This is a genomic window from Nocardioides aromaticivorans, assembly GCF_013408525.1.
Lineage (GTDB): Bacteria > Actinomycetota > Actinomycetes > Propionibacteriales > Nocardioidaceae > Nocardioides > Nocardioides aromaticivorans.
This window is the reverse complement of sequence record NZ_JACBZM010000002.1, coordinates 1-55162: the sequence shown is the minus strand read 5'-3', so window position 1 is coordinate 55162 and position 55162 is coordinate 1. Positions and strand designations below refer to the sequence as shown.

At 67.6% G+C, this 55162-nt stretch carries 58 protein-coding genes and 7 pseudogenes (1 of these 65 cut by a window edge); 33 read left to right on the top strand and 32 right to left on the bottom strand.

Going from position 1 to position 55162, the window contains the following annotated elements:
- From dmpG to pcaH, 13 genes are all read right to left on the bottom strand, one after another.
- A protein-coding gene (gene dmpG, locus BJ993_RS24665; RefSeq protein WP_179652743.1) for a 4-hydroxy-2-oxovalerate aldolase crosses the window boundary here: on the bottom strand, positions 1-505 show its 5' end (the start). Its footprint begins 521 nt before the window's first position; only the first 505 of its 1026 coding nucleotides appear in the window; its start codon is at positions 503-505; its stop codon lies beyond the left edge, outside the window.
- Entirely contained in the window at positions 502-1446 is a 945-nt protein-coding gene (locus BJ993_RS24660; RefSeq protein WP_179652741.1) for an acetaldehyde dehydrogenase (acetylating), read from the bottom strand. The genes dmpG and BJ993_RS24660 overlap by 4 nt, the downstream gene beginning before the upstream one ends.
- The gene (locus BJ993_RS24655) at positions 1443-2258 is read right to left on the bottom strand and encodes a 2-keto-4-pentenoate hydratase (RefSeq protein WP_218865373.1); all 816 of its coding nucleotides are present in this window, start codon (positions 2256-2258) and stop codon (positions 1443-1445) included. Before BJ993_RS24655 ends, BJ993_RS24660 begins: the two co-directional genes overlap by 4 nt.
- Positions 2259-2384: 126 nt before the next feature.
- A complete protein-coding gene (locus BJ993_RS24650; RefSeq protein WP_179652738.1) occupies positions 2385-3104 on the bottom strand; it encodes an IclR family transcriptional regulator in 720 nt (239 codons plus the stop codon).
- Positions 3105-3198: 94 nt separating this feature from the next.
- Positions 3199-3429, bottom strand: a complete 231-nt coding sequence (locus BJ993_RS26255) for an FAD-dependent monooxygenase (protein WP_257027722.1) — start codon at positions 3427-3429, stop codon at positions 3199-3201.
- A complete protein-coding gene (locus BJ993_RS24640) occupies positions 3429-4085 on the bottom strand; it encodes a 3-oxoacid CoA-transferase subunit B (protein WP_308645714.1) in 657 nt (218 codons plus the stop codon). Before BJ993_RS24640 ends, BJ993_RS26255 begins: the two co-directional genes overlap by 1 nt.
- Positions 4072-4779 carry a 3-oxoacid CoA-transferase subunit A gene (locus tag BJ993_RS24635; protein WP_179652736.1) on the bottom strand — a complete coding sequence of 236 codons (708 nt, stop codon included), beginning with the start codon at positions 4777-4779 and terminating at the stop codon, positions 4072-4074. The genes BJ993_RS24640 and BJ993_RS24635 overlap by 14 nt, the downstream gene beginning before the upstream one ends.
- Positions 4776-5966: a thiolase family protein gene (locus BJ993_RS24630; protein ID WP_179652734.1), complete on the bottom strand. Its 1191-nt coding sequence runs from the start codon at positions 5964-5966 to the stop codon at positions 4776-4778. The genes BJ993_RS24635 and BJ993_RS24630 overlap by 4 nt, the downstream gene beginning before the upstream one ends.
- Positions 5959-6342 (bottom strand): 4-carboxymuconolactone decarboxylase, encoded by a 384-nt coding sequence (pcaC, locus tag BJ993_RS24625; RefSeq protein ID WP_032491510.1) that lies wholly within the window; start codon positions 6340-6342, stop codon positions 5959-5961. The genes BJ993_RS24630 and pcaC overlap by 8 nt, the downstream gene beginning before the upstream one ends.
- Positions 6339-7127 (bottom strand): alpha/beta fold hydrolase, encoded by a 789-nt coding sequence (locus BJ993_RS24620; RefSeq protein WP_179652732.1) that lies wholly within the window; start codon positions 7125-7127, stop codon positions 6339-6341. The genes pcaC and BJ993_RS24620 overlap by 4 nt, the downstream gene beginning before the upstream one ends.
- Positions 7120-8325, bottom strand: coding sequence for a lyase family protein (locus tag BJ993_RS24615; protein WP_179652730.1), 1206 nt, complete (start codon positions 8323-8325; stop codon positions 7120-7122). Before BJ993_RS24615 ends, BJ993_RS24620 begins: the two co-directional genes overlap by 8 nt.
- On the bottom strand, positions 8322-8876 hold the full coding sequence (pcaG, locus tag BJ993_RS24610; protein ID WP_179652728.1) for a protocatechuate 3,4-dioxygenase subunit alpha: 555 nt from the start codon (positions 8874-8876) through the stop codon (positions 8322-8324). Before pcaG ends, BJ993_RS24615 begins: the two co-directional genes overlap by 4 nt.
- On the bottom strand, positions 8869-9642 hold the full coding sequence (gene pcaH, locus BJ993_RS24605; protein WP_032491514.1) for a protocatechuate 3,4-dioxygenase subunit beta: 774 nt from the start codon (positions 9640-9642) through the stop codon (positions 8869-8871). The genes pcaG and pcaH overlap by 8 nt, the downstream gene beginning before the upstream one ends.
- A 72-nt stretch (positions 9643-9714) precedes the next feature.
- Here pcaH and BJ993_RS24600 point away from each other — a divergent pair, with 72 nt between their 5' ends.
- From BJ993_RS24600 to BJ993_RS24550, 11 genes and pseudogenes are all read left to right on the top strand, one after another.
- The gene (locus tag BJ993_RS24600; RefSeq protein ID WP_179652724.1) at positions 9715-10479 is read left to right on the top strand and encodes an IclR family transcriptional regulator; all 765 of its coding nucleotides are present in this window, start codon (positions 9715-9717) and stop codon (positions 10477-10479) included.
- Between the two features lie 369 nt (positions 10480-10848).
- Complete coding sequence (locus BJ993_RS24595) at positions 10849-12165, top strand: IS110 family transposase (protein ID WP_218865372.1); 1317 nt, start codon at positions 10849-10851, stop codon at positions 12163-12165.
- Positions 12166-12171: 6 nt separating this feature from the next.
- Positions 12172-12558, top strand: a pseudogene (locus BJ993_RS24590) (transposase); the annotation flags it as partial.
- A gap of 92 nt (positions 12559-12650) precedes the next feature.
- Complete coding sequence (locus BJ993_RS24585; RefSeq protein WP_218865371.1) at positions 12651-14102, top strand: Rieske 2Fe-2S domain-containing protein; 1452 nt, start codon at positions 12651-12653, stop codon at positions 14100-14102.
- Positions 14099-14692, top strand: a complete 594-nt coding sequence (locus BJ993_RS24580; RefSeq protein ID WP_068329738.1) for a 3-phenylpropionate/cinnamic acid dioxygenase subunit beta — start codon at positions 14099-14101, stop codon at positions 14690-14692. The genes BJ993_RS24585 and BJ993_RS24580 overlap by 4 nt, the downstream gene beginning before the upstream one ends.
- A complete protein-coding gene (locus BJ993_RS24575; protein WP_032491522.1) occupies positions 14689-15072 on the top strand; it encodes a hypothetical protein in 384 nt (127 codons plus the stop codon). The genes BJ993_RS24580 and BJ993_RS24575 overlap by 4 nt, the downstream gene beginning before the upstream one ends.
- Positions 15069-15878 carry a 3-(cis-5,6-dihydroxycyclohexa-1,3-dien-1-yl)propanoate dehydrogenase gene (hcaB, locus tag BJ993_RS24570; RefSeq protein WP_179652722.1) on the top strand — a complete coding sequence of 270 codons (810 nt, stop codon included), beginning with the start codon at positions 15069-15071 and terminating at the stop codon, positions 15876-15878. Before BJ993_RS24575 ends, hcaB begins: the two co-directional genes overlap by 4 nt.
- Before the next feature lie 29 nt (positions 15879-15907).
- Positions 15908-16102, top strand: a complete 195-nt coding sequence (locus tag BJ993_RS24565; RefSeq protein ID WP_032491524.1) for a ferredoxin — start codon at positions 15908-15910, stop codon at positions 16100-16102.
- Complete coding sequence (locus BJ993_RS24560) at positions 16102-17340, top strand: NAD(P)/FAD-dependent oxidoreductase (protein ID WP_179652720.1); 1239 nt, start codon at positions 16102-16104, stop codon at positions 17338-17340. Before BJ993_RS24565 ends, BJ993_RS24560 begins: the two co-directional genes overlap by 1 nt.
- Complete coding sequence (gene phtC, locus BJ993_RS24555) at positions 17337-18056, top strand: 3,4-dihydroxyphthalate decarboxylase (RefSeq protein WP_068329729.1); 720 nt, start codon at positions 17337-17339, stop codon at positions 18054-18056. Before BJ993_RS24560 ends, phtC begins: the two co-directional genes overlap by 4 nt.
- A gap of 63 nt (positions 18057-18119) precedes the next feature.
- A complete protein-coding gene (locus BJ993_RS24550; RefSeq protein ID WP_207084496.1) occupies positions 18120-18914 on the top strand; it encodes an IclR family transcriptional regulator in 795 nt (264 codons plus the stop codon).
- Between the two features lie 31 nt (positions 18915-18945).
- On the opposite strand, the gene BJ993_RS24545 is transcribed toward BJ993_RS24550, so the two are convergent.
- Complete coding sequence (locus BJ993_RS24545; RefSeq protein ID WP_179652718.1) at positions 18946-19860, bottom strand: LysR family transcriptional regulator; 915 nt, start codon at positions 19858-19860, stop codon at positions 18946-18948.
- Between the two features lie 151 nt (positions 19861-20011).
- Here BJ993_RS24545 and BJ993_RS24540 point away from each other — a divergent pair, with 151 nt between their 5' ends.
- From BJ993_RS24540 to BJ993_RS24515, 6 genes are all read left to right on the top strand, one after another.
- The gene (locus BJ993_RS24540) at positions 20012-21061 is read left to right on the top strand and encodes an SDR family NAD(P)-dependent oxidoreductase (protein ID WP_218865370.1); all 1050 of its coding nucleotides are present in this window, start codon (positions 20012-20014) and stop codon (positions 21059-21061) included.
- 99 nt (positions 21062-21160) lie between these two features.
- Positions 21161-22492: an aromatic ring-hydroxylating dioxygenase subunit alpha gene (locus BJ993_RS24535; protein ID WP_179652714.1), complete on the top strand. Its 1332-nt coding sequence runs from the start codon at positions 21161-21163 to the stop codon at positions 22490-22492.
- The gene (locus tag BJ993_RS24530) at positions 22489-22992 is read left to right on the top strand and encodes an aromatic-ring-hydroxylating dioxygenase subunit beta (protein WP_032491531.1); all 504 of its coding nucleotides are present in this window, start codon (positions 22489-22491) and stop codon (positions 22990-22992) included. Before BJ993_RS24535 ends, BJ993_RS24530 begins: the two co-directional genes overlap by 4 nt.
- A 124-nt stretch (positions 22993-23116) precedes the next feature.
- Positions 23117-23281, top strand: a complete 165-nt coding sequence (locus BJ993_RS24525) for a hypothetical protein (RefSeq protein ID WP_179652712.1) — start codon at positions 23117-23119, stop codon at positions 23279-23281.
- A 48-nt stretch (positions 23282-23329) separates the two neighbouring features.
- Positions 23330-24316, top strand: coding sequence for an alpha/beta fold hydrolase (locus tag BJ993_RS24520; RefSeq protein WP_218865369.1), 987 nt, complete (start codon positions 23330-23332; stop codon positions 24314-24316).
- Positions 24316-25188 carry a DODA-type extradiol aromatic ring-opening family dioxygenase gene (locus tag BJ993_RS24515; RefSeq protein WP_179652710.1) on the top strand — a complete coding sequence of 291 codons (873 nt, stop codon included), beginning with the start codon at positions 24316-24318 and terminating at the stop codon, positions 25186-25188. The genes BJ993_RS24520 and BJ993_RS24515 overlap by 1 nt, the downstream gene beginning before the upstream one ends.
- A 2-nt stretch (positions 25189-25190) precedes the next feature.
- Here BJ993_RS24515 and BJ993_RS24510 read toward each other — a convergent pair whose 3' ends face one another.
- Entirely contained in the window at positions 25191-25433 is a 243-nt protein-coding gene (locus tag BJ993_RS24510) for a hypothetical protein (RefSeq protein ID WP_179652708.1), read from the bottom strand.
- A gap of 20 nt (positions 25434-25453) precedes the next feature.
- Between BJ993_RS24510 and BJ993_RS24505 the strand changes: the two genes are divergently transcribed.
- Positions 25454-25690 (top strand): ferredoxin, encoded by a 237-nt coding sequence (locus BJ993_RS24505; RefSeq protein WP_179652706.1) that lies wholly within the window; start codon positions 25454-25456, stop codon positions 25688-25690.
- Positions 25691-26714: 1024 nt separating this feature from the next.
- Positions 26715-28060 (top strand): annotated as a pseudogene (locus BJ993_RS26805) (MFS transporter).
- Between the two features lie 163 nt (positions 28061-28223).
- Here BJ993_RS26805 and BJ993_RS24490 read toward each other — a convergent pair.
- Positions 28224-28379: an IS3 family transposase gene (locus BJ993_RS24490; RefSeq protein ID WP_179652702.1), complete on the bottom strand. Its 156-nt coding sequence runs from the start codon at positions 28377-28379 to the stop codon at positions 28224-28226.
- Positions 28380-28437: 58 nt separating this feature from the next.
- Here BJ993_RS24490 and BJ993_RS24485 point away from each other — a divergent pair.
- The 8 genes and pseudogenes from BJ993_RS24485 to BJ993_RS24445 form a co-directional block, all read left to right on the top strand.
- Positions 28438-28937 (top strand): annotated as a pseudogene (locus tag BJ993_RS24485) (DDE-type integrase/transposase/recombinase); the annotation flags it as partial.
- A 40-nt stretch (positions 28938-28977) separates the two neighbouring features.
- Positions 28978-30043 (top strand): annotated as a pseudogene (locus BJ993_RS26250) (IS1634 family transposase); the annotation flags it as partial.
- Positions 30044-30393: 350 nt separating this feature from the next.
- Positions 30394-31146: an SDR family NAD(P)-dependent oxidoreductase gene (locus BJ993_RS24470; RefSeq protein ID WP_179652689.1), complete on the top strand. Its 753-nt coding sequence runs from the start codon at positions 30394-30396 to the stop codon at positions 31144-31146.
- Positions 31147-31321: 175 nt separating this feature from the next.
- Positions 31322-31501 (top strand): transposase, encoded by a 180-nt coding sequence (locus tag BJ993_RS24465; RefSeq protein WP_218865367.1) that lies wholly within the window; start codon positions 31322-31324, stop codon positions 31499-31501.
- Positions 31502-31646: 145 nt separating this feature from the next.
- The gene (locus BJ993_RS24460) at positions 31647-32183 is read left to right on the top strand and encodes an IS110 family transposase (protein ID WP_179652687.1); all 537 of its coding nucleotides are present in this window, start codon (positions 31647-31649) and stop codon (positions 32181-32183) included.
- Positions 32180-32428, top strand: coding sequence for a hypothetical protein (locus BJ993_RS26800; protein ID WP_169702102.1), 249 nt, complete (start codon positions 32180-32182; stop codon positions 32426-32428). The genes BJ993_RS24460 and BJ993_RS26800 overlap by 4 nt, the downstream gene beginning before the upstream one ends.
- Positions 32429-32599: 171 nt before the next feature.
- Positions 32600-32824, top strand: a pseudogene (locus tag BJ993_RS26795) (transposase); the annotation flags it as partial.
- 130 nt (positions 32825-32954) lie between these two features.
- Positions 32955-33494: a tyrosine-type recombinase/integrase gene (locus BJ993_RS24445; RefSeq protein WP_179652685.1), complete on the top strand. Its 540-nt coding sequence runs from the start codon at positions 32955-32957 to the stop codon at positions 33492-33494.
- Positions 33495-33522: 28 nt separating this feature from the next.
- Here the strand turns inward: BJ993_RS24445 and BJ993_RS24440 are convergent, their stop codons facing one another.
- On the bottom strand, positions 33523-34830 hold the full coding sequence (locus BJ993_RS24440) for an ISL3 family transposase (protein ID WP_179652683.1): 1308 nt from the start codon (positions 34828-34830) through the stop codon (positions 33523-33525).
- 355 nt (positions 34831-35185) lie between these two features.
- Between BJ993_RS24440 and BJ993_RS24435 the strand changes: the two genes are divergently transcribed.
- The 4 genes from BJ993_RS24435 (at position 35186) to BJ993_RS24420 (ending at position 39217) form a co-directional block, all read left to right on the top strand.
- A complete protein-coding gene (locus tag BJ993_RS24435; protein WP_179652681.1) occupies positions 35186-36610 on the top strand; it encodes an aromatic ring-hydroxylating oxygenase subunit alpha in 1425 nt (474 codons plus the stop codon).
- The gene (locus BJ993_RS24430; protein WP_179652679.1) at positions 36610-37149 is read left to right on the top strand and encodes an aromatic-ring-hydroxylating dioxygenase subunit beta; all 540 of its coding nucleotides are present in this window, start codon (positions 36610-36612) and stop codon (positions 37147-37149) included. Before BJ993_RS24435 ends, BJ993_RS24430 begins: the two co-directional genes overlap by 1 nt.
- 82 nt (positions 37150-37231) lie before the next feature.
- Positions 37232-37603, top strand: coding sequence for a non-heme iron oxygenase ferredoxin subunit (locus BJ993_RS24425; protein WP_179652677.1), 372 nt, complete (start codon positions 37232-37234; stop codon positions 37601-37603).
- Between the two features lie 366 nt (positions 37604-37969).
- On the top strand, positions 37970-39217 hold the full coding sequence (locus BJ993_RS24420; protein ID WP_179652675.1) for an NAD(P)/FAD-dependent oxidoreductase: 1248 nt from the start codon (positions 37970-37972) through the stop codon (positions 39215-39217).
- Here the strand turns inward: BJ993_RS24420 and BJ993_RS26830 are convergent.
- On the bottom strand, positions 39185-39445 hold the full coding sequence (locus tag BJ993_RS26830) for a 4-hydroxy-2-oxovalerate aldolase family protein (RefSeq protein WP_257027715.1): 261 nt from the start codon (positions 39443-39445) through the stop codon (positions 39185-39187). The two genes, BJ993_RS24420 and BJ993_RS26830, sit on opposite strands and share 33 nt — an antisense overlap.
- Here BJ993_RS26830 and BJ993_RS24410 point away from each other — a divergent pair.
- Both BJ993_RS24410 and BJ993_RS26785 read left to right on the top strand, forming a co-directional pair.
- Positions 39417-39755: a transposase gene (locus tag BJ993_RS24410; RefSeq protein ID WP_218865366.1), complete on the top strand. Its 339-nt coding sequence runs from the start codon at positions 39417-39419 to the stop codon at positions 39753-39755. The genes BJ993_RS26830 and BJ993_RS24410 overlap by 29 nt on opposite strands.
- Positions 39731-40069 (top strand): annotated as a pseudogene (locus tag BJ993_RS26785) (IS3 family transposase); the annotation flags it as partial. The gene BJ993_RS24410 and the pseudogene BJ993_RS26785, both read left to right, overlap by 25 nt.
- On the opposite strand, the gene BJ993_RS26780 reads toward BJ993_RS26785, so the two are convergent.
- The 14 genes and pseudogenes from BJ993_RS26780 to BJ993_RS26235 form a co-directional block, all read right to left on the bottom strand.
- Positions 39986-40357, bottom strand: coding sequence for a transposase (locus tag BJ993_RS26780; protein WP_373366973.1), 372 nt, complete (start codon positions 40355-40357; stop codon positions 39986-39988). The pseudogene BJ993_RS26785 and the gene BJ993_RS26780 sit on opposite strands and share 84 nt — an antisense overlap.
- Before the next feature lie 83 nt (positions 40358-40440).
- Positions 40441-40921 (bottom strand): annotated as a pseudogene (locus BJ993_RS24395) (helix-turn-helix domain-containing protein); the annotation flags it as partial.
- Between the two features lie 446 nt (positions 40922-41367).
- Complete coding sequence (locus BJ993_RS24390; protein WP_179652671.1) at positions 41368-42147, bottom strand: maleylpyruvate isomerase family mycothiol-dependent enzyme; 780 nt, start codon at positions 42145-42147, stop codon at positions 41368-41370.
- On the bottom strand, positions 42144-43007 hold the full coding sequence (locus BJ993_RS24385) for a fumarylacetoacetate hydrolase family protein (RefSeq protein WP_179652669.1): 864 nt from the start codon (positions 43005-43007) through the stop codon (positions 42144-42146). Before BJ993_RS24385 ends, BJ993_RS24390 begins: the two co-directional genes overlap by 4 nt.
- Positions 43004-44119 carry a cupin domain-containing protein gene (locus tag BJ993_RS24380; RefSeq protein WP_218865365.1) on the bottom strand — a complete coding sequence of 372 codons (1116 nt, stop codon included), beginning with the start codon at positions 44117-44119 and terminating at the stop codon, positions 43004-43006. Before BJ993_RS24380 ends, BJ993_RS24385 begins: the two co-directional genes overlap by 4 nt.
- A 49-nt stretch (positions 44120-44168) precedes the next feature.
- Positions 44169-44408 (bottom strand): hypothetical protein, encoded by a 240-nt coding sequence (locus BJ993_RS26240; protein ID WP_257027714.1) that lies wholly within the window; start codon positions 44406-44408, stop codon positions 44169-44171.
- 369 nt (positions 44409-44777) lie between these two features.
- Positions 44778-46469, bottom strand: coding sequence for a (2,3-dihydroxybenzoyl)adenylate synthase (locus BJ993_RS24370; RefSeq protein WP_179652667.1), 1692 nt, complete (start codon positions 46467-46469; stop codon positions 44778-44780).
- On the bottom strand, positions 46469-48535 hold the full coding sequence (locus BJ993_RS24365; RefSeq protein WP_179652665.1) for an acetate--CoA ligase family protein: 2067 nt from the start codon (positions 48533-48535) through the stop codon (positions 46469-46471). Before BJ993_RS24365 ends, BJ993_RS24370 begins: the two co-directional genes overlap by 1 nt.
- Complete coding sequence (locus BJ993_RS24360; protein ID WP_179652663.1) at positions 48528-50153, bottom strand: FAD-dependent monooxygenase; 1626 nt, start codon at positions 50151-50153, stop codon at positions 48528-48530. The genes BJ993_RS24365 and BJ993_RS24360 overlap by 8 nt, the downstream gene beginning before the upstream one ends.
- An 82-nt stretch (positions 50154-50235) precedes the next feature.
- Positions 50236-50574: a PaaX family transcriptional regulator C-terminal domain-containing protein gene (locus tag BJ993_RS24355; RefSeq protein WP_179652661.1), complete on the bottom strand. Its 339-nt coding sequence runs from the start codon at positions 50572-50574 to the stop codon at positions 50236-50238.
- A 105-nt stretch (positions 50575-50679) separates the two neighbouring features.
- Complete coding sequence (locus tag BJ993_RS24350) at positions 50680-51528, bottom strand: PaaX family transcriptional regulator (RefSeq protein ID WP_179652659.1); 849 nt, start codon at positions 51526-51528, stop codon at positions 50680-50682.
- Positions 51529-51876: 348 nt separating this feature from the next.
- Complete coding sequence (locus tag BJ993_RS26715) at positions 51877-53085, bottom strand: LuxR C-terminal-related transcriptional regulator (protein ID WP_179652657.1); 1209 nt, start codon at positions 53083-53085, stop codon at positions 51877-51879.
- Positions 53086-53193: 108 nt separating this feature from the next.
- Positions 53194-54036 (bottom strand): alpha/beta fold hydrolase, encoded by an 843-nt coding sequence (locus BJ993_RS24340; RefSeq protein ID WP_032492322.1) that lies wholly within the window; start codon positions 54034-54036, stop codon positions 53194-53196.
- A 1-nt stretch (position 54037) separates the two neighbouring features.
- On the bottom strand, positions 54038-54964 hold the full coding sequence (locus BJ993_RS26235; RefSeq protein ID WP_179652655.1) for a VOC family protein: 927 nt from the start codon (positions 54962-54964) through the stop codon (positions 54038-54040).
- Between the last annotated feature and the right edge of the window lie 198 nt (positions 54965-55162).

Below are 55162 nucleotides of genomic sequence, written 5' to 3'. Positions count from 1 at the left end.
CGCCGGAGTCGGTGACGTAGACGCAGTGAGCGCCGTAGGACTCCATGAGCTTGGCCTGTCGGGCCAGCTCCTCGGGCGGGGCCATGTGGGAGAGCATCAGGAAGCCGGAGACGTCCATGCCGAGCTCGCGGGCGGCGGCGATGTGCTGGGCGGAGACGTCGGCCTCGGTGCAGTGCGTCGCGACGCGGACCGAACGGACCCCGAGCTCGTAGGCCCGCTTCAGCTCGTGGATGGTGCCGACGCCGGGGAGCAGCAGGGTGGTGAGCCGGGCGTTCTTCGGCACCGACGCGGCGGCTTCGATCCACTCCCAGTCCGTGTGGCTGCCGGGACCGTAGTTGAGCGACGAGCCGGCGAGACCGTCGCCGTGGGCGACCTCGATGGCGTCGACACCGGCCTCGTCGAGGGCGACGACGATGCGCTGGACGTCCTCGGGGGTGATCCGGTGCCGGACGGCGTGCATGCCGTCGCGGAGGGTGACGTCCTGGACGAAGATCGGGGTGCTCATGCCGTGGCCTTTCGGGCTGCGATCCGCTCGGCCACCTGCAGAGCGGCGGAGGTCATGATGTCGAGGTTGCCGGCGTACGCCGGGAGGTAGTGGGCGGCGCCCTCGACCTCGAGGAACACCGACACCTGGTGCGTCGGGCGTGCGGTGCCTTCGGCGATCAGGGTCTCCACGGGCTGGTCGCCCGGGATCTCGTTGATCTGGACCTGCTGCTTGAGGCGGTAGCCGGGCACGTAGGCCGCCACGTCGGCGACCATCTTCTCCACCGACCGGGCGATCTCCTCGTGGATCGCGGGGTCGGGGCCGTGGACCAGGGCGAAGACGGTGTCGCGCATGATCAGGGGCGGCTCGGCGGGGTTGAGGATGATGATCGCCTTGCCGCGCTCGGCGCCGCCGACCTGGGTGATGGCGGCCGAGGTGGTCTCGGTGAACTCGTCGATGTTGGCCCGGGTGCCGGGGCCGGCCGACTTGCTCGCGATGGAGGCGACGATCTCGGCGTAGGCGACGGGTACGACGCGGGCGACCGCAGCGACGATGGGGATGGTGGCCTGGCCGCCGCAGGTGACCATGTTGACGTTGGGGGCGTCGAGGTGGTCCTCGAGGTTGACGGCGGGCACGACGTAGGGGCCGATGGCAGCGGGCGTGAGGTCGATCATCCTCTTGCCGAGCGGCTCGAGCTTGGCCGAGTTGGCCTCGTGCGCCTTGGCCGAGGTGGCGTCGAAGATGATGTCGATCTCGTGGAAGTCGGGCAGCGCCATCAGCCCGTCCACTCCCTTGTGGGTGGTCTGCACGCCCATCCGGCCGGCCCGGGCGAGCCCGTCCGACCCCGGGTCGATACCGACCATCGCCCCCATCTCGAGGTGCCGGGCGTTGCGGAGCACCTTGATCATCAGGTCGGTGCCGATGTTGCCTGAGCCGATGATGGCTACCTTCGTCTTGCTCATGCTTCCTCCTGGGTGAACGTGCACGACACGGTGCCGAGGCCGGTGATGGATGCGGCGACCGTGGCTCCGGGGCTGACCGGCCGCATCGGGCCCAGCGCGCCGGAGAGGATGACCTGGCCCACGCGGAGCGGCTCGCCCAGGTCGCGGGCCCGACGGGCCAGCCACTGGACGGCCAGCAGCGGGTCGCCCAGGCACGCGGCGCCGGTGCCGACGGAGACCTCCTGGCCCGTGACCGTCATCGACATCGCGACCTCCCGGGGCTCGACCTGCTCAAGGGAGTGGTGCTCGGTTCCGAGCACGTAGGCGCCCGCGGAGGCGTTGTCGGCGACGGTGTCGGCGTAGGTGATGTCCCAGCCGGCGACCCGGCTGTCGCAGATCTCGAGCGCCGCCACCGCGTAGGCGACGGCGTCGCGGACCTGGTCGACGTCGAGCGCGCCGTCGGCCAAGTCGTGCCTGAGGACGAAGGCGACCTCCGCCTCCACCCGCGGCTGCAGGAACCGGCCGATCGGCACGACATCGCCGTCGGTGTACGCCATGTCGTCGAGGAGCACCCCGAAGTCGGGTTGGTCGACGCCGAGCTGCTCCTGCACCGCCGGCGAGGTCAGTCCGATCTTGCGGCCCACGATGGTCAGCCCCGCGTCGACACGGGCGCCGATGCCTCGTCCCTGCACGGCATACGCGGAGGCGACGTCGTCGCGGCCGATCAGGTCGCGCACCGGATCGCATGGCGTGCCGGTGCTGGCCGCCGCTGCGAGCCGCCTGGCTGCTTCGTCGATGGCCGTCGGGGTGACGGCGCGCGTGGAGTGGCTCATCTCCATATGGTTGGGCAGCTCATCCGCAGGACCAAGGCCCGAGTTCCGGTCACAAGAACTCGGCCCTCCTTGCGGCAACAGAGCCGGGGAACGCGCCGAAGGTCGCTACGCGTAGTGCCCGTAAGCTCAGCGCAGTGTGGATCTGCGGGCGAGGGTTGCGGCGATCCCGGCTGCGGTTGCGTGGACGGCGCTGGCATGGCGCGCGGGTTGGAAACGCCCGACGGGTCCGGTGACGCTGATGCCGGCTAAGGCCTGGTCGTTCTCGTCGAGGATGGGTGCGGCGACGCAGATGATGCCCACGGCCGATTCCTCGTACTCGAAGGCGACACCCGTGGCCATCACCTCGTCGAGCTGTCCTCGGAGCACGGTCCGGTTGACGACAGTCCGTGGGGAGCACCGCTGGAGGCGCGTCCCCAGCACCGCCTCTCTTACCTCCGGCGGGGACCACGCGAGGAGGGCCTTGCCGATGGCAGTGGCGTGCATGGGCATTCGTCCCCCGAGCCGGGAGGGCGCTGCGGCTTGGCGATGGCCTCCCATCTTCGCGACGTAGACGACCTCGTGGCCCTCCCGCACCCCGAGGTGGACCGTCTCGTGGGTGCGTTCGTAGAGCTCCTCGAGGAAGGGTGTGGCCACTTCCAGCAGGTTTCGTTCGACAGAGGCACGCATGCCCAGCTCGAAGACCAGCCGGGAGAGGCGGTACCTACCCTCGACGCGTTCGAGGAGGCGCGCACCGACTAGGTCGCCCAACAGGCGGTGCAACGTCGCCTTCGCCAGGCCCGTGCGGAGCTGCAGGTCGGCGAAGCCGAGCACCGTGTCCTCCACGGTGAAGGCCAGCAGTACCTTCATCGTCTTTCCGAGTACGGTCTCCGGACCGGGTGCTAGTGTCGCCTGCACGGCTAGGCCGGTTCGTCGAGGGTGTCCGCGAACAGCGCAACGGTGCTCATGATGTGTGACTCCATGGCGACCCGTGTGATGTCGCCGTTCCTGGACTTGATGGCGGTGGGGATGATGTCGTGATCGTGGTTGCGGTCATGGCGCGAATTGGAGAGCGGCCCGGGGCGCGGGGGGGCACGACGACCGAGTCGATGCCGGCGCGGTGCAGAAGATGCGAGAGCATCAGGCCTGCGGGCCCGCCGACGACGATGCTGACCTGGGTCCGGGTGAGTGCCATCAGGTGTCCGTCCTGTCGGTGAGGGGGACCTCGACGAGCTCCTGGAGATCGGAGAAGGCAATGCCGAAGAGTTCGCGCACGGCCACGCCCTGCGGCTCGAGGAGGAACACCCCGTGGTCAGTGTAGACACGGCTCACGCAGCCGACGCCGGTCAGCGGCATAGTGCACTCGGGCACCAGCTTGGACCTTCCGTCCCGGGTGAGCAGGCTCATCATCACGAACGTGTGCTTGGCGCCGATGGCGAGGTCCATCGCTCCGCCCACGGCCGGGATGGCGTCGGGCTTGCCGGTGTGCCAGTTGGCCAGGTCGCCGGTGGGGGAGACTTGGAAGGCTCCGAGCACGCAGTAGTCGAGGTGGCCGCCGCGCATCATCGCGAACGAGTCGGCGTGGTGGAGGTACGACGCACCAGGCAGCTCGGTGACCGGGACCTTGCCGGCGTTGATGAGGTCAAGGTCGACCTCGTCGCCGTGCGCCTCGGGACCCATGCCGAGCATGCCGTTCTCGGTGTGCAGGATGACGCCGGCTGTGGGGTCGAGGTGGTTGGAGACCTTGGTGGGCTGGCCGATGCCGAGGTTCACGAACGAACCCGGTGGGATGTCTTGAGCGACGATCGCGGCGAGCTGGTCGGAGCCCATAAGTTCCTCAGTGTTGCTCACTGACCCTCCTCGGGATCGTCGGGCGCTCGGACGGCACCTCGATCACGCGGTCGACGTAGATGGACGGGGTCACCACATGTTCGGGGTCGATGCCGCCGAGAGAGCGGATCTCGTGCACCTGTACGACCGTGGTCTTCGCGGCGGCGGCCATTATTGGCCCGAAGTTGCGGGCGGTCTTGCGGTAGACGAGGTTGCCGAGCCGGTCGGCGGCGTAGGCCTTGATTAGTGCGACGTCTGCGTGGATCGGGTATTCCAGCACATAGTAGCGGCCGTCGATCTCGCGGACCTCCTTGCCCTCGGCTAGCGGCGTGTTGTAGCCGGTGGGTGTGAAGAAGGCGCCGATGCCGGCACCTGCAGCGCGGATCCGTTCGGCGAGGTTGCCCTGCGCGACGAGCTCGAGTTCGATCTTCCCGGTGCGGTACTTCTCGTCGAAGTGGTGGGAGTCGGACTGCCGGGGGAAGGAGCAGATGATCTTGCCGACCCGACCCTCGCGGATGAGCGCAGCGAGGCCGCGGTCGCCGTTGCCGGCGTTGTTGTTGACCACGGTGAGGTCCTTGGCCCCGGACTCGATCAGTGCCTCGATCAGCTCCACCGGCTGACCGGCGGTGCCGAAGCCGCTGATCATCACGGTGGCTCCGGCGGCGATGTCGGCGACCGCCTCCTTGGCGGTCTCGACGAACTGGGTCTCGCTCACGCGACGGCTCCCCGGGTGCTCTCTAGGACGACGGCCAGGCCCTGGCCCACGCCGATGCAGATCGCGGCTACGCCCCAGCGTTCGCCGGTGGACTCCAGCGAGCGGGCCAGGGTGCCGAGGATCCGGGTGCCGGACGCGCCGAGGGGGTGGCCGATCGAGATGGCGCCGCCGTGCCGATTGATGATGTGGGGGTCGATGTCCCAGGCACGGATGCAAACCAGCGACTGGGCGGCGAAGGCCTCGTTGAGCTCGACTGCTGCGACGTCGTGCCAGGTGATGCCGGCGCGGCGCAGGGCGATGTTCGCCGCTTCCACCGGCGCAAAGCCGAAGAACTGTGGCTCGTTAGCGAACGCACCCCAGGCTGCGATTCGCGCCAGCGGCTCGGTGCCGATCTGCCGGGCGGCGTTGGCGCTGCCGAGGAGTGCGGCGGACGCCCCGTCGTTGAGGGGTGAGGCGTTGCCTGGGGTGACCGTCCCATCTTTGCGGAAGACCGGCTTCAATCCGGCGAGCTTGTCCAGCGTGGAGTCGGGGCGGATCGACTCGTCACGCGGGAGGTCCACGCCGGGGACGGCCACGACCAGCTGGTCGTAGAAGCCGCTGTCCCACGCCTTCGCCGCAGCCTGGTGCGAGCGGAGCGCGAACTCGTCCTGGTCCTCGCGGGCCACGCCCTCGCGCTCTCGGAGCTGTTCGGTGGCCTCACCGAGTGAGACCGTCCACTCCGTCGGCATCGCCGCGTTGACCAGCCGCCACCCCAGCGCGGTCGAGACCAGCTCCGCGTTGCCCGCCGGGTAGGGCCGCTCGGGCTTGGGCAGCACCCACGGGGCGCGGGACATCGACTCGACACCACCGACCAGCACCACGTCGGACTCCCCGAGCGTGAGCTGGCGGGCGCCGGCGATGGTGGCGTCCAGGCTGGAGCCGCACAGCCGGTTCACCGTCGAGGCGGGAACCGAGGGGGGCAGCCCGGCGAGCAGACCGGCCATCCGGGCGACGTTGCGGTTGTCCTCGCCGGCCCCGTTGGCGTTGCCGAACACGACCTCGTCGACCTGGCCCCCCTCGAGACCGGTCCGCTCCACGAGCGTGCGGATCACCAGGGCTGCCAAGTCGTCGGGGCGCACTGCCGCCAGCGCCCCGCCGTACCTGCCGAAGGGGGTGCGGACAGCGTCGTACACGAACGCGTCATTCATCAGGGGTCTCCAGGGAGTCGAGCGTCTCTTGTGCGACGGCGAAGGCGTGGTTGGCGGCAGGCACGCCGCAGTAGATGCCTGCTTGGATGATGACCTCGGCGATCTGCTCAGGAGTCAGCCCGTTGGTGCGCGCGGCGCGCACGTGCATGGCGAACTCCTCCCAGTGGCCGAGCGCGATCATCGCGGTGAGCACCGCGACGCTGCGGGTACGCCGGTCGAGGCCGGGGCGGGTCCAGACGCTGCCCCACGCGTAGCGGGTGATCAGCTCCTGGAAGTCGGTGGTGAACGGTGTCTTGTGTGCCTCGGCGCGGTCGACGTGCGCGTCTCCGAGCACCTCGCGGCGCACCCGCATGCCGTCGTCGTAGGTGTCGCTCATCGTTTCCCTCCGGTCGCAAAGTCGTTCAGGGCCCGGGCGACCGCGTCGGGGTCCTCGGCCGGCGGCAGGTGGCCACAGCCGGTGAACACGTTCATCGAGCTGTTCGGCGCACGGTCCGCGGTGGTCTCCCGGGCGGTGTGCGGGGAGATCACGACGTCCTGGTCGCCTGGGGCGACGAGCAGCGGCACCGTGGCGTCGGCGAGCCGGTCCCGCACGTCGAAGTCGGCGAGCGCCTCGCAGGCCAGGGCGTAGGAGTCCTTGTCCGCGTCGGCCAGCGAGAGGAGCAGCCGGGTGCCGGTGGCCGGGTCGCGCATCAGGAAGCCGGGCGCGAACCAGCGCTCGGAGGAGCCGGAGACCATCACGGAGGTGCCGGCCTTGCGCACCAGGGCGGCCCGTTCATGCCAAGCAGAGGGCTCGCCGATCTTCGCCGCACTCGCGATGCAAGCGACTGCGGTGAACACGCCGGGATCAAGGGCAAGTTCCAGCGCGACGGCGCCTCCCAGCGAAACGCCGGCGTACGCCGCGGGTCGGTCGCCAGCGACGTCGGCGGCGAGGCGGCGTACCGCCGCGGCCAGCTCGCCGACCGTGAACGGCCCGGTCGCCGGCTTGCTGCGGCCGTGCCCAGGCAGGTCCCAGCCGACGACCTCGAAGTCATAGGCGAGGCGGCGTGCTGTCGCCTCCCACAGTGCCTCGACCGAGGTGCCAAGAGATGGGCCGACGACCAGCAGCCGAGGTGACTCAGGTCCTCCGGCGAGGCGAGTCGCGGTCAGGTCCGGCTCAGCCATGCGCAGCCCTTCCCTCGGGCACGCGGGCGAGCACGGTGTCGATGAAGGCGTCGGTCGAGCCGAGGTAGTCGGCGGGCTTCCCCCCGCCACCCCGCTCGGACAGAAGTTCGTCGGCGGCGGCAGCCACACGGTCTCCCATCCGTTTCCCGTCGACCTCCAGCCCGGCGGTCAGCTCCGCGGCCTGAGACGCCGCGGTCACGCCCGCCTCCAGCAGCCGGACCAGCGCAGGCCACTCGGAGTGCCAGGCACCGTCCGGTCGCTCGTCGACCGCCTGGGCCGCGGCGAGATGGAGCTGGGCACCGAGCAGCGGTGCCTGCAGTGCGACGCTGCGGATCAGCACGCTGAGCACCGGGTTGCGCTTGTGCGGCATGGTCGAGGAGCCGCCACGACCTGCGACCGTGCCCTCGCGCAGCTCGCCGATCTCGGGCCGGGACAGCGTGGAGACGTCGGCGGCCACCACCCCGAGGGCGTCGCAGGTGCTCACCACGGCCGAGCCGATGCGGGTGATCACGGAACGGTTGGTATGCCACGGCACACCTGGCCAGTCCAAGGCCAGCTCGTCGGCGAAGGCCCGCGCTGCGGCGAGTGGCTCGTCGGTGAGCTCGCCGACCAGGGCCAGGGTTCCCGCCGCACCACCGCACTGCACCGGCAGCGTCCCGAGAACGTCGTCGACCTGCGCCACAGCATCGAGGACACCGGCGAGCCACTGGGCGGCTTTCAGCCCGAACGTGATCGGCACTGCGTGCTGGGTGAGCGTGCGCCCGACCATGAGCGTCGAACGGTGCCGACCGGCGAGCGCCGCGAGCGCGCGCGAGGTGGCGGCGAGGTCGTCACCCATCCGCACCAGCGCGTCGCGGGCCAACAGCACCAGCGCGGTGTCCACAACGTCTTGGCTGGTCAGCCCGCGGTGCACGACCCGCGCGGCGTCCTGGCCCACGGCCTCCTGGAAAAGTTTCACCAGCGGGACGACGGCGTTGCCGGCGGCCTCAGACTCCGCGGCCAGCGCCGCCATGTCGACCTCCCAGTCCTGCGTGACCTTCGCCACCTGCCCGGCGAGGTCGCCGTCGACGGCACCGACCCGGGCCAGCGCACGCAGCCAGGCAACCTCCACCTGAAGCATCGCCCCGACCAACGCGGCGTCTTCTAGGGCCCCGGCGCTGCGATGGGAGCCGGGGGTCAGCAGGGAGTAGCCCGTCATGCGTGCCCCGGAAAGGCCAGGAAGAGAGTCTCCCGGTCACCCTGCAGGTGGACGTCGAAGCGCAGACTCCCGTCGTCCTCGCGGACCACCATCAGCGTTTCGCGCTGCTCGGCGGAGAGCCCAGCCAGGAAGGGATTGGACCCGACCGCTTCACCGGGCAGGTAGGCCCGCGTGAAGAGCCGGTTGAGCAGACCACGTGCGAAGACCACGACCGCGAAGAAGGGCGCGCCTCCGTCGACGGCGCCGGGCTCGAGCGTCGTGAAGGAGTAGCGTCCAGCCGGGTCGGTGGCGCAGCGGCCCCATCCGGTGAAATCGCGGTCCCGGCGCCACGAACCCTCGAGCTGCGGGATGGTCCCGCCCGGGTCGGCCTGCCGGATCTCCAGCATCGCGTCGGGCAGAGGTGACCCGTTGCCGTCGTACACGGTGCCGCGGAGGCGGACCGCTCCCAGCGTGGCGGCCGGCACCAGTTCGTGGCCCCCCTCGTAGGGCAGCGCGTAGTGGAAGAAGGGGCCGATGGTCTGGCCCGGGGTAGCGGGCAACTGCTCAGGCATCGTGGTGACCCTCTCGCTCCAGCGGGGTGGCGTGGCTGCCGGTGAGCACGATGTCCCAGCGGTAGCCGGTCGCCAACTCGTGTGAGGTGACGTTGTGGTCGTAGGCCGCCACCAGTCGGTCGCGCGCCGCCTGGTCGGTGATCGACTGGTAGATCGGGTCGAGTGCGAAAAGCGGGTCCCCGGGGAAGTACATCTGGGTGATCATCCGTTGGGTGAACTCGGTGCCGAAAAGCGAGAAGTGGATGTGCGCGGGGCGCCAGGCGTTGTGATGGTTGCGCCACGGATAGGGACCTGGCTTGATCGTGGTGAAGTGGTAGGAGCCGTCGGCATCGGTGAGGCAGCGGCCGGTGCCCGTGAAGTGCGGGTCGAGTGGCGCGGGATGCTGGTCACGCTTGTGGACGTAACGACCGGCGGCGTTGGCCTGCCAGATCTCCACGAGCTGGTGGCGCACCGGCCGACCGTCGCTGTCGGTGATGCGCCCCGTGACGACCATCCGCTCGCCGATCGGGTCGCCGCCGCCCTGGATCGTGAGGTCCGCCTCGAGTGGGTCGACGTCGGAATGGCCGAATACCGGTGCCATCAGCTCGATGCCCTCGGGGTCGGCGTGGTGGAGGCCTTTGGTGGGGTGCCGCAGCAGTGAACTGCGGTACGGCGGGAAGTCGATCATGGGCTGGGTCTCGCCGGCCGGGGCATCCGCGTGGATCTTCCCGATCTCCTCGCTGATGACCGACTGGGGCGCCAGGTCGGGACTCTGCGGTGTGCTCACGGTCCTCAAGGTAGACGTGCCCCACCTCTCCCAGCGACACTGAACTTTCGCTGAGCGAAAGACATGGATCAAATGGCAGGCAACACCTCCACACCCGGCGCCACCGTGGTCTCCCGGGCGCTCGCGCTGCTGTCCGCCTTTGACACCGCCCACCGGCATCTAACCTTGAGCGACATGGCCCGACGGGCCGACCTACCCACCCCCACGGCGTACCGGCTGGCCGGCGAGCTGGTGCGCGGGGGGATGCTCGTGCGCCGGCCGTCCGGGGAGTACGTCATCGGCCGTCGGCTCTGGGACCTCGGCCTGCTAGCCCCGCTGCAGTCTGGCCTCCGTGAGATCGCCTCGCCGTTCCTCAACGACCTGCACGCCGCCACGCTGGCGACGGTGCATCTCGCCGTCCGGGACCGCACGCAGGCGCTATACGTCGACCGGCTCTCCGGTCGCGCATCCGTGCCGGTGGTCAGCACGGCCGGATCGCGGTTGCCGCTGCACGCCACCGGTGTCGGCAAAGTGCTGCTGGCCCATGCACCCGAGCGGATGCAAGAACAGGTGCTGGGTGACCTGTCGCGGATGACGCCTTACACCATCACACAGCGCTCCTTGCTGTGCGGGCAACTGGCGCGGGTCCGCCGCGACGGCTACGCGATCACCGAGGAGGAGATGACCCTCGGTGCCTGCTCAGTCGCGGTGCCCGTACACCGCAGCGCAGCCGGCGGCGAAGTGGTCGCGGCCATCGGCGTCGTCGTACCCACACTCAAGCGGCACCGCCCCCCCCTGGTCGCGGCCCTCCAGGTGGCCGCTCAGGGTATCGGCCGGTCGTTGGAGGAGTTGAGGTAATCAGTCCGGCATGAACCCAGAACTCCTGACATGATTGCGTATCGATCCTGCGACCCGCGCCTACATCGAGCGACGGCTGGCCGAAGGCAAGACCAGCAAGGAGATCGGCCGCTGCCTCATTGGACGAGTATGGCCCGGCAGGCCAGGTTGGTCTGTTCGTCGGGAACGGCGAGGGACGGCCTCGATGTCTCGCCACTCGATGGCCTGTTTGAGCTGGTCGGTCGCCGACGAGCTCGGCCGCCTGATGTCGCCCTCGTCGTTGCCGGGTGGCCTGATCGGCGCGAGAGAGCAGCCCCGGTGAGGGCCGAACAATGAGGATCCGACGGTCGGCCCGGCTCCAGCGGCGATGTCCGGCCGGGAGGTCAACAGATGTTCTGTGGATGGGACTGGGGCTCGACCGGGCACGCGGTGTGCCTCATCGATGACCAGGGCGCGGTTATCAAGAGATGGCTGGTTCAGCACACCGAGGACCAACTCATGAAGTTGTTCTGCGAACTTGCCGAGCTCGTCGAGGGAGGCGACGTGGCGCAAGTGCCGGTCGCGATCGAACGCGGAGAAGGCTTGGTCGTCGGCTTGATCGCAGGCGCTGGTCACCCGGTCTGGATGGTCGAGCCTGCCGCTTTCAAGGCCGCCCGTCCACGGTGGGGCTTGGCCGGTGCGAAGTCAGATCTCGGTGACGCGTTCATGCTCGCCGACTACGCCAGAACCGACGGCCATCGGCTGCGCCGGGTCGAGCCCGTTGAGCAGGCGACTCGTGAACTCGCCGCGTTGGTGCGGGCACGAACGGCACTGGTCAAGGCGCGCACCGCGGCGTCCAACCAGCTGTGGGCTGTCCTGGCCGAGCACTGGCCCGGCGCCGCTGTGGTCTTCCAGAAGCTGACCTCTCAGATCGCGCTCGCGTTCTTGAGCGACTATCCGACACCTCAGGCCGCAGCACTGCTTGGCGAGCGCCGGATGGGTCAGTTCTGCCGTCGACACAGCTACCGCGGCGGCAAGTCCCCGGCAGAGTTCCTCAGCCGGGGCCGGGCGGCTCCTGCCAGCGCGAGCCCGCTCGCACCGAGGATCCTCGAATCAGTCGTCCATGGCTCGGTCGCTCAGATTGGGCTGCTCAACACCGAGATCACCCGTCTGGAACGCGACCTCGCCAGCGCGCTCGCGGCTCACCCCAAGACGACCTTGCTCCAGACGCTTCCCCGTGCTGCCACGGTCAGCCTGGCAGCACTGATTGCGGAGACCGGGCCTCTGCTTGAGCGTTGCGACAACCCCGAACAGGTCGCCGCCATGTGTGGTGCCGCCCCCGTCACCCGCGCCTCGGGCAAGTCCCCGCACCGTCGGGTTCCGCTACACCGCCAACAAGCCTGCACGCGTCGCGATCACCAGCTTCGCCGACAACTCCCGACACTCCTCGTCCTGGGCGGCCGACGCCTACCAACGAGCACGTGCGCGCGGCGCCCGACATCCTCACGCCGTCCGGATCCTCGCCCGCGGATGGATCCGAGTCATCTGGGCATGCTGGACCACCGACAGCGTCTACGACCCCTCGCGACACCGCGGCGAACAGCTCCTTGCCGCAGCGACTTGACCAAGAGAGCTCAAGCGCTACATCAGCCGGCAGATCTTCCGAACGCTCGCCGCAGCTTACCCTGGCCGCGAGGCCATGCCGTCAGCGGCTTGACGCGACAATGAAGCATCCTGGGTTCTCCATCGTTTGGAAACGAGGATGGATTCAGGCCGAAGGACACCACCGCGGGGAAGCCGACGACGCGCCGCTACAGCCCGGATGGGAAGGCGGCCCGGATGAGTAGGCCGCTGCAGTGCGGATGGTCAGGACGCTGCGTGCCGAGCTGGGCGCTGAGCACGGCACGATCCAGCGCGTCGCAACCCAGCTCGGGTGCGGCACACCGAATCGGTCCGGTCCTGGGTGCGTCAGGCCGACATCGACGGGGGCTACTTGCCGGGGGTCAGCACAGCGATGCGGCGAAGATGAAGGCGCTTAAGCAGGAGAACCGTGAGCTCAAGGCCCGGCCACGTTGTCGCCGAGATTTCGGCCGACGAGCGGGTGTGCTTGCCCCGCCAGCCCATGCGTGGTCTACTGAGCAGAACGCGCCTCTGGTCAACAGAGGGACAGGGAACGGCGATTGACTATGGGACGCCCGAGGAGACTGATTCAGATGACCGACCAGACCGGCGTGCTCGCCGATGTGCGGCGCGGGATGATCCCCGCGCACGTCTACAACGACCGCGAGATCTTCGAGCTCGAGAAGGAGCGGGTCTTCGCCCGTGCCTGGGTGTTCGTCGGTCACGAGTCGGAGATCGCCCAGCCCGGCGACTACGTGGTGCGCCGGGTGCTGCAGGACTCTTTCATCGTCACCCGGGACGAGGAGGGCGAGATCCGGGCGCACTTCAACATGTGCCTGCACCGCGGGATGCAGGTGTGCCGGGCGGAGATGGGCAACGCCTCGCACTTCCGCTGCCCGTACCACGGCTGGTCCTACCGCAATGACGGGCGGATCGTCGGCCTCCCATTCCACCAAGACGCTTACGGCGGCGAGGCGGGGTTCAAGCGCAATGGGCAGCGCCTACTGTCGGCGCCTAACCTGGCGACCTACAACGGGTTGATCTTCGTGTCGCTGGACCCGGACGCGCCACCCCTGGAGGAGTTCCTCGGCGACTTCCGCTTCTACCTGGACTACTACACCAAGCAGAGCGGCAGTGGCATCGAGCTGCGCGGCCCGCAGCGCTGGCGGGTCAAGGCCAACTGGAAGATCGGAGCGGAGAACTTCGCCGGCGACATGTACCACACGCCGCAGACCCACACCTCGGTGGTGGAGATCGGGCTGTTCCGGGAGCCCAAGGCCGAGAAGCGCAAGGACGGGGCCACCTACTGGGCGGGCGCCGGGGGCGGGACGACCTACAAGCTCCCCGAGGGCGACCTCGACGAGCGGCTGCGCTACGTCGGGTATCCGCAGGAAATGGTGGACCGGATGAAGCAGCATCTGTCGTCCGATCAGCTCAAGGTTATCGGCGACGACGGCTTCATGATCAGCGCGGCGTCTATCTACCCGAACCTCTCCCTCGTGCACAACTGGCCGCGGGTGGCCGACTCCGAGAACGTGCTGCCCTTCATCTCCATCCGGCAATGGCAGCCGATCAGCGAGGATGAGACCGAGGTGCTGTCGTGGTTCGCCGTCGACGCCGAGGCGCCGGAGGAGTTCAAGGCGTTGTCCTACAAGGCGTACTTGATGTGCTTCGGCTCGACAGGCATGTTCGAGCAGGATGACGTGGAGAACTGGGTCTCTCTGACCAACACCGCAGCTGGCTCCATGGCCCGCCGACTGCGGTTGAACAGCCGGATGGGCATCCTTGAGGACGACACTGAGGTGATCCCGCAGCTCACCGTCGAGCAGTTTCACGGTCCGGGGTCGGCGCACACCGGCTACAGCGAGTACAACCAGCGAGCACTGCTCAGCCGCTGGGCCGACGACCTGGAAACGCCGATGTCCATCGCGGCCACGGTCGAGGTGGGTGGACCGCGGGAGGGCGCCCCAGATGCCTCCGCAAAAATCTCGGCCGCGGCCGGCGATGTCGCCGCCGCGTCGCACGGGACGGCCGCGCAGGCATGACCGACACTCATTCCGCGAGTTCTGTGCTCGGCAGGAACGCCTCCCGTGTTCAGCGGACCGGGCGGTCGCTGCCCTTCGGGGACCAGCGGCACCTGATGGCCCACCAGTGGCTGGTCGACGAGGCGTGGATGCTCGACGCCCAGTCCTACTCCGACTGGCTGGACCTTCTCACCGACGACATCCACTACCTGATGCCGGTGCGGGTCACAACCGCGCTGGGCGCCGGCTACGACACCTCTCCGGGGATGGCCCACTTCGACGAGGACAAGTACTCCCTGTCCCGGCGGGTCGCCCGGTTCCTCACCGAGCACGCATGGACCGAGGACCCGCCGTCCCGCCTGCGCCACCACCTCAGTAACGTGCGCGCCTTCGCCGCCGATCTGGACGGGCATCTGGTGGAGGACCACCTGGTGGTCGAGTCGGCGACCCTGCTTTTCCGCAGTCGTGGCGACGTCCGCGAGGGCTCGTTCGTCTCCGCCGGGCGCGAGGACGTCCTACGCCGCACTCCCGAGGGGTGGAAATTGGCCCGTCGCACGATCCTCGTGGACGACTCGGTCATGCGGATGCAGAACCTGGCGATATTCCTGTGACGCTGCACTGGGAGGGCGAGGAGGCTGATGCCCGGGCTGCGCGGCGCGCCGCAGCCGAGCGCGACGCGTTGCTCGCGGGCGTCCGCGGCGACGCCACCACCATCGCGAACGAGTTCGCCGAGGTGCGGGTGGTCCGCGTCGATACCCGCAACGGTTCCCGGCTCCTGGTCGAGTCACCGAAGTCCGGGCAGTGGGTAGCGCTGGACCCCCTAGAGCTCGAGGCTCTGACTTGGCAGAGCACCGCCACCTTCTCGGCGATGATCGGCAACCCCTTCGGATCGCTGGTCACCGACGGAACCGCCGGCATCCGCGAAGACGGCGCGGTCCCTGAGGGCGGCAACGAGCCGCCGCAGCACCCGCCCGGGGGTGGCAGCCAGTGACCGCCGGCTGGCTCGAGGGGCGGCGAGCGCTGGTCGTGGGCGCGGGCTCGGGCATCGGCCGTGCGGTTGTGGACGTCTTCCTCGCCGAGGGCGCGCGGGTCGCGGTCCTGGAGCGCGATCCGGACAAGAGTGCGGCGATCGGGGCGGCCCTGCCGGACGTCCCGGTCACCGTCGGCGACGCGGTCACCCGTCAGGCCAACGACGCCGCGGTCACTGCGGCGGTCGAGGCCTTCGGGGGGCTGGACGTTCTGGTCAACTGCGTGGGGGTGTTCGACTTCTACCGCAGTCTTCTCGACCTCGACGCCGACGTGCTAGACGTCGCCTTCGACGAGATGTTCCGCACCAATGTGCTTTCCCACTTGCAGTCCGTGAAAGCGGCACTGCCCCATCTGCAGGCGTCGGGGCGCGGAGTGGTGCTCCTTACAGAGTCGACGTCCTCCTATTTCCCGGGTCGAGGCGGCGTTCTGTACCTGTCCTCGAAGTTCGCCGTCCGCGGGATCGTCACGGCGCTCGCCCACGACCTGGCGCCGGAGGTGCGGGTCAACGGGGTCGCACCGGGCGGCACGCTGGGCACCGACCTGCGTGGGTTGCCTAGCCTGGGAACTGCGGGGCGCAGCCTCGGCGACATCCCGGGCCGCGCCGAGGAACTGGCGTCCCGGGTACCGCTGCAGGTCGCGCTGACGGCTGCGGACCACGCGTGGAGCTACGTGTTCCTAGCCTCCGACCGGTCCCGTGGCATCACCGGCGGGGTTGTCCACCCCGACGGCGGGATCGGCGTCTCCGCTTCCCCCAGAAAACGTTCCTGACCCACCCCCCCATCGAACAAGGAGAGCTCATGCCCCGGTTGTTGGCCGACGTCAAGGCCTGTCAGGGATACGGCAACTGCATCACCGGCGCACCCGACGCCTACGACATCGACGACGACGGCAAGGTTGTGCTCCTGACCGAGGAGATCAGCGACGCCGACCGGCCGCGGGTCGAGGAAGCCGCGCGCAGTTGTCCGGCCAACGCGCTGAGCATCGAGGACTGATGACGGATCCCCGGACCGTAGTCGTCGTCGGAGCGTCGGTCGCCGGCGTGCGGACGGCCCAGTCTCTGCGTACCGAGGGCTTCGGCGGTCGCATCGTCCTCGTGGGCGACGAGCCGGACCTGCCCTATGACAAGCCGCCGCTGTCCAAACAATTCTTGACCGGCTGTTGGTCCGTTGAACGGATCGCGCTGCTGACCGCCGAGGCGGCGGCAGCAGCCGAGATCGAGCTGCGCCTGGGGGTCGCGGCGCAGCGTCTGGACGTCGCCGACCGGCAGGTGGTGCTCATTGATGGGAGCACGATCGACTACGACGCTGCGGTGCTCGCCACCGGTGCTGCCGCGCGCCCCGCCCCGTGGTCGCCCACATCGGGGGTGCATGTGTTGCGTTCCATGGCCGACGCGCGCGCGCTGCGTGACGACCTGGAGGTCGACCGGCCAGTTGTGATCATCGGCGGGGGCTTTATCGGCGCGGAGGTGGCAGCCACCGCGCACGCCCTGGGCAGAGAAGTCACCGTCGTCGATCCCCTTTCCGCTCCGATCGGACGCGTCGTCGGCCGAGAGGTCGGAGAGTTGTTCGTCGACCTGCACACCCGGCACGGCGTGACCACGAAGTTCGGGGTGGGTGTCGAGTCGGTCGAGGGCGAAGCCGGTGACCTAACGGTGCAGTTGACCGACGGTTCGCAGTTGGCGGCGGGGACCGTCGTGGTCGGGATCGGCGCCGTTCCCAACGACGGCTGGCTGGCGGGCTCGGGCCTCCTCGTGGACGACGGCGTCGTCTGCGACGAGCACTGCCGGGCGGTCGACGCCGCCGACGTGTACGCCGTCGGTGACGTGCTGCGGTGGTTCCACCCGGGACACGGAGAGCATGTGCGAGTCGAGCACTGGACCAACGCGGTTGAGTCCGCTGCCGTGGTGGCACACAACATCGCCCACCCCGAGGAGCTGCGGTCCCACTGCCCGGTCGAGTACGTGTGGAGCGACCAGTACGACTGGAAGATTCAGATTGTCGGCCGGCCGGTTGGGGCGACCCGGCACACGCTGGTGGGGGACCTGACTAGTGCCCATCCCCGCGGAGCGGCGGTCTACGCCGATGACAGCGGGGACCTGCGGGGAGCGGTCGCGGTTAACTGGCCCAAGGCGTTGCTGGTCTGCCGGAGGGCGGTGGGTGCGGGCGCGTCGTTCGACGACGTCGTCGCCCAGCTCGACCGGCTGTCGGCCGCGGGGGCGGCGCCGGCATGAGCGGTGGGTACGCCGCTGAGCGGCAGCTCGTCGCGGATGCATGTCGGGTCGCCGCAGCTCGTGGGCTGTCCGACGGGTTCCTGGGCCACGTCAGCCTGCGGATCGACGAGGAACGCTTGTTGATCCGCTGCCGCGGCCCTCAGGAGCGGGGCTTGGCCTGGACGACGGCCGCCGACGTCCACCTCGTTGACCAGGGCGGCGCCCCTGGAGCTCCGGGCGAGCTCGATGGATGGTCTCCACCGAACGAATTGCCGCTGCATGTGGAGGTGCTGCGTTCCCGGCCGGAGGCCGCCTCAGTCGTCCACGTGCACCCGCGGGCGGTAGTCGCAGCAGACCTGGCTGGCCTCGCGATCCGCCCCATCGTCGGTGCGTTCGACATCCCGGGCGCCAAGCTGGCCGCCGGCGGGGTGCCCGTCTACCCGCGTGGCGTGCTCGTTCGGAGCCGTGGCCTGGCCTTGGAGATGGTGGCGGCCATGGGTAAGCGGCCGGTCGTCGTGCTCCGCGGGCACGGCTTGACTAGCAGCGGTGGATCGGTCCAGGAAGCGGTCCTGCGGGCGATCAGCGTGGACTCTCTGGCCCGGCTGTCCCTCCAGATCGCCGCGGCGGGAGGGGCGCAAGCGGATCTGCCGGCCGAGGACTTGGCGGCGCTGCCCGACCTCGGACCGGGCTTCAACGAGGGCGTGGCGTGGCGGCATGAAGTCGCCAGGATGGGGTGACCGCCGGGGCGCAGGTCCTCGGCGTCGGTCCCTGCGCAGCAGACACCCCGTAGCCTCAGACCCATGAGAGCGATGTCGAACCTGCCGCCGACACCGGAATTTGGCTCGGCGCCGCAGTACCCGATCGAGTCGGTGGACAACGCACTCCGGGTGGTGCTGCTGCTGGGGGAGCACCCCAGCCTGCGGCTGACGGACGTCAGCAAGTACCTGGGGGTGGCATCATCCACTGCCCACCGGCTGCTTGCCATGCTCCAGTACCGCGGCTACGTCCGGCAGGATGCCGCGACGCGCAGTTACGTCCCGGGGCCGACCCTGGACTCGCTGGCCTTCGGTCTGCTGCGCCGACTCGACGCCCGAGACCGGGCACGCCCGGTGCTCGAGCGGCTCAACAACGATCTGGGGGAGACGGTGCACCTGGGCCGGCTCGAGGGGAACGAGGTCCACTTTATCGATTCCATCGAGAGTGATCGGGCCCTGCGAGTGGCCAACCGGCTCGGGCGCAGCATGCCCGCCCATTGCACTTCCACCGGCAAGGCGCTGCTGGCCATGCTGACTGACGATGAGCTACATCTGCTTTATCCCGACGAGCGGCTCATCCAGCTCACCCCGCATTCGCTAGGCACCCGGACCGAGCTTCTCGACGCGGTGCGCACGATCCGTTCCCGGGGGTTCGCGACGAGCAAGGAGGAGAGCGAGGAGGGTGTCGCCTCCCTCGCCGTCGCACTGGCCTCGACCCGCTCTCCGCGGTTGGCGGTCAACGCCTCGCTGCCTCTCAGTCGCATGAGCTCGGCGACCGAGCAGGACATCCTCACTCGGCTGGTAGCTGCGGCGGAGGAGATCGACCACCTCCTGCTCTGATCGGCGTGGTCAGTCCGAGGTCGGCTGGGCCTCAGGCGGGACTGGGCTGCCCGCCGTCCCGGTCCAGCCGGTTGCCGGTCCCCTGGACGTGGCGCACAAAGGACCGCACCGCCGGGGCGATGCCTCCTTCGCGTGACCAGTAGATCCACAGCGGGGCGCTCATCGGGGTGTGCTCGTCGACCAGCGCTGGCCATCTCGCCGAGTCGTCGGCACTGAGGTTGTCGTCGGCGATGACGGCCACGCCCAGCCCGGCCCGGGCGAGCGCAACGAGTGTGGTGGCGTTGACGCTCTCCGACGTGATGTCGAGCCCGAAGCCCCCTGCCCGCAGCGCCGGCTCCAGCAGGCGCCGGGTGAGGCTATCGGCGGACCCGGTGAGCACCGGCTGGCCACGCAATTCAGCGACCGAGACGTGGCTCCGGCCCCGCCACGCGTGGTCGTCGGAGGTCACCACCGCCAGCCGCACGTCGCCGAGCTGGTGGCCCGCAAGACGCTGGTCGGCCTGTGAGAGGCCCGTCACGAGATCGACGTCCCCGTTAAGCACCTGTTCGATCGCGGGCAGGCCCGAGTACTCGTGGACGGCGACGTGGATAGCGGGATGCGCCGACCGGAAGGTGCCGATCAGGGGCGCGAGGAACCGTGGCACGTGCGGATATGCGCAGGCCACCGTGACGACGCCCGCTCGACCGCGAGCGAGTTCGTGGGCAAACTGGGAGACCGACTCCGCTCGATTCAGCAGGTAGTCGGCGCGGGGCAGCAATTGATTCCCGGCACCGGTGAGCTGTACTCCGCGGCCGGACCTCTCGAAGAGGGCGATGCCCAGCTCCGCCTCCAGCGCCTTGACCGAACGCCACAGCGAGGGCTGCGGCACGTCGAGGGTGGCGGCGGCGCGGAGGAACGACCCCTCGCGGGCCACCGCAACGAGATACCTGAGTTGACGCAGCTCCACGCACGGCTCCTAGTTACACCAGTGAATAGCTCGATCCCAGAATAGACCGTAGACAGCGCGTGATGAGGGTCATACGCTCCTATGTGTACTGCAATGCAGAAAGTCGTCCTACCTTGAGGAGAATTGGATGTCGGAGTCTGGTGGAGGAACCGTGGCCACTGCGCGGCAGCGTCAGCTGGTCGAGCGGGCACTCGGTGAGTGGCAGGGCGAGGTGGCGGATCGAGTCATCGTTGTCACCGGTGGAGCCCGCGGCATCGGCCGCTCCCTCTGCGAGGGACTGTTGCGCGCCGGCGCCAAGGTCGTTGCAGCGGACCTGACGTGGGACGACGCTGACGACTTCCGCAAGCAGCTGGAGTCGGACGGCAGCGGCATGGCCGTCGACATGGACATCACCGACGACGACGCCCTCGACGCCGCCCGAGACGCTGTCATCGACAGGTTCGGGACCGTCGACGTCCTAGTGAACAACGCGTCTCTGGTCTCCGAAACCCTCTTCCCGCCCACAGGCCACCGGAACACCCTTGACACGACCGACCGCGACTGGGAGGTGATGTTCGGCGTCAACGTGTTCGGCACGCTGAAGGCCATCCGCCGGTTCATCGAGCCGATGCGGGCCCAGCAGCGGGGCAGCATCGTCAACGTCGTCAGCAGTGGCGTCCTGGCCGTCGCCGCCGGCGGCGGCTACCACGGGCTGCGCCCGTGGACGGTCGAGATGCCTTACCAGGCCACCAAGGCCGCCGTGATGGCGCTGACCTTCTACCTCGCCGAGGAGGTGCGCGGCGACGGGGTCGCGGTTAACGCGATCATGCCGGGGCACACCCGAGCGTCGTGGTTCGACGCCACCGCCCGGGCCTTCAACGAGCAGGGCATCGCCTACTTCATGCGCCCGGCGATTCCCGAGCACCTGCTGCCGATCTCGCTCTTCCTCGCAGCCCAGGACAGCGCGGGGGCGTCCGGGCGCCTCTACTACGTGCCGGAGTGGAACTACGACCACGGCTACGGGGACTACGCCGCGTGGCAGGACCATGAGCTGCCTCCGGACATGGAGGAGATCTACAGCCGGCTGGAAGCCGCGACCCCGTCATACGAGCGGGCCGGCGTGGCCCACCTCCCCTTCGACGCGCAGGGCGCCCTGTACGCCGCGGGCATGGCTAATCTCGGGGCCCAGAACAGTTGGACCAGCAATGACAGCGCTCAGTGATACCGCAGACGCCCAGACGATCCGCTTACAGGTGGGCCGTTCGGGTCCGCCCTCCCATCTCACCTCACGCAACCCGTCAGACCCCGAGAGGACCCGATCATGACCAGCATCAGCGAACGCCCCGTTGACGTGGCCGCCGCAGGACTGCACGACCTGGTGAAGCCCGACGAGGGCGCCGTCAGCCGAACGGTCTTCGTCGACGAGGCAATCTACCGCAAGGAATTGGACCGGGTATTCACCAAGACGTGGTTGTTCATCGGCCACGAGTCCCAGTTGAGTGAGCCGGGCGACTACCTGACGAACTTCATGGGCGAGGACCCTGTGATCGCCACTCGCGGTGCGGACGGAGTGATCCGGGTGATGCTCAACTCCTGCGCCCACCGGGGCATGGCCGTGTGTAGCACCGACGCCGGGTCCTCGAAGTTCTTCCGCTGCCCCTACCACGGCTGGACCTACAGCAACAACGGCGATCTGATCGGTGTACCTCGCGCAGATACCGTCTACAATGGCGAGCTGGACAAGTCGCGGCTAGGTCTGAAGATCGTTCCGCGGGTGGAGAACTACAAGGGATTCATCTTCGCCAATTGGGACATGGACGCCATCCCGCTGGTGGACTACCTCGGCGCTGACCAGCTCTGGTATCTGGACCTAGCCTTCGAGGCGCCGCTCGGCGGGCTCGAGGTGATCGGCCCCACGATGAAGTTCCGGATCAAGGCCAACTGGAAGCTTGCGGCGGAGAACTTCGCCGGCGACGACTACCACGTGCTCTACACTCACGGGTCGGCCTTCCAGATCGGCTTCCTCCCCGACTACGACATGCTCGCCGACTACATCGCACACTTCGACCACGGCCACGGGATGGGCGACATCAGCAAGCCCGGCCGGGCCTATCAGAACGACGTCGGGATGGCTCAGTTCCTCGGGCCGGAGGCGATCGAGTACGTCAACGCCGTGCACGAGCGGCTCAAGGCCCGGGTCTCCCCGCTGCAGGCGGAGATGCACGGGCTCGGTGAGGGCAATATCTTCCCGAACCTGTCATGGATCAAGTTCGGCGTCTTCCACGTCTTCGGGCTCTTCCAATGGCACCCGAGGGGACCGGGTGAGATCGAGGTCTGGCAGACGGCGCTCTTCGACCGCGACGCGCCGCAGTCGGTCAAGGACTTCGCCCGCACCCAGATGTCCCAGGAGAACGCCGCGGCCGGGATCTTCGGCCAGGACGATGGCGAGAACTTCGAGCAAATCACCGAGTCCGCCCGCGGGGTGGTCTCCCAGACCCGGGATTTCAACTACGCGATGGGCCTGGGGCACGAGGGCGAGATCCACGAGGAGGGATACCCCGGCCACTTGGGGCCCCACTATTCGGAGCAGAACCACCGCAACTTCTATCGCTACTGGCTCGAACTCATGACCACCCCGGGAGAGCAGAAATGACCACTTCCCTCACCGATCTGCGCCGCGACGTCGAGGACTTCCTCTACAGCGAGGCCAAGATGCTCGACGAGCAACGCTACGACGAGTGGCTCGACCTGTTCACCGAGGATGTCCATTACTGGATGCCAATCACGGAGACCCGTGAGGTGCGGCAGCACCGGGACCACGTCCCCGGCGAGTGGTCGCTCATGGAGGAGGACGCCCGTTTCCTCGCCAAGCGGATGGAGCGCTTGGCCGGTGGTCTTGCCCACTCGGAGCAGCCGCGGTCGCGGACGCGTCGGTTCATCAGCAACGTCCTGGTCACCCCCGGGCCGGACGGCGACCTGGTAGCGGAGTGCAACTTCATCGTCTTCCAGTCCCGGCGGGCCAACTCCGAGCAGTTCTTCGTCGGCTCCCGTCGCGACCGGATCGTGACCTCCGGTGAGAACTGGAAGATCGCCGAACGGACCGTGCTCCTCGACCACCGGGTGCTGCCCCGTGCCATCTCCATCTTCTTCTGAGGCCCAGGCGGCTGACCTCGACGGCAGTCGGGACGTCGGGGCTGATGGCGCACCAGAGCCGAGTTCTTGGCTGCGCACCGGCTCTGCCGACGGCGAGCTCGTAGTCAGCAACGAGTTCGCCCGGGTGCGGGTACGCGCCGACCGAGACGGCAACGACCTTCGCCTGGCCATCCGTAGCCTGCGCACCGGCCGCGAGGTCTTCCTTGACGCGCTGCAGCTGGAGAGCCTCACCTGGCTCGACGAGAGGGCCTACACGACATTGCTCACCGAGCCGTTCGGACCGGAGTGACCGACCATCCCGCACCGGCCGCACGGCCGAACAGAGAGGAGCCTCAACGTGACGAGCACTGAAGGGGGAACGGCCCAGCCGCAGGGGAACTCGTTCTGGGTGGACCTGCTGGGAACCGAGGTCCGGTACCGCCAGGCGAGCTCTTACCGCACCCGCAGCATCGAGGCAGGCGCCGGTGAGCCGGTAGTCCTGCTGCACGGCGTGAGCGGGCACGCCGAGACCTGGGTGCGCAACGTCGCCGTCCTCGGCCGGGACTTCCGCGTGCATGCCATTGACATGCTGGGTCACGGCTTCACCGACAAGCCGCGGATCGAGTACTCGATCCGCGCGCTCGCCGAGCACGTGCTCGGCTTCCTCGACGAGATCGGCGCCTCGCGAGCCCACCTGGTCGGGCAGTCTCTCGGTGGCTGGGTCGCGGCGTTTCTCGCCGTCCACCACCCCGAGCGGGTCGCCTCGCTCGTCAGCGTCACCGGGGCGGGGCTGCAGGTGGACGCCGACGGTGCCACGCTGACCGAGAACGTCGGCCGACAGGTCGCGGAGGCCACCACCAAGGCTCTGGACACCCCGACCCGGGAGAAGGTCCGGACTCGGCTGGAATGGCTGGTCCATGACCCGTCCGTGGTCACCGACGAACTGGTGGAGACCCGGTACCGGATCTACGCCAGCCCGGACTTCGCCGCCACCGCCGGTGACATGGTCGCCGCATTCACCTCCCGGCCCCGGCCGGAGGAACTGCTGACCGCCGAGCGGCTCGCGACGATCAACTGCCCGACGCTCGTGCTGTGGACCCGGCAGAACCCGACCATGCCGTGGCCGGTGGGGGAGGCGGCCAGCCGGATCATTCCCGATGCAACGTTCCGTCTGATGGAGGACGCCGGTCACTGGCCGCAGTTCGAGAAGCCGGCGGAGTTCCACGCTGTCGTCGGCGGTTTCCTGCGTTCGGTCACCGCGGGGCGCCGAGGTGGGCGCACCGACGGCGACGGCGACGGCGGCCCCACGGATCCGGCCACCAACCGGCAACGGGCGGCCCGCTGATGGGCAGGCTGGTAGGTGCGTACGCGACGTCCCACACGGCGATGATGATCCGAAAGTTCCAACCGGACAACGACGTGCACGCCGCAGTCCATCAGGCCTTCGCTCAGGTGCGTGCGGAGGTTGACCGGCTGTCCCCTGACGTGCTCGTCGTCGTCAGCAGCGAGCACCTAAAATCCTTCAGCTACGACAGCTTTCCGCAGATATGCGTCGGAATCGGAGAGATAGCCACCGGTTGGGGCGATGGAGGAGTGGCCAGCGCCGAGGTCCCACTTGCTGGCGCCTTCGCTGCCCAGCTGCTCTCCGAGGGGGTGGCCGCCGGGTTCGACCTCGCGTTCTCCGCCAACCCGAAGATCGACCATGCGTTCATGGCACCATTGACCCTCATCCGACCAGAGATGGACATCCCGGTGGTCCCGGTGTTCCAGAACGCCAACACCGAGCCTCTGCCACCCCTGTGGCGCAGCGCCCAACTGGGGGAACTGCTGCGCGACGTCATCACGCGGCGGCCCGCAGCCGAAACAGTGGTCGTGCTCGGGACCGGCGGGCTCTCCCACTGGGTCGGCACGCCGGAGATGGGCCAGATCAACTCCGCCTTCGACGAGCGGTTCCTGCAGCACGTGCGCGCAGGGGACCTCGGCGCGATCCTCGCCATGAAGACCGCCGCCGTCCTCGCTGAGGCCGGCAATGGTGCCCCGGAGATCCGCAACTGGGTCACCGCGATGGCCGCCGCGTCCAGTCAGGAGGGCTGGGGAGTGTCGGAGCCTGAGCGGACGGCCCGTGGGCCGAGAGGGGTCGTCCTGGCCTACGAGTCCGTCCCGGACTGGGCGACCGGGATCGCGCTGGCTCGGTTGGCCCCTGAGGAGGAACCGTGAACTTACCCCTGGACCAGGTCATCCGCCGGGTCGTCCGGGATCCGGAGTTTCGTTCCATTGCGGAAGAGTCGGGCCAGCTCGCGGCCGACCTCGCAGGCGTACGGCTGGCCGATCTTGCGGCTGTCCTGGAGGGCGACCTGGTCACCCTCCATCAAAGGGGCGCCCACCCACTGCTGATCATGCAGCTGGCCGGTGCGCTCAGGATCGATCCGATGCGGCGCTTCGCCGCCGAACAGACTGCCCATGACTTAACCACGGAGGGACGATGAACATTACGGTGGACCTCGAGCGGTGTGAGGGCTTCGCCTCGTGCGTTGTGACCGCGCCCGAGCTCTTCGACCTCGATGACGAGCGCAGCGTCGCCGTCGTCCTGGAGCCTGTTGACGGTGGCCCCCGCACCCGCGCCTTAGCGCTCGAGGCCGCCGCGAGCTGCCCGGTGCGGGCCATCACCGTCCTCGACCCCGTTGTGGACGAACCATCGCTGCCGCGGCGCGGCCGGTGACCGACGGAGTTTCGCCGGACGCGGTGGCAACCGCGGTCGAGAACGAACTCCGTCGGGCGGCGGTGACCGGTACGCCCTGTGCCCCGGTTCGTGAACGTGCTACCACCGACGTTGGCGGCCGGCTGCGCCGTTCAGCAGGTTCTCTCCGCTCGCGCTCTCGGTTGGCGGGGTGGCAGCCGCAATGGCCGATCGCTGAGCGTGTCAACGACCACGTTGTCAGACCGGGCGACTCGCGATCCGGGGCTCGATGCCAGCATCCCGGGCTGCCACGCGTACAGCATTTGGTCGCCGCGGCGGGCGTATCGTTGACGCCCAAGAGGATACCGGCCTGCCAACCCCGGCTATCCATGCGCCCTCTCTACCTCCTGGATAGTCAGACCGCCAGCCGCCTAGCGAACTCGCCAGAGTTCGTCTCGATCACCCAAAGCCCGTATCCGTGCCCGACGTAGCTACGGATCCACTCCATCATCCTGATGGGCGCGTGCGAGCGCCGCCCGATCTCCAGAGGGTGGCAATGTCAGGGAGGGCGGAGTCGTTCATCTCGCGGAAGCGGAGCATTGGTGTGGGCCAACCCGAGCAACCTTTGCATCGTCAACGCCGACGCCCGCCCGGATCGGCGATCCTGTACCAGATGCGCCGAACCACAGCGTCAGTGGAGTGTGCATGTCGTGGAGGATCGTCCCCGCGGTTGCGCGAGACCCCCTGGCGGCAGCCGCCCAGCGCCGGACCCGGTCTGCGACCCACCCTCGTGGCCTTCCTGCCGCACCTCGGGCACTGGCCCAGTCGGCTAGAGCGGGCCAGTTCAGAGTTTCCATCCAAGCCTTCGTCGTCGGGGAATCACGACCTCAGCTCCGCTAAGGAGCCGGGATAGTGCAGACCACGCGACGACACATGCGACCCTACGCTCAGGCGGCAGTCAGAAAATGTGTAACCCACATGGTGAATATCCGCGTCGCAATACTTCCAAAGCGTGGTGGCCCTTCCGAATCGCATTCGCCGGAGATGTCGGAAACGAACGTAGCGAATGAGTCGTCGCCTAACTGCAACCCTCTGCTTTGGAGTTGCCCTCAACCCGCTCAACTCGACCATGATCGCGACCGCGCTCTCGCCCATCGGCCGCGATTTCGGAGTTGGTACGGCGGATATCGCGTGGCTGGTGTCCGTCATGTACCTGGCCAGCGCCATCGCTCAGCCGGTCGCCGGGCGCATGGCCGACGAGTTCGGTGGGCGCCGCGTCTTCGTGGCGGGCTGCGCTCTGGTAGCTGTTGCAGGCCTGGTGGGTGCGCTCGGGATGTCTCTCGCTTTGCTAGTGGTGTCGCGCATGATGATCGGCCTCGGCACTGCCTTAATATATCCGGCCGCCGTGTCGATGGTCCGAGAGCGGGCCGCCGAGCCCCTGGGCATGCCGAGCCCGACAGGTCCACTGCGCGCCCTCAACGTGGCTACTCTGATCGCATTGATGGTGGGTCCTCCGTTCGGGGGGGGTTGGTGGACCTATTCGGATGGCAGGCGGTGTTCGCTGCGAATCTGCCCCTGGGTGCTGCGAGTCTTGCGGCTGGCCTGCTCTTCCTGCCGAAGACTCAGCCTGCCGCCCGTCACAACCCTTTATGGCGGACGATCGACCTCCCGGGCGTGCTGATGTTCGGGGCAACGATCACGATCTTCCAGATTCTGGTGGCTACACTCTGGACGTTTGCGTACCTGCTCGGCCCGGCCCTTGCCGGCGTGGTTTTGATCTTCGTGCGCATGGAACTCAAGACAGAGCATCCGTTCCTCGACTTCCGGATGCTGGCCACCAACCCGGCCTTGGTGCGTACCTACCTGCGCATAGTCCTGACCTTCGTTTTGATCTACGGGGTGATATTTGGGGTGACCCCTTGGCTCCAAGACGGACGAGGCCTCACTGCCAGCGCGGCCGGGCTACTCTTCTTGGTGATGTCGGGAGTCGCAGCCGTGACGTCCTTCATGGGTACGTGGGGATCCCGGCCATACTGGGCGCTACTGATTCCGGCCCTTGCCCTCTTGGCAGGAAGCCTGGCGATGGTTGTGCTAGACAGCGCAACCTCGATCCTCCATATAGGTTGCATGATGGCACTGTTTGGTATCGCGAACGGAATGGCCCAAGTCGCCAACCAGATCATCGTGTATCAGGTATCGCCCCCCACCCAAGTGGGTGCAAGCGCTGGCATGTCCCGCACTGCACAGTACCTCGGCGCCATGATCGCGACTGGAGTGATCACTGTCGCTTTTTCCGAGGGCGGGCACCAGCCAGGCATTGAACAACTTGCTCTGATCTTGATCTCGGTCTCGGCGATACTCGTCATTGTGACGACCGTCGACCCGAGCCTGCGGCGCCAAACAGACTCGTGACCCTGCACTAAAGTGCCGGTAACGGGTGAACTTGAAACTGAGAGATGTGACTCGGGGTTAAGTCCAGGGTCGTGGTGGATAAAAGGGGCGCTTTGACACCTCCCGGCGAGTCCGGAGACTCTGGTGGACCCCGGGTTCTACGTGGTCGAGATTCGTTGGAGTCTCATGCCACGGTGATGATGCGATTGGGCTCGAATTCTATCGGCGTGAGCCACCCGAGCTGGCTGTGACGGCGCTTCCGGTTGTGCCAGATCTCGAGGTACTCGAACATCGAGTTGGCCAGTTCCAGCCGGGTGTTCCACTTCTTCCGGTCGAGCAACTCAACCCTGCATCCGCCACCAGAATGCCTCGTGTCACTGCAGGACGCCGTCGCGGATTGGCTCTGCCGGCCGCAGTCGGCCACCGCGGCCCGTCGGAGGCGCTCACGGCCCGCGTGGAGGGGTTCTTCGCCGCCTCGGACGGGACCTACGGGTACCGCCGGATCCACGCCGACCTGGCCGAGGAGGGCACCGAGTGCTCACCGGAGCTGGTGCGTCAGATCATGCGCACCCAGGGGCTGATCGCGTGCCAGCCCCGCCCGTTTAGGGTCACCACCGACGCGGACGCCGAGGCGGCAGCGACGATGCCTGACCTGGTGGAGCGTGACTTCACCGCGGACCGTCCCGGGGTCAAGTTCGTCGGGGACACCACCTACATCCACACCTGGGCGGGATTCATCTACCTGGCCACCGTCAGCGACTGCTACTCCAAGAAGGTCGTGGGCTGGTCGATCGCGGACCACATGCGCACCGAGCTGGTCGAGACGGCGCTGAAGAACGCCGCGGCCACGAGCGTGATCGAGCCCTTGGCGGTCTTCCACTCCGATCGCGGCAGCGTCGACCGATTGAACTCGCCCAGTTCGGGTCCTGGGCCTTTGCCGGCGTCTGCCCCGCTACGGGCAGCCGTCGTGGCGTCAGCACCTGGCGGCCGCGTGCGCGGAACGCGCAGCGTTGGGGCTAGCGTCCTTGGTGCTCTACGACGTCACCACCTTGTATTTCGAGATCCACGAGGGTGACGGGTTCCGTGAGCCCGGCTTCTCCAAGGAATGACGCCTCGAACCGCAGATCACCGTCGGGTTGTTGACTGATGCGACCGGGTTCCCGCTGATGATGGAGGCGTTCGAGGGCAACAAGGCCGAGACCAAGACGATGCTGCCGGTCATCACCTCGTTCATGGCCGCCCACCAGTTGGGCGACGTCACGATCGTCGCGGATGCCGGGATGGTCTCCGAGGCCAACCGGGAGGCGATCGAGGACGCCGGCCTGTTCTATATCATCGGCGCCCGCATCCCCGAAGAGCCTTACCACGTGAAGAAGTGGCGCCGAGACCATCCCGGCGGGCCGATCCCCGACGGGCACATCTTCGCCGCCCCTGGCCAGCGACCGGGGCGAGGAAGGCGGCCGGGCGCCGAGACAAGGTCACCTACTACCGCTACAAGGCCGACTCCGCCCGGCGGTCGCTCCACGGCATCGACACCCAGATCGCGAAGGCCCAACGCGCGGTCGCCGGCAAGGAGCCAGTAAAGCGGAACCGGTTCGTCCAACTCACCGGCGGCGAGTAGACCATCAACCGCGACCTGGAGGCCAAGACCCGTGCGATCGCGGGGTTGAAGGCCTACATCACCAACATGGCCGACCCGACACCCGAGTTCGTGATCGGCGCCTACCACCAGCTCTGGCACGTCGAGAAGTCGTTCCGGATGTCCAAGCACGACCCACGAGCCCGCCCGATCTACCACCACAGGCGGAGTGGATCCAGGCCCATCTCAACGTCGTGTTCGCCGCCCTCGCGGTCACCCGGCTCGTCGGGGAAAGCACCGGCTGGTCCATCAAGAAGTTCGTGCGCACCGCCCGCCGCTACCGCACGATCGCGCTCCGCGTCGGTCAGCACACCATCACCGCCGCGGACCCCCTGCCGGCCGACCTGCGCGACGCACTGGCTTAGATCAACTGAAGGTACGCACTAGCCGAGCCGAGCCGAGCCGAGCCGAGCCGAGCCGAGCCGAGCCGAGCCGAGCCGAGCCGAGCCGAGCCGAGCCGGGCTGGGCGAGTCGTCCGAAAAAAGGTGGCGCTCGTCGTCGCTGTCGAGAGGGTCGCGGAGATTCTGCGCTTCAAGAGATTGAATACACGCTATTCAAATTTGTCGATTGTGGCCTGCGATGGATCGTAGGTAGGTTCTTCTTCTCGCCCCAGTTCTCCGCGAGAGTCAGGGCCGTTACTGACTGATTTTCTCGCCGAGGCCGATCGGCAAGCGTCGATTGTCTACAGGGACTAGCCAAAGTAAGGGAAATAGAGATGAATAGGCTCGCGGACAAGGTTGCCGTCATTACAGGTGCAGCATCGGGTCAAGGAAGGGCGGCGGCATTACTCTTCGCTCGCGAGGGCGCCAACGTCATCATCGCTGATTTCGACGAGGAGGGGGGGCGCCTCGTCGCCCAGACAATCGTCACAGAGGGCGGGAATGCCTCATTTTTTAGGGTTGACGTCACGTCTGAAGATGAGGTCGCAGCACTTATTCAGCACACCGTCGAAGCCCATCATCAGATCGATGTTATGTACAACAATGCTGGCCTTGTCCGAATGGCACCCATCGCTGACCTGCCAACCGAAGACTGGGACTTCACGGTCCTGTTCGAACTTACGCAGGTCTACTACGGTTGCAAGTATGCCCTACGCGAAATGAAACGGCGCGGGTCCGGAGTTATCATCAATACTGCGTCCACCTCTGGAATAGTTGGCATCCCGACACATGGACCGCATGCCGCCACCAAAGCGGGAGTCATTGGACTCACCCGCTCAATCGCCGTCGACTATGGTGCGAACGGAATCCGCTGCAACGCGATCGCGCCGGGATTCGTGCCATTCACCAAGCAAACGGCGGACCTGTCCAATGACCCCTTCATTGAGATGATGCTTGGAGTTCAACCTCTTAAGCGACCTGGAACCCCCGATGACATCGCCGCCGCCGCCCTGTTCCTTGCCTCGGATGAGTCCTCGTGGATAACCGGACAGGTTCTGGCCGTCGATGGCGGCCACACTGCCATGTAGGCAGGCGTGCACGGCGGGTCTGTCCGAAGAACGGTGTAAGCAGCGTTTCCATTGTTAGAGGTCCTCCGCGGCCGGCATCCGGTCGGCGAAGGTGATAGCGAAGGCCTGATTGCGATCGAGACCAAGATGAACCGCCGAGCTCAAGGCGATGGTCCAGGCCCGACGGTCGCACCTGATGGACATCCACGGCATCGATCCTGTGGTAGCCGCGCGGATCCTTGCCGACGTCGGTGACGTGGCCAGGTTCGCCGACCGCAACCGGTTCGCCTCCTGGACCGGCACCGCACCGCTGGACGCCTCCTCAGCCTGGATCCGTAAGTTCTTGGGTGGCCCGGGAGGGCTTGATCGCCCTTGATGGCTCCGATGGATTGGCCGCCCAGCTCCTCCTGGGACGCCTTCACTGCTGATTGAGATGCGCGTCCTGGTCGCTGTTTACGGATCTGTCGGCGGGGTGTTCCTTCGGGCCACGACAATGCCTTGTGCGCTCGAAGGAGGAGTAGATGAAGGAACAGGTTCCGCTCGGGTGGGCGGGCATCGACGTCGGCAATGGCCACCACTGGATCTGCTTTATCGACGAGGCAGATACCACGGTCTGGTCGACGAAGGTGATCAACGACGAGGCCGCAATCCTCGACGCGGTCGGCGGTGTTCTTGCCCGCGCGGAGGAGGTGGTCTGGGGAGTCGATGTCACCGGGACCATGTCGGGGCTCCTGCTTGCTCTGTTGGCGGCGCACGGTCAGCGGGTCAGATACGTCCCCGGCCGCACCGTGAACCAGATGGCCAGCGCCTACCGAGGTGAAGCCAAGACCGACGCCCGCGACGGCTATGTCATGGCCGAGACGCTGCGGCACCGCGGCGACCTTGCCGAGGTGGAGGTCGCCACCTCGTTGGTGACCGAGCTGCGGCTGCTGGTGACCCATCGCACCGGCCTGGTCGGTGACCGGGTCCGCATGGTCAACCGGCTGCGCGACGTGCTCAGCGGCTACTTCCCTGCGCTGGAGCGGTCTTCGACTACGCCCATAGCCGCGGCGCATTGACCCTGCTGACCGGCTACCAGACGCCGCAGGCGATCCGCCGTGCCGGTCAGTCGCGGCTGCGGACGTGGCTGGTCAAGCGGAAGGTCCGCAGCGCCGACCAGATCGCAACAGATGCCCTGGCCGCGGCCAAGGCCCAGCACACCGTCGTGCCGGCCTCGGGCACGTCCAAGCGCTCATCGCTCTGGCCCGGCGACGCGTCGACGTCCTGTGGGCCCTGCTCCGCGAGAACCGGCCCTTCGAACTGACCCCACCGTTGCGAGAACCGATGCCCCGAACGGCTTGACAAGATCATTGACAATCCACCGCTCGGATGCCGCGGTAGCGGCGGGTCTGATGCAAGAGGGTGCTCCTGACCTGCAGGATCACGGTTACCACGCCAATGATCAGTCAGAGTCAAGGGAGCACCGAGGAAGTACAGCGTTGAGCTCCAGCAGCGGGCCACGCGAATGGCATTGGACGCCCGGAAGGATCCGGAGTCCGCGCGTGGAGCGATCAAGCGGGTCGCCGATCAGCTCGGGGTCCACCCCGAGGCGCTGCGGAACTGGGTCCGTCAAGCCGAGGTCGACGGCGGGGTCCGGCCAGGCACCACGAGCGATGACGCCCAGCGGCTGGCCGAGCTCGAGCGTGAGGTGCGGGAACTGCGTCGGGCCAACGAGATCCTGAAAACGTCCGCGGCTTTTCGCGGCCGCGGAGCTCGACCGCAAGATCAAGTAGAGGTGCCCACCGCGGTGCTGGTCGACTACATCGACCAGCACCGTGACCGGTTCGGGGATGACCGCCCTCGCGCCGACGCTGCAGGCCTTCTTCACCGACCGGCTGAGTCATCAACTTGGTGCCAGCGCACACACGATCGCTGCCTACCGCGATACCTGGCGCCTGCTGCTCGCCTTCACCACGGCGCGCACGAACATCGCGCCGACGAACATCGACATCGCTGATCTCGACGCGCCTCTGGTCGGGGAGTTCCTCAACCACTTGGAGAGTGAGCGCGGCAACAGCACCAGAACACGCAACGGTCGGCTCGCAGCGATCCACTCCATGTTCACCTTTGCCGCGTTGCGTCATCCAGAACATGCCGAGACGATCGCCCGGGTCCTCGCGATCCCGCCCAAACGCTACGACCGGCCCCAGGTCACCAATCTCAGCCGAGCAGAAGTGACCGCCCTGCTCGGAGCTCCCGACCGCAGCGCTTTGCCTGGATGTCGGCCACGGCTGGGTCCTTCGGTGGTGAGCGAGGTCGAGGGTGAGGGGGACGTCACAGTGGTGCAGGAGTCGGTCGAGGATGGCGGTGGCACCACCCAGCGGACTTGACCCGGACAGAGCCCCTTTTGGGGGCTCTTCACAATTGAGGGTGTAGCCGAGGTCTGAAACCGCCGGACTCGAGCAGCGATCTAGCGATGTAGTTGGTGAGGTTGCGGAACCCGAGCGCTGAGCCGCGGAGGTGTTCGAGCCTGCCGTTGATCGCTTCGGTCGGGCCGTTGGATGTGCCGGGCCGGTCGAAGTAGGCGAGCACGTCGTCGGCTCGCTTCTTCAGGGTCCGCCCTAGCGTGACGAGCTCGCTCAGTGCGGCCGGGACGCCGTGGCTGATCGACTCGATCAGCTTGCACATCAGCTCGCGGCCCTTGGCGCGGTCAGGTTGACGGTAGGCCGCGACCATCCGCTGATAGATCCACCAGGTCACCTCGACTTCAGCATGATCATCGGTCGCGAACAGGGTCTCCAGGCGCGCCTTCTGCTTGTCGGTGAGCAGGTCTGCGCCGGTGTGTAGGGTCCGGCGCGCGCGGTAGAGGGGGTCGTCCTTACGGCCGCGGTTTCCGTGGATGGCTAGTTGGACCCGACGTCGGCAGCGGTCCAGCGCGTCGCCGGCCAGCCGCACGACGTGGAACGGGTCCATCACCGCGACCGCGTCGGGGAGTTCCTCGGTAGTGGCGGTCTTGAAGCCGGTGAACCCGTCCATCGCGACCACCTCTACGGCGTCGCGCCAAGACTGCTCACGTCCGGCGAGCCAGGTCTTGAACGCCTGCTTGGACCGGCCCTCGACCATGTCGAGCAGCCGTGCTGGGCCGGTGCCGTCACGGATGCCAGTGAGGTCGATGATCACGGTGACGTATTTGTCGCCACGCCTGGTGTGCCTCCACACGTGCTCGTCCACGCCGATCGCGGTGACGCCCTCGAGTCGGGCAGGGTCGTCGATCAGCACGCGCGTGCCTTCGGCGAGGACCGCGTCATTCGCGGTGTTCCACGCGACCCCGAGACCCTCGGCAACCCGGGCCACCGTCAGGTGCTGGCGCACGATGGCTTCCAGCGCCCACCGCAGCCCACGACGCGACAGCTTCGCTCGCGGCTCGGCCGCTCTGGTCGTGTCCTGGCGCCACACATGTCGACAACCGGTGCAACGGTAGCGACGGACCGTGACCAGCAACGTCGTCGGCCGCCAGCCCAACGGCTCGTGTGCAAGTTCTCGGGTCACGGTGTCGCGCGGCACGCCCTCGCAGCCGCAACGACGACACCACTGATCCGGTTCGAGGATCCGGCAGGCGAGGACAGCACGATGGGCGTCGAGGCGTTGGCCGGTGACCTCAAGGCCGAGCTCATCGAGCCGGCAAAACTTGGTCAGATCAGGGCAAGCGAAGGTAGCGTCAGACAAGTCGAGGTCTTCCAGATGGCGAGCGTCAGAACTTCCATCATCGGGAGGCCTCGACGTCTACCTGGCCACCGCCCCTACCTCAGCCGCTACACCGTCATCTGTGATGAGCCCTTTTGGGGGATATTTGGCCTCACCCGAGGGAGGATTTTCACGACGGCTGCGGTGTGATGTAACACTCACCGCACCAGCCCTCGAACCCGTGAGACGGACTTGATGACGGGACGGAGTTCGGCGGTGGTGTACAGGACGACCAGGTAACCGGGAAGTCCTCTACAGCGCTGACCCCAAGAAATGCAGCGCGTTCGAATCCCCCCGACAAACGAAGTCGCAACTGAAGCTAGGAATGGAGGCAACAATGCTGACTGTGAATGACAGTGGTCAACTGGTGAGCCCGAACGGGCAGACACCTCAGGCACCACCTGTGAATCCCGCCCTGTCGTCTCAGCTCAAGGAACTGTCCGAGAGCGAGGGTGGCCTGCTGGACCGGCGCATGTTTTTCGACCCTGAGATCTACAAGGTTGAACTTGAGCGCGTCTTTGCACGATCATGGTCCTTTCTCTGCCATGAAAGCCAGCTGGCCAAGGCCGGGGACTTCTTCTCGACCTACATCGGCGCCGATGCCGTCGTGGTGACCCGACAGCGCGACGGCTCGATCACCGCGGTGCTCAACTCTTGTCGCCATCGTGGGATGAAGGTCTGCCGCGCCGACTGGGGGAACGCGAAGGCCTTCACCTGCACGTACCACGGTTGGTCGTACAGCACGGATGGCTCGTTGGTGAGCGTGCCCAGCGAGGAATACGCCTACTACAACGAGATCGACAAGTCGAAGTTGGGATTGCTGCGGGTTCCACAGGTGCAGTCCTACAAAGGGCTGGTTTTCGGTTGCTTCGATCCCGAAGCGCCGTCGCTTGTCGACTTCTTGGGCGACATGACCTACTACTTGGACATCCTGCTTGACCGTGTGGATGGCGGCACCGAAGTCATCTCCGGTGTCCACAAGTGGAAGATGCGGGGCAACTGGAAGCTTGCCGCCGAGCAGTTCAGTGGAGACAACTACCACACTATCTCCAGCCATATATCGGTGCTGCTGTCTGAGTTCCCGCCCGAGGCGGCGGACGCCTTCATGAATGTCGACGGGCTCGAGATCAACCCAGCGGAAGGCCATGGTGTTGGTGTTATGTACTCGCCGACCGGAGCGCCGTTCTCGGCGGGGAGCAGCGAGGCGATCCTGCGCTGGCGCGACGAGACGCGCCAGGAGTCCATCAACCGCCTTGGTAAGGAGCGCGTAGAGGGGATGTCCTGGACGCACGCCAACGTGTTCCCCAACTTCTCTTACCTCCACGACAGCTCGGTCCTGCGCGTTTGGATGCCCAAGAGTCCCACCGAGATGGAGGCCTGGTCGTGGTGCATCGTCGACAAGAAGGCTCCGCAGGAGGTGAAGAATGCTTGGCGCACGCAGGCCATCCGACACTTCAGCCCCGGTGGTACTTGGGAACAGGACGACGGCGAGAACTGGAGTTACTGCTCAGGTGCTGGGGGTCAGGAGGGAGTGGTGACCCGACTCTCCAAGTTGCATGTCGAGATGGGAGTGGGACACGAGCGCTCGCATCCGACGCTGCCCGGCAAGGTCAGTCGCACCTACAGTGAGCAGAACCAGCGCAGTCTGTACCGACGCTGGGGCGAGTTCATGGCGGCGGAGTCTTGGAAGGACATCTCCGTGCCGGTGCGTACGGCCGAGGTAATCGACCGAAGCGACATGGCGAAGGCGGGAGAATCCTGATGAGCGTTCTTGAGAATACGAATACAGAGGTTATTGACGTCGCCCGTGCGGTCGAGAAGTTCTACTACAAGGAGGCGCGACTCCTTGACGACAGGCTCTTCACGGAGTGGCTCACATTGTGGGCCGACGATGCCCACCTGTGGGCGCCTCTCCGGTATAACCTGTCTCGGCGGGAGCAGCAGTTCGAGTATTCCGGTGAAGACGACTTCGGATACTTCGACGACGACAAACCGAATCTCGAGAAGCGGGTGCGGGGGTTGGAGACCGGGCAGGCGTGGGCCGAGGATCCCCCGACGCGCACCAGGCGCCTCATTACGAACGTCGAAGTGGAGCCGGACGATTCCGGTGTAGGAGACTACCGGGCCCGGTCCCACTTCCTCGTCTATCGCAACCGCATGGAAGCCGATGTTGACCTGCACGCTGGATGTCGGCGCGACATCCTCCGCCGGACTGCCACGGACGGTCTGCTCATCGCCCGCCGCGAGGTCATCCTAGACAACAACGTGTTGCTGTCTAGGAATCTGAGCATCTTCTTCTGAGAAGCGAAGTCACAGTGACGTTGAATCACACGCAGATAGCCCGCTGCGCGCGGTCAAGTATCAGCAGTTGGCTTCGGGCACGATGACCAACAACGACGTGGAAGTGGAGCTGCCGAACGTCGAGGGCCGCACATGGCGCCGTGCCTGTGCGGCCCACGACGTGCCCGAGGACGAAGGTCTGTGCGTCGGTACGCTGCCGCCCGTCTCGGTGTTTGTAACAGAGGGCGAGTACTTCTGTATCGACGATACGTGCACCCACGAGACCTACTCGTTGGCGGACGGGTGGGTCGCGGACGGTTTCGTCGAATGCGCCCTCCACCTCGCTAAGTTCAACTTGCGCACCGGCGAGCCGCTCGCGCCGCCCGCCACGACGGCTGTGGCCGTCCATCCCGTCGCACTCGTCGACGGGGTCCTTTATGTTGCGCTTCCGAGCGCGTACCTCATCAAGGAGTGAGAGCCGTGGGTTGGCTTCAGGACTACTCGGTCATCGTCACCGGAGCCGGTTCCGGTCTCGGTCGCGCGACATCGTCGAGCGGTATGTCGAGGAGGGCGCTCGCGTCGTCGCCTTCGACCGCTCCGAGGTGAAGCCACACCGACAGAGAGTCAGCCCACAGTTCATTCTAGGTGGCAGCGACGGGTCGGCGAGGAGAGGCTGGATGTCGGGCGGTTACTGACTGGCGCTCCATGGCTCGGGACAGCCCGGGGGCGGCGGTGTCTTGGGAGGCCCTTCGCGCGCGACCCCCACCGGCCATCACACCGAGCCTCACCGAGTCCGAACAACAACCATCATCTCGATCCCCGCCAGGAAGAGGGTGCACCAATGACCGCACCGCACCACGTCATCGTCGGTGGCAGTGCTGCCGGTGTCGCAGCGGCACTAGCCATGCGGAGAAATGGCTTCGAGGGTCGGATCACTCTCGTGGAAGCAGCCTCCGAGGAGCCCTACGAGCGACCGCCTCTGTCGAAGTCTTTCACCGACCTTGACGCGCCGCGTCGGATCCTCCCACCGAGCACGTACGTCGAGGAAGACATCGACCTGCTGCTCGGCATGCCGGTCGCAGCGCTCGATGTCGACCGGAAGGTGGTGCGGTTGCCTGACGGCGAGGGACTCGGGGCGGATGCCGTGCTAGTGGCGACCGGTGTCAACGCTCGGCGTCTGGGAGTTCCGGGAGAATATCTCGAGCATGTCCTGGTGCTGCGTGGCCTGGCGGATGCACGTGCGCTGGCGGCGCGCCTCGACGTGGGCGGTCCTTGGGTGATCGTCGGAGGAGGGTTCATCGGCCTCGAGGCGGCGGCCGTCGCGCGGGGAAGAGGGATCGATGTCACGGTAGTCGAGGCGATGCCGGTGCCGCTGGCCGGCGTGCTGGGCCCTGCCCTTGCAGCCCACGTCCAGCGGATGCACGAGCGTGAGGGGGTGCGGATTCTGGGGGGGCGCACTGTGACCGAGTTCGTGGGGGAGAGGGAGGTCGAGAAGGTCGTCCTGGACGATGGCTCGGTTCTGGATGCGGCCACCGTACTCGTTGGCTGCGGGGTGGAGCCCAACGACGAGCTGGCCCGAGACGCAGGGGTGTACTGCAACGGCGGCATCGTCGCGGACCGTCACGGTCGCACGAGTGTCCCCTGGATCTGGGCGGCCGGCGACGTCGCCACCTTCGTCAGTCCGTTCACCGGGCGTCGCCAGCGCATCGAGCACTGGGACGTCGCCAATCGTCTAGGCACAGTCACCGGAGCCAACATGGTTGGGGTACCGGCAGCCAACACAGATGCGCCGTACTTCTGGTCCGATCAATACGGACATCGGCTCCAGATGTATGGCCGACACCAGCCAGGCGACCAGTTCGTCGTCCGACCTGGCGTGACCACGGCGCAGTTCGTCGCATTCTGGGTCCGCGATGGGCGGGTCACCGCGGCGGCTGCGATCGACTCGCCGAAGGAGTTGCGGGCGACCAAGCCACTGATCGAGGGACGAGTTCCCGTTATGGCATCGGACCTGATCGACCCGGCCGTCTCATTGCGTGCGCTCGGGCGTGTCGCCTCATCCACGAAGCCAGATCGTGATGGCGCATAGGACGATGCCTCCGCTGCCGTCCGTACCCGGGGAGTCGACGTCGTGTCGGGCGGCAACGTTCTCCGCATGCCGCAGGAACGAAGAGTAGACGCCGGCGTACCCGAGGGTGAGCGTCGCCCGGTCCACCCGCACCGGACGGTCCTGCAGCGGCACCGGAGATGGCGGACAACCCCCGAGGTGCTGAGGTCCTGCAAGCAGATTGAGGTTCCCCCCAGACCGTAGAGGCATCGACAATAGGGATTGCGATGTCAGAGAAGCGGAAGAAGTACGAGACCGGGAGTTCCGTGAGGGAGCTGTCCGGATCGTCGAAGAGACCAACAAGCCGATCGCGCAGGTAGCGCGCGACCTCGGTGTGAACGAAGGCACCCTGGGCAACTGGGTGAACCGTGCACGCGAGGCGGCCGAGGGCACTCGTGGGTTGTCGAAGGACGACGTCGAGGAGCTCAAGCGGCTGCGTGCCGAGGTGGCCGAGCTCCGGATGGAGCGTGATGTCCTCAAGCGATCCGTGGTCCTGTGGGTCAAGGAGGCGACGAAGTGAGCGTGGCACGCTTCATCGCCGACCAGAGGACCAACTACCGGGTGCCACACACGGTCGTCTGTGCCCTGCTCGGCGTCAGCGTGGCGTGGTTCTACAAGTGGCTGCGCCGAGCCGAGAGTCCCGGTGCGGTCAACGGTCTGCACACGCCGCGGGAGCGACGCCGCGACACGATCGACCGCGCCGTGAAGGTCGCGTTCGGTAAGGCCCGTGGGCTGCACGGCTCACCGCGGCTAGTCCACGACCTGCGTGACGCGGGCTGGACTGTGTCGGAGAAGACGGTCGCGGACTCGATGCGCCGACAAGGGCTGGTTGCACGGCGGATCAAGCACCGCAGTGGTCACTTGATCCTGCGGTCGAGCTCCGCCGCGGCGAAAAGCCGCCGTCTTCAAAATGTCGTTGGCTCGCCGCAGCTCCTTGACCTCGCGCTCCAGCTCGGTGATCCGCCTTGTCTCGGCCGTCGTGGTGCCCCCGCGTTCGCCGGCGTCGATCTCGGCCTGGGAGACCCAGTTGCGCAACGTCTCCGCGTTGATCCCCAGCTGATCACCTACCCGACGCAGAGCCCCGGACCTCGTCGCCGGATCACGTCGCAGATCGACTGCCATCTTGATCGCTCGCTCCCGAAGCTCCTCGGGATACTTCCTCGGTGCTGCCATGACTCTCATCCTCTCGTGGGATGAGAGCCTCCATCAGACCCGGCACGGGACAGATCAGCGTGCCGGTCGTGCAGTGCTTCGACGTCGGCCCAGACCCGGGTGATGATCGAACCCACGGTGCGCCAGGCAATCCGCATCAGCTCGGTCACCGCGCTCTTGGAGCACTGGGTGGCCAGCCAGGCGACCTGTTCGTCGAAGGCATAGGTGTGCCCGGCCGCGTGCCGGGCCCACGGCACCGCCGCCACCGTCGGCCCATGATCGCGACACCGCACCCGGGGCGCGTCGGCTTCGAGGACCGTCTGGATCGTGCCCAGGTCCAGTGCCCGCCACCGCCGCCAGGCCCTCCCCGCCGTCATACCCAGGCGAGCGCCGTCCGCAACGGCCGCACCGGCCACGGACCCGCTTGCGAGGACGAACGTGAGCGACCAGCCCGGCGTCCTCATCGAACTCGACCTCTTCGATGACAGTCTTCTCGACCCCAAACAGGGCGCGCCATAGGGTGGCGTTCTGCACGCCGTTCTCCGCTCTCTGGTTCCTGTTCTTCGACAGCTCAGAAACCTAGACAGGAAACGGCGTGCTCACGTTTCAGACGCGCTCAACCACCCACGGATACAGCAGAAGAGCCGGAAAAGGGGGGTCCCGGCTCAGTCGCGGAACTGATCCCGCTGACCGTGCCCGAGGTCCGCCGCCTGCTCGCCTACCTCATCTGGAACCGACCGCCCGAGGCCGCCGCCGTCCTGGGTTGGGTCGCACTGGCGTCGACGACATCAAGCCCGCGCCCGCCGCTGCCACTACGCGGCCAGAGGCGCCGTTCCATAGATGCGGCTGTAGTACTAGGTGCTTGCAGCAGCATGACCCACAGGGCCCCAGACAAAAACCTGCTCACCGAAACTGCGCGTAGCGCTGGTCAGTTGGCAGCGAGACCGGTTGCGGCACACACGCGGGCCACCATGGACCGGTCAGAGCCAGCGCGGGATCTCCGGCAGCTCACCGGTCGAGCTGGTGAGCCGGCGCGCGCCGCGGCCGGTGAGCCAGCGGACGAGGTCCGCGGTGGTGCCGCTGACCGTCGGCCCGGCGCCCGCCCCCACCGTGACCTGGCGGTCCCGGTCGGTGGGGGCGAGGACGAGGTCGGCCTTCTCCTCGCGCCGCGCCCACGCCCGGAGGACGTCGGCGAGCAGCTCGTCGAGCAGGTCGGCCGGGAAGTCCCGGAACGAGCCGGCGTTGTCCAGGTCCACGGCGTGGACCCACACCTCGCGGGCGCGCATCCAGGCGGTCTCCCGGGCGGGCACGGTGCGCCCCTGGGCGGTGCGGACCTCGTGGTCCCACTGCTCGTCGGTGAGGTCGCGCCACTCGACGTTCAGGTGGACCTCGGCGTGGGCGAACAGGTTGCGCAGCGCCCGGGCGGGGAGGGTGGCCCCGCGGTCGATCTCGGTGTTGCGCTGGCTGGTCGAGGCGTACATGGGCGTCTCCACGCCCGTGCGCGCCCACCCGCACAGCCTGGTCAGCGCACGGGCGTTGTACCCCACGTGTGCCACCAGGTGCGCCCGGGTCCAGCCGGGCAGCAGGCTCGGCCCGTAGAGCTCCTCGTTGGTCAGCTCGTTGAGCTTCCGGGCGAAGTACGCCGTGCCCGTCCGCGCCCACGCGAGCTCGCGCGCGGGCACGTTCTCGGAGTCGTACCGCGCGCCGGAACCCTGCCGACGCCGGAGCTCCTCGCGGGCCTGCTCCAGCGAGGTGCTCATGCGCCCACCGTGGCGGGGCCTGCTCGGCCCGGCCCGCGACCCTTCTCCGCGACCGCGAGGTTGACGAGCTCGCCGATGCCGTCGATGGACACCGACACCGTCTGGCCCGCGGTGATGTACCGGCCGGGCTTGCGCGCGTGGCCCACGCCGCCGGGAGTCCCGGTGGCGATGATGTCGCCGGGGTTGAGCGTGAAGATCGTCGAGATGTACCGCACGAGCGCCACGGCGTCGAAGACGAGGTCGTCGATGCGGGTGCGCTGCATCTCCTCGCCGTCGAGGCGGGTGACGAGCTCGGCGTCGGCAGGCAGCTCGTCCGGGGTGACGAGCACCGGGCCGACCGGCGTGGAGCTCTCCCACGCCTTGCCCTGGAACCACTGCGGGGTGCGGTACTGGTAGTCGCGCATGGTGATGTCGTTCATCACCGTGTAGCCCGCGATGGCAGCCTTCGCCTGCTCGGCGTCGGCGCGGCGGACGGTCTTCCCGACGACGACGACGAGCTCGCCCTCCCAGTCGATCTTGTCCGACTCCGGCGGGATCTGGATCTCGTCGCGCGGCCCGATGAGGGCCTCGGGGAACTTGGTGAACAGCGTCGGGTACTCGGGGAGCTCGCGGCCCATCTCGAGGATGTGGTTGCGGTAGTTCAGGCCGACGCAGACGATCTTGCCCGGCGACGCCACCACGGGGGCCAGGTCCGCCGTCGCCAGATCGTGCTCGGCGCCGGAGGCCTCGGCCGCGGCGGAGAGGTCGCCGCGGCGCAGCAGGTCCCCGACGTCGGTGAAGCCGGCCAGCTCGACGGCCTTGTCGCCGTCGACGCGGGCGGCAACGGTGCCGGAGATGGTGCGCAGCGTGGTCAACTTCATCGGTCGGTCCCCTCGATGTACGTGCGGTCGAAGTGCAGACGCTCCATGATCGGCGCGTCGGAGAAACGGAACAGGTCGAACTGGGTGTCGCCCTGGAGCGACCACGGCACCCACGAGGGGATGACGAACATGTCGCCGATCTCGAGCTGCTGCTCGGTGCCGTCGATGACGACGGAGCCGGAGCCCTCGAAGACCTGGAAGACGGTCGAGCCGACCTCGCGGCGCGTGGCCGTGACGGCGCCGGCGCGCAGGCGGTGGAACTCCGCCCGGATGGTCGGCATGACGTCCCCGCCGGTGGTGGGATTGACGTAGCGCACCGCGGCGTGGCTTTGCTCGACGGTGGCCGGCTGCCCCTCCTCCTCGAGCAGCAGCTGCTCGGTCAGCGCGCGGTCGGTGAACTCCCACCGGTACGCGCCGATCGGGGAGGAGACGGTGTTCTGCAGAACGGAGAGCGGGCGCAGGCCGGGGTGGCACCACAGGCGCTCGCCGCGGGAGTAGTTCGGCGTCGCGTAGTCCGTCACGCGCTCGGAGCCGAACTCGAAGAAGCCGACGTCGTTCTGGTACGAGAACGGGATGTCGAGGCCGTCGATCCAGGCCATCGGCTTGTCGGTCTCGTTGTGGTGACCGTGGAAGTTCCAGCCCGGCGTCAGCAGGAAGTCGCCGCGGCTCATCCGCACCGGGTCACCGTTGACGACGGTCCACACGCCCTCGCCCTCGACGACGAAGCGGAAGGCGTTCTGGGCGTGCCGGTGCTCCGGCGCGGTCTCCTTCGGGCCGAGATACTGGATGGCGGCCCACAGCGTCGGGGAGACGTAGGCCCTGCCACCCAGGCCCGGGTTCGCCAGGCCGATGGCGCGGCGCTCACCGCCGCGGCCGACGGGCACCAGGTCGCCCGAGCGCTTCGCCAACGGGTAGAGGCTCGACCACTTCCACACGTGCGGCACCGCCTTGGGCGCCGGGTGCATGGGCATAAGGTCGTCGATCTGGGTCCACAGCGGGACCATGTGGTTCGCCTCGAATCCGGCGTAGAGCTCGCGCAGCTCGGGAGTGTCCTCCGGCTGCATCGCGTTCTCGATGTCGCCGTGCTCCAGCGGCTCTTCGGTGGTGGTCATCGTCTGATCCTTTCGACGTGTGAACGTGCTGGTGGCAGTTCGGTCACCGTCAGCCGGTGACTCTTGCTTCGCGGATGGGCACGGCATCGTGCGAGCCGAAGGGCAGCGCCGGGCGGTCCGCCTCGGAGGCTGTGAGAGGAATGACCTCCTCGAGCCGCTCGCGCGAGAGGACAGCTAGTTCGTGGTACATCCGGGTGCCGTTCGCCTTCCATTCCAACTCGGTATCGGAGAGTTCGCGGACTACGTGAGCCGGGGAGCCGAGCACCAGGTGTGCGGCGGGAACCTGCATCTCCGCAGGCACAAGCGAGCCCGCCAGGACGAAGGCGCGCGCCGATGCGTGTACCGTCCAGCAGAACTACGCCGATCCCGATGAGCGCCCCGGCCTCCACTGTGCACCCGTGGAGCACGGCAGCGTGTCCCACGTGCGCGTCTTCGCCGAGCACCGTGGTGCGGTTGGGGAAGGTGTGCACGACGCACCCGTCCTGCACGTTCGACCCCGGCCCGAGCACGATGCCGCCGAGGTCGGCCCGCAGGGACGGGTGCGGACCGACGTAGCAGCCCGGCCCGACCACCACGTCACCGATCAGCACCGCGCTTGGGTGGACGTACGCTGTCGGATCGATGACTGGGGTGACCCCGGCGAACGTGTACGCCGGCATCAAAGGCTCGCGCGGATGCCAAGTCCGGCAGCGAGACGCTCGGCGATGTCCGTGCGGAGCGCCTTCTTGTTGATCTTGCCGACCTTCGTGGTGGGCAGCTCGTCGGTGACCTCGAGGTGCTCCGGCCACTTGTACCGGGCCACCCCGGCGGTCTCCATTGCCGCGTGGACCTCCTGGAGGGTGAGGGTCGCGCCGTCGTGCGGGACGACGTACACGCACACCCGCTCGCCGAGGACGTCGTCGGGCATGGCGACGGCGGCCACGAGCCGGGCGGCCGCGAACTGGTAGACGAGGTTCTCGACCTCCTCCGCGGAGATCTTCTCCCCGCCGCGGTTGATCATGTCCTTGTCGCGGCCCTCGACGATGAGGTTGCCCATCTCGTCCGTGCGGCAGATGTCTCCGGAGCGGTACCAGCCGTCGGTGGTGAAGGCGCGGGCGTTCTGCTCCTCGGCGCGGTAGTAGCCGCGCAGCGTGTACGGGCCCTGGGTGATGAGCGAGCCGTGGGTGCCGCGGGGGACGGGGTTGTCGTGCTCGTCGACGAGGAGGACCTGGTCGGCGGGTGACATGGGGCGGCCCTGGGTGGTGAAGATGACCTCCTCGAGGTCGTCCAGGCGGGTGTAGTTCAGCAGCCCCTCGGCCATGCCGAACACCTGCTGGAGCGTGCAGCCGAGCGTGCCGGGGACGCGGCGGGCGACCTCGTCGGCCAGCCGGGAGCCGCCGACCTGCAGCACCCGCAGGGACGCGAGCTGGCCGGTGGGGTTGGCCGCCTGCTCGTCGAGCCACCGCTTGGCGATGGCGGGGACGACGGCGGTGTGGGTCACGCCCTCGCGCTCGATGGTGGCGAACGCCCGTGCCAGCGAGGGGCTGGGCAGCATGACGACCGTCCCGCCCACGAGCAGGGTGCCGAGCACGCCCGGGCAGGCGAGCGGGAAGTTGTGCGTCACCGGGATGCTCACGAGGTAGACGGTGTCGGCGTCGAAGCCGCAGATCTTCGTGGACTCCTTGGCGTTGTAGGCGTAGTCGTCGTGCGAGCGGGGGATGAGCTTGGGGATGCCGGTGGTGCCGCCGGAGAGCAGGAAGAGGGCGACGTCGGAGGTCGCGGGCTCCTCCGCGTCCCACCGGGCGCGGTGGGACGCGGCCTCGGCGTCGTCGGCCGGCGCCGCGCACAGGGCGCGCAGGTCGACGGACCCCTCGGCGACGTGTTCGCCGGCGACGAGCAGGTAGCGCAGGCCAGGGTTCTCGGCGGCGAGCTCGAGTGCGAGCCGCTGGTGGTCGAAGTCCTTGACGACGTCCGGCACCGCGACCGCGACGGCCTCGGCGTGGGCGACGAAGTAGGACATCTCGTGGCGCCGGTGCCCGGGCAGGGCCATCACTGGCACGATCCCGGCCCGGAAGCAGGCCAGGGTGAGCACGACGAACTCCCACCCGTTGGGCAGCTGGACCACGATGCGGTCACCCGCGGCGATGCCGAGGTCGCGCAGCCGGGAGGCGGCGGCGTCGGCCCGGGCGACGAGCTGGGCGTAGGTCAGCCGCACCTCGCCGTCGACCACGGCGACGTCGTCCGCGTGGGCGTCGGCGGCGGTCCAGAGGTGGTGGCCCAGGCTCTTGCCCTCCCAGTACCCGGCGGCGGTGAACCGCTCGACCAGCTCGGCGGGCCAGGGGACGATTCCTTCGGAGATGGGGCGAACCATCACGACTCCTTCGTGGTGACGACAGCGTCGAGGGCGACGAGCCCGTCCGCGGTGACCCGCAGCGGGTTGATCTCGACGTCCGCCAGGTGCGGGGCGTCGAGGAGGAGGGTGCCTAGCGCGCTGACGAGGTCGGCGAGCTCGGACCGGTCGAGGGCGGGCGAGCCGCGGAAGCCTTCCAGGAGGGCGCGCCCGGCCAGGTCCTCGGGCATGGTGGCGGCCTCGGCGGGGGAGAGTGGCGCGACGCGGAGGCTGACGTCGGCGAGCGCCTCCGCCACGGTGCCGCCGAGCCCGAGCAGGACGACCGGGCCGAAGACGGGGTCCCTGCGCGCGCCGAGGATCAGGTCGACGCCGGCCGGGGCCATGGCCTCGACGAGGAACCGGTCCGCGCCGGCGGACCGCAGCCCGGCGAGGGCCTCGTCCAGCCCCTCGTGGCTGCGCACGCCCAGGCGGACGCCGCCGATCTCGGTCTTGTGCAGCACGGCGGCGTCGAGGAGCTTGACGGCGACGGGGCCGCCGAGCTCGTCCAGGGCCGCGTGCGCCTCGGCGTCTGAGCCGCAGGCGCGGCGCGGCATGGTGCGCACGCCGAGCTGCGCGACCAGGCTCTTGGCCTGGTCCTCGTCCCACGAGGTCCGCTCCGCAGGTACCGGCGTCCCGTTCTCGCCGGTACCTGCCGGTCGGGCGGTCGCGGCGCTGCGTGCCAGGCCGTGCTGGCGGCGGGCGTCCTCGACCAGCGCGGCGACGCCGGTGGCCAGCGCTGTCGGGGCGCCGTACGCGGCGACGCCGTTCTCGTGAAGGCGTCGGCGGATCTCGCGGACCTCGTCCGGCGCGCCGCCGAGGCCGACGAGCGTTGGCACGGTCGTGCCGGCGGAGGCGGCCGGGACGGTGGCGGCCAGGTCGATGCTGTCCGGCTCGGTGAGGGCGTAGGTGGCGACGGCGTCCACGGCCGGGTCGGCGGCGACGGTCTCGAGGACGGCGCCGAACGTCTCGGCCGGGCGGCCGGTGTCCACGGGGTTGAGCTGGTAGGTCAGCGGGGGCAGGAGCTCCCCGAGCTGCGCCACCGTCGCGTCGCCCAGCGTCGGCACAGCCACGCCGTGGCCGCGGAGGCTGTCCATGAGCATCAGACCGGGCCCCGCCTGCGCCGTCACGATGCCCACGCCCGGGTCGGCCGCCGGGGCGAGGCGGGTGTGGGAGAGCGCGGCGACGGCGTCGACGAGCTGCTGCTCGTCGTCCATCAGGACCGCGCCGGCCTGGCGCAGCGCCGCCCGCGTGGTCCGCCAGGACGTGGCCAGGGCGCCGGTGTGGGACTGGGCGAACTCGGCGACGTCGTTGCGGCCCACCACGAGGGCGACCACGGGCACCCGCTGGGTCAGCGCCCGCACGGAGTCCACGAGGCGCCGTCCGTCCGCGACCGACTCCACGTGCAGCGCGACCACGCGGGTGGCGTCGTCTTCACGGAGGTGGTCGAGGACGTCGGGGGCGGTGACGTCCGTGGCGTTGCCCAGCCCGAGGGCGAGGCTGACGCCCAGGCCGGCCTCGGCGAGGAGAAAGGACAGGGCGTGGTTGATCCCGCCGGAGGCCGCGACGACGGCGACCCCGCCGGCGGGCACGTCCGCGGCCGCCGGGACGAAGCTCGCGGTGAGCTTCTGGGCGGGGGAGAAGAACCCCGAGGTGTTCGGCCCGAGGAGTCGCACGCCGGTGCGGCGGACGGCCTCGAGCAGGGCCGCCTGGTGGACGGCGCCCTGCTCGCCGGACTCGGCGAACCCACCGGCGCAGACGAGGGCGGCCTTGGTGCCGGCCGCGGCGGCGTCCTCGACGGCGGAGGCGCAGGCGGCGGCGGGCACGCACAGGATCGCGAGGTCCATCGGGGCGCCGAGGGCCTGCGAGGCCGCCGCGACGGAGGCGTGCAGCCCTGCGTCGGGGTCGGGGTTGCGCGAGTTGACGAGCCCGAGGGCGCCGTCGAAGCTGCGCAGGGAGCGGGCCATGACGGCGCCGAGCTTCGCGCCGGAGCGCGAGGCGCCGACGACGGCGACGCCGCGCGGGGAGAAGAGGGGTCGCAGGTCAGACACCGGTGCCTCCCGCGTTCGCGACGAGGTCGGCCCGGCCGGAGAGCACCAGGGTGGCGGCGCGGTCCTCGTCGGCCTGCTCCTCCACCAGGGCGACCGGCAGGCCAGCGGCGAGGCGGACCTCCTCGGCGAGCAGGACCCGGGTGAGCGGCGTCCCGCCGTGCACCGCGACGAGCGCGGGTCGCTCGGCGCGGCAGGCCGCCACCGCGGCCGCGGCGCCGGTTACGCCGTCCTCCGTCTCCGGGGCCGTGAGCCACAGCGCCCACGGCTCGTCCTTGCCCGGCGCGCTGCCGCCCTCGACGGCGCGCCCGCCGTCTAGGGCGGTGGGGCACTCGGCGAGCGGGACCGCGGCGCCGCCGTCGTCGGTCACGAACCGACGCCCGTCGCGCTCGACGATCCGCACGGTGCGGCCCGGGAAGGTCACCTCGCCCAGGTCGAGCGGGGTGCTGAGCGGGTCGTTGCCGTGGCGCTCGCGCCAGGCGGCGTCGACGGCGGCGATGAAGTCGGGGTCGCGCCGGGCGATCTTGGCGCGGCCGATGGACCGGCTCATGAAGTGGAAGGCGAACTGCGTGGGGTCGAACGCGGCGTGGTAGCGGCCGAAGTGCTCCCACCAGGACAGGCTCGGCCGGGCCGAGCCCTGGATCTTCTCCACCGAGGGGCGGGCCGCCGCCTCGTACGCGGCCAGGGCCTGCTCGACGTCGTCGTGCTCGGCCACGGCGAGGGCGAGCTCGATCGCGTCCTCCATCGCCATCTTGGTGCCGGAGCCCACCGAGAAGTGCGCGGTGTGCGCGGAGTCGCCGAGGAGGGCCAGCCTGCCGGCGTGCCAGGACGCGGCCCGGCGGGTGCGGAAGTTGCCCCAGCGGGAGTTGTTGACCAGCAGCGGCTGCCCGTCGATCTCGTCGGCGAAGAGCTCCTCGAGGTACTTGCGGCTCTTCTCGTCGCTCGGTCCCGGGGGTTGGGTGACGTCGAACTTGTCGAGGCCGGCGCGGCGCCAGGTCTCCTCGTCGGTCTCGACGATGAAGGTGCTGACGTCCTCCGAGATGGGGTAGCCGTGGACGGCGAAGACGCCGTGCGGGCCCTCCTTGTGGACGAACGTCAGCCCGTCGAACATGTACGAGGTCCCGAACCAGATGAACTTCGCGCTCGCCTCGACCGCGGTCGGCCGGAACGTGTCGGCGCAACGCTCGCGGGCGCGGGAGTTCGCGCCGTCGGAGGCCACCACGAGGTCGTGGTCCGCGAGCACGTCGTCGACGTCCACCTCGGTCTCGAACCGCAGGTCCGCGCCCTCGGCCCGGGCGCGCTCCTGCAGGAGCAGCAGCAGCGTCTTGCGGGAGATGGCGGCCATCCCGTTGCCGCCCACCGTGATCCGCTCACCCTTGAGCCGGACCTCGAGGTCCTCCCAATGCGTGCCGTGCTCGCGCAGCGCGTCGATGAGCACCGGGTCGGCGTCGTTGATCTTCTTCAGGGTCGCGTCCGAGAAGACGACGCCGAAGCCGTAGGTGTCGTCGGCGCGGTTGCGCTCGTAGACGGTCACCCGGGCGTCCGGCCGGCGCTGCTTGATGAGCGTCGCGGCGAACAGCCCGCCGGGACCACCGCCGATGCAGGCTACAGAGAGCGACATGGAATCTCCTACGCGTTCACGTCATCGTGGCCACCATGTGGCTAGCCAGGCCGGCCAGTCTGCGACATTTGGCAGACGGGCGTCAAATAGTTGAAGCGGACATCTGCACTGGTTCCTCACGTCGAGTTCCGGTTATGGAGTCAATGGCTCGCTCTGCCGCAGGGAGCAAGAGTTCGGACGCCTCTTTGAACAACTGATGGGCATCGTGGCCGCACCAACGGGCGGGCAACAGTTCCAGCGGCAGACCAGGGTCGCGGAAGGGGAACTTCCGCCACTCGTGGAAGAGCTCGATGCGTGTCACCAGTGCCTCGTCCGGCGCGAGCCGGCCCGAACGGTACCGGGGCAACTGGGCACGGAAGCGCTCGAGGAACGCCTGGTAGTCGGCGTTGAGGGCGTCGAGGTCCCAACAACGCTCAGCCATGTCGCGGTCCGCCGGCAGCCCCTCAGATTAGAACTCCTAGACAACGTGCGCCCGTTAATTACCGGCGACCCGGACTACGAGTGTGATACATATGCCTAGCGGTCGTCAAGGAGATGAACCAATATTATCGTCGTCGACATCCCGTTCCCTGGTCCTCCCGGTGACCTCGATGATGGCCTGTTCGGCTCCCGGCCGCAGGCACTCAATCGCCTCTAGGAAGAGGTCGTATGCGTCGTGGCCGTGCCAGTGAGCCGGCAGCAGTTCGACGGGCAGGCCAGGGTCCCGGAACGGGAACCTCCGCCACTCCTGAAGAAGTTCGGTCCGCGTCACGAGCGCTTCCAGCGGCGGCACGCGTCCATCGCGATAGCGTGGAAGCTCTGCCCGATACTGCGTGAGGAAAGCCAGGTAGTCCTCGTTGAGCGAGTGAAGATCCCAGCATCGTTCGGCAATGTCCCGATCCCACGACAGCCCCTTAGATTGCGCGCGCAGGAGATCCAGGCGAACGTCGGGGGAGAGTGCGAACTTCTCCTCTACGGAGGCCAGCCGGTCATGGGGAGACGCCCAGGTCGCTGCTGCAAGAGGCCCGAACCCGAGCCACGCCAACTCCTTGCGCAGTTCCTCACGGCTGGCCCTCGCCGACTCCGGAACGTAGTAGATCACCATGTGCCACCAGCCGTCCCACTCGGCGCGTGGGTCCGCGAAGATCCGCTCCCGGCCTTCGTTGAGGAGCCCCCAACTGCGCTCGTTCAGTGCGTAGATCACCTCTCGCCCATCGACACCGGGGCGTGTATCGAACCAGCCCTCTTTTCTCAATCGCAACATCACCACTCGAGCGGTCGAGGCGCCGACGCCGAAGGGGGCGAGCAGCGCGACGATGTCACACAGCCGCGCCTCCCCACCCCGATAGCGCAGGTACTCACCGAAGAGATCGAACGCGACGGACCGGGGTTTCATCACAGTTCTGCTCGGACTTTCTGGGACAGGGGCCGCATCCAAGGTGCGGAAGGCATGGTCATTCGGGCTCAATGCGCTGCGCGTATGTCATACGCATGTTCGTATGTGAAATCCCAGTATCCACTGTGCCACCGGCCTGCTTTGGTTAACTTCGGGTCGCGGCAATGGCCCGATAGCGTCTCAGCAAGGCCAGGCTCGTCCACTGCCAGGGGAGTGAGCTGTTTGCAGAGCCAAGGAATCCCGCATACGGCCACCAAGAAGGTCTGAGGGGCTCGCCCACGGGCAATTTCCCACTTTTGTTCGTGCGTATCCATGTGCGCCTCGAACCCGATGGTTCACCACCAGTACTCATGCCAGCCATTTGGCGACTGCCTCGGCCCGATTGCGCGCATGCAACTTCCGGAGAATCTGCTTGACGTGCGACTTCACCGTCTCGTCTGTGACGAATAGCCGCGCCGCTATTGCTGAATTCGTCTCGCCGGCGGCCATGAGCCGTAACACCTCGCTCTCGCGCGTTGACAGCGACGAGGCGGGCGCAAACCGGACCGCCTGCCGCGGATACGTGTCCAACTGAGAGCGCATGAAGCTGTTCGCTCTTCCGACTCCACCGGCGGGTGGCGGCATTGTAATATCCGCGTATCCGTCGGCGGCACCCGTTGCGGTGTCGCTGAGGCTCGCCAGTCCTGACTGGATCACCCCGAGCCTGTCTAAGAGGGCGTTTCTCTGCCACAGGTGCGAGACCGATCGGGCTGCCTGAGTGAGCAACCGCCGATCAGGTTCACCGACGTAGCGACGCTGGAAGTAGCGATCCGCATGTATGAACCCGACCACGAGGCCCTTCTGCAAGATGGGTGCAGCCACATAAGAATGGACCCTAGAGACGTCAGCGAGGGGCCGATGGATGCGCTCATCAGTTGAGGCCGCGGTCACACAGATCGCCTTCTTTCCCCGTACCATGACCGACTCGAACAATGAAGACACCTTTTGAGGATGAGCGCCGCCGACACGTAGTATCTCGGTTGCCCACGCTTCGTCCGTGGGGATACAGACTGCATTGGTGAACCACATGCCGTCCTGCAGGGTCGATGCGATCGCCCGGTCGAACCCGAGGCCGCAGACCACCTCCGTAGCACGCTGGAGGAGTGCTTCCGTTGACTCGGTGTTTTCCAACTCCGACATAGTTTGTTGGAAAAAGTCCGATGCGCGTTCACGCTCGCGTGCCTGCGCCTCGCGGAGCCGAGCCTCAACGTTTCTGACCCTGCCGAGAACTTCAAGAAGTTTCCTTCTCGACTCGACTCCCGCGTCTGGCTGCCCTGCGTCGATCGCCCCGATCGCCAGTTGCCATACACGCGACAATGCCGCCGTGGCTGTCCGGACGTCTACAACCTCGTCGACGTCGGGATCAGCCAGCTGCAGCACCAGGAACTGCATGGCGCGGACCGTGTCACGAACCTCCTGCAACACCTCCAATTGAACCGGGCATCCAGGGAGCGACCACGGTTCACCCAGCTCGTTCAGGCGCCCCACCGAGATACTGGAGGTTGCCGCCTCACTCACGGTATCCGACTCCTTACTCCGCATGGATCCGAGGCCAGCCCCAAGGCTGGGCCTTCCGAAGGCAAGCACTGGGAGGGTGCTTCATAGGTGCATGAAAACCGGGAATTCTCAATTGTGAAGTACGAAGTCGGTCACCAGCCTGTTGAACTCGGCAGCGTGCTCGACCTGCGCCCAGTGGCCGCACCGGTTGATCAGTGCGACACGGGAGTTGGCGATGCTTGCGCAAAGCATGAGCGACGTCTCAAATGACACCACTCGGTCATCACGACCATGAATAAGTAGAGTCGGCGCCGTGATGCCACGGACGGTATTCATATCCGCCCAGATGGGGATGGGCGCCCGAGGCAGCCCCGCGACGACGTTCTCCAGGTGATCCGGGCGCAACAGTGCTGCATCCGACCGCGCCTGGCACAGCTCAGGCGTCGCAAAAGTGGCGGAGTCAAAGACCATGATCTCAACGAGGCGACGCATGTTCTCCGGACTGGGCGCCCGGTACGCCTCGTACATCACTTTCAGCCCTTCGGACGGACCATCGCCAGCACCGAAGAGGATTGGCCGCATGGTCGCTGGCGGACCCATCGTGATCAGGTGCGACACGCGACCCGGCTGCTCGGCAGCCAGTCTGATAGACGTGTGGCCGCCCATGGAATTCCCGACGAAGGCAGCCTTCTCGATGCCAAGGGCATCCAGGAACTGCACTGCCGCCTCAACATGGTCAACCTCATCGAAGGAGACTGCGTCGGACTCGCCCCAACCGGGCATATCCACGGCAAAGACGTGAAAACTCTCAGCGAGTGCCTCGATATTCGAGGCATAATTGCTCCAGCCGGTGGCACCCGGGCCGCCTCCGTGCAGAAGCACCACCGGATGTCCCTCGCCAGCCTCGTAATAGTGGATGTTCCAGTTCTTCGTTTTCACGTCGCGAGCGATATCGCTCGGGCGAAGAGTCACCTCAGTGCACCTCGTCCGTTGCCGTGTGCGCGAGTTGCTCGGCCAGAACCTGGGGTGGACGGTGCCCCCATGAGTGCAGGCGGTCGAGAGTCTTGACTTCCCAGGTCTCGTCGTCGATCAGGAGGGCGCCCCAACCGTACTCCACGTTGAATCCAGACGGTGTCCGTACGTAGAAACTGAACATTCTGTCATTTGGGTGCATGCCTAGTGTCATCTCGAACGGCTGTCTGGCGTCTAGACAACGGTCATAGGCAAGACCTACGTCACGGATGTCGCTAACCTCGAGCATGAAGTGATGCGCGACCTTCGGAAACGGAAGATTTCCGAAGGCGACCGTGTGGTGGCGCGGGTTGCAGTGCAGAAAGATTAGATCCGCGACGATGCCCGGCGCCACTTCCTCGACGATGATATCGCTGATCTTGAAACCCAGCAGGTCAACGTAGAAGGCGAGGTATTCCTCGCGGCTAACATCACCTGTCAATAGCACTTGGTGGCCGGCGCCTCCGTTGCCCGTGACGAAGCTACCTAGGAGCTTCGTGGACTCGAAGGGAGTTTCGGCGTCTGCGAAGCCGCTGACGAGCTCAACTCGGTTTCCCATCGGGTCGGTGGTGACGAAGATCCGGTCCACCTTGCGATCGGCGGCAAGGGCAGCATCTCCTTCTGTCACCTCGAAGCCAGCACTACCAAGGCCCTGAACAATCGCGTCGAGTTCGGGCTCGCTCGCGACCTCGTAACCGCTCACCACGAGGTCATCAGCCGCGCCTGCCTCCACTACCCAGCGGTGGGCCTTGTGGTCGGTACGCAGCGTAAAGCCGCTGGTCGTCTTCTCGCCGAACTGCATCCCGAGTAGATCGACGCCGAAGTGCTCCCACGCCGCCAGGTCCGAGACCTCATATCCGACGTAGGCGAGTTCCTTCACTTTGCTCACGGGCCTCCCCTTTCTCTGGTCGACCCCTAGGCGGGGCCGTCGTCATGTGTGCAAAACCACTGTTGCATATGTATGACGATGTGACAACGGTCGTCGCCCAGGTGCTGCGAAGTTCGGAAGCCCCTGACGGGCAGGACCGCGCACTTCGTAGCGTGAAGCGGATGTCGGGCGGATGCCGTCCCAGTAGTACTGGTGGAC

Coding starts and splice junctions, on each gene's coding strand:
- BJ993_RS24660 (WP_179652741.1), bottom strand. CDS start 1,446: ATGAGCAAGACGAAGGTAGCCATCATCGGCTCAGGCAACATCGGCACC.
- BJ993_RS24655 (WP_218865373.1), bottom strand. CDS start 2,258: ATGAGCCACTCCACGCGCGCCGTCACCCCGACGGCCATCGACGAAGCA.
- BJ993_RS24650 (WP_179652738.1), bottom strand. CDS start 3,104: ATGAAGGTACTGCTGGCCTTCACCGTGGAGGACACGGTGCTCGGCTTC.
- BJ993_RS26255 (WP_257027722.1), bottom strand. CDS start 3,429: ATGGCACTCACCCGGACCCAGGTCAGCATCGTCGTCGGCGGGCCCGCA.
- BJ993_RS24630 (WP_179652734.1), bottom strand. CDS start 5,966: ATGAATGACGCGTTCGTGTACGACGCTGTCCGCACCCCCTTCGGCAGG.
- pcaC (WP_032491510.1), bottom strand. CDS start 6,342: ATGAGCGACACCTACGACGACGGCATGCGGGTGCGCCGCGAGGTGCTC.
- BJ993_RS24620 (WP_179652732.1), bottom strand. CDS start 7,127: ATGGCTGAGCCGGACCTGACCGCGACTCGCCTCGCCGGAGGACCTGAG.
- BJ993_RS24615 (WP_179652730.1), bottom strand. CDS start 8,325: ATGACGGGCTACTCCCTGCTGACCCCCGGCTCCCATCGCAGCGCCGGG.
- pcaG (WP_179652728.1), bottom strand. CDS start 8,876: ATGCCTGAGCAGTTGCCCGCTACCCCGGGCCAGACCATCGGCCCCTTC.
- BJ993_RS24600 (WP_179652724.1), top strand. CDS start 9,715: ATGGCAGGCAACACCTCCACACCCGGCGCCACCGTGGTCTCCCGGGCG.
- BJ993_RS24595 (WP_218865372.1), top strand. CDS start 10,849: ATGTTCTGTGGATGGGACTGGGGCTCGACCGGGCACGCGGTGTGCCTC.
- BJ993_RS24585 (WP_218865371.1), top strand. CDS start 12,651: ATGACCGACCAGACCGGCGTGCTCGCCGATGTGCGGCGCGGGATGATC.
- BJ993_RS24580 (WP_068329738.1), top strand. CDS start 14,099: ATGACCGACACTCATTCCGCGAGTTCTGTGCTCGGCAGGAACGCCTCC.
- BJ993_RS24565 (WP_032491524.1), top strand. CDS start 15,908: ATGCCCCGGTTGTTGGCCGACGTCAAGGCCTGTCAGGGATACGGCAAC.
- BJ993_RS24560 (WP_179652720.1), top strand. CDS start 16,102: ATGACGGATCCCCGGACCGTAGTCGTCGTCGGAGCGTCGGTCGCCGGC.
- phtC (WP_068329729.1), top strand. CDS start 17,337: ATGAGCGGTGGGTACGCCGCTGAGCGGCAGCTCGTCGCGGATGCATGT.
- BJ993_RS24550 (WP_207084496.1), top strand. CDS start 18,120: ATGAGAGCGATGTCGAACCTGCCGCCGACACCGGAATTTGGCTCGGCG.
- BJ993_RS24535 (WP_179652714.1), top strand. CDS start 21,161: ATGACCAGCATCAGCGAACGCCCCGTTGACGTGGCCGCCGCAGGACTG.
- BJ993_RS24530 (WP_032491531.1), top strand. CDS start 22,489: ATGACCACTTCCCTCACCGATCTGCGCCGCGACGTCGAGGACTTCCTC.
- BJ993_RS24515 (WP_179652710.1), top strand. CDS start 24,316: ATGGGCAGGCTGGTAGGTGCGTACGCGACGTCCCACACGGCGATGATG.
- BJ993_RS24510 (WP_179652708.1), bottom strand. CDS start 25,433: ATGGGCAGTCTGTTCGGCGGCGAAGCGCCGCATCGGATCGATCCTGAG.
- BJ993_RS24505 (WP_179652706.1), top strand. CDS start 25,454: ATGAACATTACGGTGGACCTCGAGCGGTGTGAGGGCTTCGCCTCGTGC.
- BJ993_RS24470 (WP_179652689.1), top strand. CDS start 30,394: ATGAATAGGCTCGCGGACAAGGTTGCCGTCATTACAGGTGCAGCATCG.
- BJ993_RS24465 (WP_218865367.1), top strand. CDS start 31,322: ATGGACATCCACGGCATCGATCCTGTGGTAGCCGCGCGGATCCTTGCC.
- BJ993_RS24460 (WP_179652687.1), top strand. CDS start 31,647: ATGAAGGAACAGGTTCCGCTCGGGTGGGCGGGCATCGACGTCGGCAAT.
- BJ993_RS24445 (WP_179652685.1), top strand. CDS start 32,955: ATGACCGCCCTCGCGCCGACGCTGCAGGCCTTCTTCACCGACCGGCTG.
- BJ993_RS24435 (WP_179652681.1), top strand. CDS start 35,186: ATGCTGACTGTGAATGACAGTGGTCAACTGGTGAGCCCGAACGGGCAG.
- BJ993_RS24430 (WP_179652679.1), top strand. CDS start 36,610: ATGAGCGTTCTTGAGAATACGAATACAGAGGTTATTGACGTCGCCCGT.
- BJ993_RS24425 (WP_179652677.1), top strand. CDS start 37,232: ATGACCAACAACGACGTGGAAGTGGAGCTGCCGAACGTCGAGGGCCGC.
- BJ993_RS24420 (WP_179652675.1), top strand. CDS start 37,970: ATGACCGCACCGCACCACGTCATCGTCGGTGGCAGTGCTGCCGGTGTC.
- BJ993_RS26830 (WP_257027715.1), bottom strand. CDS start 39,445: ATGCCTCTACGGTCTGGGGGGAACCTCAATCTGCTTGCAGGACCTCAG.
- BJ993_RS26780 (WP_373366973.1), bottom strand. CDS start 40,357: ATGGCAGTCGATCTGCGACGTGATCCGGCGACGAGGTCCGGGGCTCTG.
- BJ993_RS24390 (WP_179652671.1), bottom strand. CDS start 42,147: ATGAGCACCTCGCTGGAGCAGGCCCGCGAGGAGCTCCGGCGTCGGCAG.
- BJ993_RS24385 (WP_179652669.1), bottom strand. CDS start 43,007: ATGAAGTTGACCACGCTGCGCACCATCTCCGGCACCGTTGCCGCCCGC.
- BJ993_RS24380 (WP_218865365.1), bottom strand. CDS start 44,119: ATGACCACCACCGAAGAGCCGCTGGAGCACGGCGACATCGAGAACGCG.
- BJ993_RS26240 (WP_257027714.1), bottom strand. CDS start 44,408: ATGCAGGTTCCCGCCGCACACCTGGTGCTCGGCTCCCCGGCTCACGTA.
- BJ993_RS24370 (WP_179652667.1), bottom strand. CDS start 46,469: ATGGTTCGCCCCATCTCCGAAGGAATCGTCCCCTGGCCCGCCGAGCTG.
- BJ993_RS24360 (WP_179652663.1), bottom strand. CDS start 50,153: ATGTCGCTCTCTGTAGCCTGCATCGGCGGTGGTCCCGGCGGGCTGTTC.
- BJ993_RS24355 (WP_179652661.1), bottom strand. CDS start 50,574: ATGGCTGAGCGTTGTTGGGACCTCGACGCCCTCAACGCCGACTACCAG.
- BJ993_RS24350 (WP_179652659.1), bottom strand. CDS start 51,528: ATGAAACCCCGGTCCGTCGCGTTCGATCTCTTCGGTGAGTACCTGCGC.